This is a genomic window from Arthrobacter sp. SRS-W-1-2016 (assembly GCF_002009585.1).
In the GTDB taxonomy this organism is placed as follows: Bacteria; Actinomycetota; Actinomycetes; order Actinomycetales; family Micrococcaceae; genus Arthrobacter; species Arthrobacter bambusae_A.
Genome location: NZ_MTPV01000024.1, coordinates 1 through 57,671, shown reverse-complemented (window position 1 = coordinate 57,671; position 57,671 = coordinate 1). Strand labels below are relative to the sequence as shown.

Here is a 57,671-nt window from a genome sequence, read left to right as displayed (position 1 = left end):
CCCCGTAGAGTCGCGGATCCAGGTCCCCACCGCCGGGCAGCAAGACCCCGTTGAGGGATCGGAGTTCGGCGGCCAGCGGACCTGCTTCGTCGGTGAAGGAAGCGTCCAGCAGCACAGGCTCCGCACCGGCGTCGCGCATTAGTTCGACGATGCAGTCGAAGAGTTCATTCGCCTCGACCACGCGGGCATCCGTGCTTTCAGAGCTGCTGAGGCGGACAGGAATGCCGATCCGGGGCCTTAAGCTTCTTTGCTGTTCGGAAGTCTGCATCCTCCATGATGCACTGGCCGGTCGACTCCTGCGCAACGGGAACCGCGGGCTTACGCTGATGCCATGAATCCGTCCCGCGCCCTGACTCCCAGTCCCCGCACGCTCGAGATTGAGAGCGTGGCCCATTTCGACAAGCTGCTGAGCTCCGGTGCCGCAACGATGCACGGATGGCACGCCCAGTCGCTGGACCTGCGGGGTCGACGAACGGACCTCGAGAGGCTGGATCCGCAAGGCGCCATCTTCCTGGGCTGTACCTTCGACGACGGCGTCGAGGACTCCCTGCGCAGCCGCGGCGCCCTCATCTTTCCGAAACTCCGCGGAGTGCCCTTCAACCCGTACCGGGGCAGCCTCTACAGCGCCGCCGAACTGTACGAGGACATTGACTCCACGGAGTACGAAGCAACCCTGGACGCGCAGGTCTATCACTGGAGCATCATGCCTGGGCAGCGGACCAGCCTGGATGCAACCCTCGCCGCCGCGCTGCACGACCACGCGATCGGGGATGCGCTGGACGAGCTCCTGGGCAACGGGGATTTCGCGGGGAACAAGATCGTGGGAGTCATGGGCGGCCACGCCGCACAACGCGGAACCACGGACTTCCACGAGGCCGCGCGGCTGGGTCGGCTCCTGGCTCTGTCGGGCTTCACGGTAGCCACGGGGGGAGGACCGGGTGCCATGGAAGCCGCCAATTTGGGCGCCTACTTGAGCGGCCTGCCCGACGCCGACTTCACCGTCGCGCTGCGATCGCTCGCAGCGGTGCCGGGTTTCCGCCCCTCGGTGACGGCGTGGGCGCGGGCGGCGGCCGCCGTCGTCGGGCAACATCCGTGCGGAACGACGTCGCTGGGCATCCCCACCTGGTTTTACGGGCACGAACCGCCCAACCTCTTCGCCACACACATCGCCAAGTACTTCGCCAACTCCATGCGTGAGGCGATCCTGCTCGAGCTATGCAACGGCGGGATCGTGTTCCTTCCGGGCTCCGCCGGCACCGTGCAGGAAATCTTCCAGGACGCGTGCGAGAACTTCTACGGCGCCCCGGAAACCGTCACGCCCATGGTGCTCGTAGGTCGCGACCACTGGGAGCACAAGTATCCGGCGTGGCCCATGTTGCAGAGCCTTGCCGCCGGGAAAGTGATGGAGGGCCGGATCTTCCTGGTGGACAGCGTCGAGGAAGCACTCGCCGTCGTCGCGGGCTAGGCGCCTCACACGGGACATGCCCAGCCTTGGCTCGCCGTCCCGCCCCGGCACTTAGGGACATGTCCACCCCTGGCTTGGAACAGTGGACATATTGCGAATATGCCCATCTTTGGACTTCAAGGCTGGACATGTCCCTATCGGCGAAAGCATTATGCCCGCTGCTGAGTCCTAGGGCTGGGCATGTCCCCTGGACGGTTGGTGGACATGTCCATTGCATGAGTTCAGAGCGGGGCATGTCCGGTGCGATGCGGGGATGCCGGGCTAGTGCGGGGCGCGGCCACCCAGGCGAGTGGTGACTTTGCGTGCTGCATCCTGGCATGCCTCGCCGAGGCTGACGAGGGTGTCCTGCGAGACCCGGAACTTCGGCGCAGGTATGAGGACGGACGCCACGATGTCTCCGCGGTGGTCAAAGACAGGCGAAGCAACACCGACTTCTTCGATGGACGTTTCGCCGAAATTGAAGGCCCATCCCCGGGTCACAGACTCCTGGAGCCGGACCAGGTAGGCCTCGAGGGACTCCTCGTCGAGACCGGGCAATGTGATGGAGCCGCTGCGGAGGAGCTTGCGGACGCGGTCGGCGTCTTCGGCGGCAAGAAAGACCTGCACCGATGAGCTGAGCGCCTCGTTGTAGCGGGCACCCAACGGTGCGAGGTGCTTGACCTGGTGGCGGCTGGCGATTTGCTCCACGCACATGGATTCGCTCCCGTTCCACACCATGAGGGCGCTCGTCTCGCCTGTCCGTTCGCTCAGCTCGCGCAACACGGGATAGGCCACCCGGCGCTCTTCCAGCTCGGCGAGGAGCGGCCCGGCAAGGGCGATCATCCCCAGGCCCAGCCGGAAACGGCGGGACTCGGGGTCGCGCTCCACCAAGTGTTCCTGTTCGAAGGTCGCGAGGATCCGGGACACCGTGCTCTTGTGCAAGCCGATCCTGCCGGCGATCTCGGTGACACCCAGGAGGGGTTCCTCGGCGGTGAAGCTGCGGAGTACGGCAATGGCGTTCTCAAGTACCGAAGCGCCTCTGGAATCGCCGTTGGCCGGGGTTTCACGTTCTGCTGGGGTCATGATGGTCACTATATGGCTCTTTTAATGGGGACATGCCCAGCCTCGGCCTGGAGCAATGAGCATATGAGCCATATGTCCACTGCTCGGGCGCAAGGCTGGGCATGTCCGTGGGGGGTGGGGGTCAGGCGCCGATGATGTTGTATTCCGGGCCGAAGGGGAACTTGGTGATGTTCTCGGCACCTTCCTCACCGACCACCAGGATGTCGTGTTCCCGGTACCCGCCGGCACCCGGCTGGCCATCGAGGACGGTGATCATCGGTTCCATGGAGACCACCATTCCTGGCTCGAGGACCGTATCGATGTCTTCGCGCAGTTCCAGTCCTGCTTCGCGGCCGTAGTAGTGCGAGAGGACGCCGAAGGAGTGTCCGTAGCCAAAGGTGCGGTTGGCGAGCAGTCCATGCGAAACATAGATCTCGTTGAGCTCAGCGGCGATGTCCTTGCAGACCGCCCCGGGCTTGATGAGTTCCAGTCCGCGCTTGTGTACTTCCACGTTGATGTTCCACAGCTCCAGGGAGCGTGCATCGGGTTCGCCGTAAAACAGGGTCCTTTCCAGGGCCGTGTAGTAGCCCGAGGTCATGGGGAAGCAGTTCAGCGAGAGGATGTCGTGTTCCTGGATCTTGCGGGTGGTGGCCCAGTTGTGGGCGCCGTCCGTGTTGATGCCGGACTGGAACCACACCCAGGTGTCGCGGATCTCGGAGTCGGGGAACGTCCGGGCGATCTCGTGGACCATAGCTTCAGTGCCGATCAGGGCCACCTCGTACTCGGTGATGCCGGCCGTGATGGCGTTGCGGATCGCCTCGCCGCCGAGGTCGCCGATCCGGGCGCCGTGCTTGATGACCTCGATTTCCTCGGCGGACTTGATCATGCGCTGGCGCATCGCGGCCTGGGCGACGTCCACAAGGGTCGCTCCGGGGAAGGCGGCCTGGATCTTGTTGCGGTTGTCCAGGGGAAGGGAGTCGTCCTCGACACCCAGGCGCCGGACGTTGATCCCGCGGGTGCGCAGCACTTCCTGGATGCCGAAGATGTAGTTGTCCCGGCGCCAGTCCGTGTAGACCAGGTTGTCCCCGTAGCTGCGGCGCCACGGCATGCCGGCGTCGATGTTGGCGGTGACCGTGACGGTGTCGTCGGCCGTGACCACCATGGCGTAGGAGCGGCCGAAGTAGGTGAACAGGAAGTCGGAGTAGTACTTGATGGAGTGGTAGCTGGTCAGGACAACGGCGTCCAGTTCCTTCTCTGCCATGATCCGGCGAAGACCCGCAAGGCGTCGCTCAAACTCTGCGTCGGAGAAAGTCAGGGAGACCTTCTCTCCGTTGTTGAGGACCTTGAGGCGCTCAAGCTTGGTGACGTCGTTGACGGCTTCATTCTCGGTGATGGTCATGGGTGGTGTTCCTTTCAATGGGTGGGTTGTTTTCAGTCCTGCTGCAGGGGCTTCTTGGAGGTCTCCACAGCGAAGAGGACCGCGATGAGGGAAATGACGGAGGCTGCCACGAGGTACCAACCGGGGGCCAGTTGGTTGTGGGTCAGGCCGATGAGGAGTGTTGCCATGAACGGGGCGGTGCCGCCGAACAGGGCGTTGGAGAGATTGAAGCTGACGGCGAAGCCGCTGTAACGGACCCTCGTGGGGAAGAGCTCGGCGAGGAAGCTGGGCAGCGTGCCGTCGTTGAGTGTAAGCATCGCGCCCAGCAGGATCTGCACCAGGACGATGACCAGGAAATTGCCGGTATCGAGGAGCATGAACGCCGGAACGGTCAGCACCACGAACAGCACGGAAGCGGTGATGAGCATGCGCTTGCGGCCGAACCTGTCCGATGCGATCCCGGTCAGGAAAATGAATCCGATATAGCTGAGGAGGGCAATCGTCGTGGCCAGGAACGATTCGGCTGCGCCGAAGTGAAGCTCCTCGGAAAGGTACGTGGGCATATAGCTGAGGATCACGTAGAACCCGACGGCGTTGAGCAGCACGGCGCCCGTCGCAATGATCAGCTGCTTGCGGTACGTCTTGAACATCGCGAAGGCCGGAGCCTTGACCGCGGTGTCTTTGGCGGCCATTTCGCGGAATGCCGGGGTGTCCTCGAGTTTGGTGCGGATGTAGCGGCCAATCAGGCCCATCGGGGCTGCCAGGAGGAAGGGCAGGCGCCAGCCCCACTCGCCGAGCTGATCGCTGCTCAGCACCGAACTGAGCAGTGCCGCCAGTAGGGATCCGAGCAGCAGGCCTGCCGCTGTACTGGCGGGTACGACGGCGGCATAGAGTCCGCGTCGACTGGCCGGTGCGTATTCCACCAGGAAGGCTGAGGCACCTGCGTATTCGCCTGCTGCCGAGAAGCCTTGGACAACGCGGACGAGCAGCAGGAGGACCGGCGCCATGACGCCGATGGTGTTGTAGCCGGGGATCAGTGCGATGCAGAACGTTGCCACGGACATGAGCACGATCGACAGGGAGAGTGCCTGTTTGCGTCCGAGCCGGTCACCGATGTGGCCCCAGATGAATCCGCCCAGTGGACGGACAAAGAAGGAGACGGCGAAGACGCCGAACGTGGCGAGCAGGGCTGTCTGCCGGTCCGATGCGGGGAAGAAGACGGTCGAGATAATCCCGGCAAGGTAGCCGTAGACGGCGTAGTCGAACCACTCGACGAAGTTGCCGATGAAGCTGGCAGTGATGACTCGGCGTCGGGTGTCTTTACTGACTGTGTGGCTGTTGGCTGGCTTTGGTGTGCCGCCCGGGGCGGCTGTCGCATCGGGAAGGTCGGATCCGCCTTTGGATCCGGCATGAGCGCTTCCCGGGATTGCTGCGACGGAGGATGTTTCGTTTTTCATGAATCCACCAAGAACTTTGGGGTTGCATTCAACGCAACGCTGTTGCACCAGAATAGATGTGTCGCGCATCACCGTCAAGGGCTTCCGGTAACTATCCAACTGTCTCGCAATAGATGTCGTCATGGACGCTCAAAACGACAACAAGTGCGAGCTAGTTGGGGAGGGCGGCGCACTCACTGCAACATGGTTGCGTTCTTTGGGTGGAACCCCGGCCCGAAATGCAAAAAAGAAGCTCCCCGGATCCAGGGATCCGGGGAGCTTCAAAGCAAGCGTGAAAGGACTATTTGAGCCAGGCAGCCACCACATCCGGGTGGGCATCGACCCATTTCTTGGCAGCGGCATCGGGCTTCATGCCGCCCTGGATGTCCGTTGCGACGGAGTTCTGGTCCGCGTTGGTCCATGAGAAGGCCTTGAGCAGTTTCGCGGCGGGAGAACCGCTGTCCGCAAACTTCTTGGCCATCACTTTGTTCAGCTTGTAGTCGGGGTAGTCGCAGGCCACCTTCTCGGCGTCGGCATCGCAGCCCGGAGTGTAGGCGGGCAGGCTGACCTTCTTGAGGGGGACCTCGGAAAGGAACCATTGAGGCTCGTAGAAGTACCCCAGCAGCGGCGTCTTGTTCTTCTCCGCCGTACGGAACGACTGGATCAATGCTGCTTCCGAACCGGAGAAGACCACTTTGTAGTCGAGGCCTAGATTCTTGACGAGGGCTTCATCGTTGGTCACGAACGCCGGGTCGCCATCCAGTACCTGGCCTTTGCCGCCCGATTCGGACGTGGCAAAAAGGGACGCGTATTTGTTCAGGTTCTTGCTGTCCAGGATGTCCGGGTATTTCTGGACCATCCATGGTGGTACGTACCAGCCGATATGCCCTTCGTTGCCCGTGGGACCAGCGTCCACCGCGACCTTCTGGTCGGTGATGTACTGCTTTGCGAGGTCCTCGTGACCCCAGTTCTCAAGGATGACGTCGACTTCCCCGGAGCCGAAGCCCTGCCAGGAAATCTGTTCCGACAGGTCCTTCTGGACTACAGTGCAACCGAGTTTGTTTTGGGCTATGTAGCTGTAAACAGCCGCATTTGCCGTGTAGCCCACCCATGCGTTGAGGGCCACGTTGACGGTTCCGCAGGGGGTGCCCGAAGCACCGGCTGCGGCCGCCTGATTGACCGTTGCGCCGCCGCAGCCGGCTAGCAACAGGGCGGCAGCGACGGTTCCGGCGAGCGTGGGAATTGTTCGTTTCAACAGCAGTCCAGCTTTACTCATGGTTGGATCTCCTTGGGTGGGGCAGTGTGTTGGGGGAGTGCGTGAGACTGAGCCCGTTAGTGGGCGGGTGATTTTGCCGAAGGGACTTTTCGGACGGGGTTGGCTGCGGCAGCCTGGGTCATGCGATCCAACAGGATGCCGAGGAAAACGATGGCCAGGCCTGCGGCGAGGCCCTTGCCGAACAGCGAACTTTGGACAAAGCCGGCAACGACGTCGTACCCAAGGCCGCCCGCTCCGACCAGCGCTCCGACTACCACCATGGCGAGGACGTAGATCAGGCCCTGGTTGGCCGCGAGGGCCAAGGATTGCCGAGCCATGGGCAGCTGGACCTTCGTGATGACTTGCCAGGGAGTTGAGCCGCTGGACACGGCAGCTTCCATGACGGTGGGCGAAATTGCGGCGATGCCGTCGGCCGTGATCTTGATGGCCACGGGCGCCGCGTAGATGATGCCGGCAATGATGGCGGTGAACCGTGTGGCGCCGAAGAGGCCCAGGAACGGAACGAGGTAGACGAAAGCCGGCATGGTCTGTCCGGCGTCGAGCATGGGCCGCATGAGCTGGTCCACTTTGTCGGACCTGCCCATGGCCACGCCGAAGATGACGCCCAGGACCATGACCACTGCGGTGGCAACGAGGGTTCCTGCCAGGGTGACCATGGCATCGCTCCACAGGCCCAGGTAAATGATCACGGCCAAGCACGTTGCCGTGACCGCTGCCAACTTCCAGCCGCCGAGGGCAAACGCCGCCACGACGATCACGGCAACCAGGAGGTAGAAAGGCGTCTCTGTCAGGAGTGACTGGAACGGGTTGAGGATTCCGTTCGTGACTGCCTCACGGAAGGACACCGTAAAGAGGAAGAGGTTGGTCTGGAGCCATTCGCTCGCGGAGCTCACTCCGCTGACAATGGCCGGTCCAATGTTGAGATCCTTCGGGAAGGCAGCGGCCCAGAGCATCGTCCGGGACAACTGGACGGTGACGAGCACCACAAGCAAGCTGACGGCCAGCAGAATGTACCTCATTCGCCGCGATATCCGGCGCCTGCGGTTTGCTCCGGGTTCGGCCCGGCGGCTTGCGGCCGTAGTCACGCGGTCCAACACTATGGCCAGCAGGACGATCGACAGTCCGGCATTGACCGCCGTGCCGACGTCGAGCGACTGCAGGGCGCGGATAACCACCTGTCCCAGCCCGGGGGCAGCGATCAGCGCCGCGATGGTCACCATGGACAGCGCGGCCATGGTGCTTTGGTTGATCCCCATGACGATGGTGCGCCGAGCGAGCGGGAGCTGCAGGGTGACGAGCCGCTGCCAACCAGTGGTTCCCAAGGAGTCGGAGGCTTCGCGGGTGTTTTCCGGGATGCATCGGATGCCATGCGCCGTCAGTCGGATGACGGGAGGTGCCGCGTAGATCACGGTGGCGATCACGGCGGAGGCGGGGCCGATCAGGAAGATGAGGGCCAGCGGTGCCAGGTAAACGAAGGTGGGAAGGGTTTGCATGAAGTCGAGGACCGGAGTGATTACTTTGGCAACCCGGCCGTAGACTCCTGCGAGGACTCCGAGGGGGATGCCGAGAGCCAAAGTGAAGAGCACCGCTGTGAGGACGAGGGCGAAGGTGTAAGCCGCTTCCGTAAACAGCCCCTGAAGGCCGAAGAAGACGAAGACGGCTGCTGTCAGCAGCGCCACGCGGGCGTTGCCCACCGCCAACGCGATCCAGCTGAGCAGCGCGACGGTGCCCAGCCAGCCGATTTCCGGCAGTCGAAGCCCGGTGGTGCTGGCGGCGAAAACGCCGATGAACAGGTTTGCGACGGCGTCGACGGCGGCCCGGAGCGGTGTGAAAACGTACTGGAAGACGGGATTGTCGGCCCGGTTTGAGGCCACCCAGGCATTGAATTGGTTGAGGGAGCGGTGGAGGTCAGTGAGCTCCGACGCCGGCAGCGTGAGGGTCGCCGTGCCGTGGAGGAACAGGAATCCGACGAGCCAGACGACGCCGGCCCCGCCCAGAAGCAGGGTGCGGCGGCTTAACCGCTTGCGCGGTGCGCGGACGGAAACGAGGCCGGTCTGAACCGGGGCGCGATCGCGGACGAGTGTGGACATCACGCCGCAACTTCCGTGCTGCGGATGACCGACAAGATGCTGTCGCGGTCGATCTGGCCGGTGATCTTGCCGGAGTCTTCCACCAGGACAGGGCACGATGAGTTCATGACGGTGGGAATGGCGTCGCGGATGATCGTGCCTGCGCTCAGGACCGGAGCATCCCCGGGAGTCCCTAGTGCTACGGGATCGGTGATCCACTTGAGTGTCAGGACATCCGCGCGAGGCACCTCGGAGACGAAGTCGGCGATGTATTTGTCCGCGGGCGATCCGACGAGATCATCGCCGGTGCCGCATTGGACCGTCTCCCCGTTCCGCATGATCAGGATGCGGTCCCCGAGTTTGAGCGCTTCGGAAAGGTCGTGGGTGACGAAAACCATCGTCTTTCCCATTTCTTTGTGCAGCCGGATGACCTCCGCCTGCATATCGCGCCGGATGAGCGGGTCCAAGGCGGAGAACGGTTCGTCGAAGAGGATAGTGTCCGGATCGCCTGCCAAGGCGCGCCCAAGTCCGACGCGCTGTTGCATTCCGCCGGAGAGTTGATCGGGGAAATGCTGCTCGTAACCTTTGAGGCCTACGAGCTCGATGATTTCGCGCGACCTCGCATAGCGCTCGTTCTTGGCGGCGCCACGGATCTGCAGCCCGTAGGACACGTTGTCCAGCACGGTGCGGTGCGGCAGGAGGCCGAAATGCTGGAAGACCATGGACATTTTTCGCCGACGCAGCTCCCGAAGCTCGCCGGTTCCCGCTTGCATCACGTCCTTGCCGTCCACCAGGACGCTCCCCGACGTCGGTTCGATCAGCCGGGTGAGGCACCGGATCAGGGTGGACTTTCCTGATCCGGACAGGCCCATGACGACGAACACCTCGCCCTTCGCGACGTCGAAGTTCATGTCGCGTACTGCGGCATTGCACCCCGTGCGTTCAAGCAATTCGGCCGAGCTCAAAGCCGAGAGTCCGGGATCCTTGGGGATCTTTTCACCTCCGGGTCCGAAGACCTTCCAGAGGTTGCGCACTGATATGTCAGGACTGCTCATTGCTGTACTCCTGCCTGTGACGGCTCGAACCAATGGCTGGGCCCGGGGCTGATGTTTTGCCAGATGTGCTTCGTTTCTCGGTATTCGGCCAAGCCCGCGAGCCCCAATTCACGGCCATTGCCGGACTGTCCGAAGCCGCCCCATTCGGCCTGCGGAACGTACGGGTGGTAGTCGTTGATCCAGACCGTCCCGTGGCGCAACGCTTCGGAGACCCGCTGGGCTTTCGATGCGTCTGCCGTCCACACGGCGCCGGCCAGTCCGTAGACGGTGTCGTTGGCCAGCCGGACGGCCTCTTCCTCGGTGGTGAATGTTTCCACCGTCATGACGGGGCCAAAGGATTCCTCCTGGACCACGCGCATCGAGGTGCTGCACCCGTCCAGCACGGTGGGCGGGTAGAAGCTGCCACCGGCCAACTCCGGGCTGTCCGGAATGAAGCCGCCGCACAGCAGCCGGGCGCCTTCCGCAAGCCCGGCCTGCACATAGGCGTGGACCTTGTCCCGGTGGGCCGTGGAGATCAGCGGGCCTGCCTGGGCTTCCTGGTCGAAGGGCCCGCCCAGCCGGATCCGGCGGGCACGGCGCACCACTTCGGCTACGAATTCCTTGTGGATGGACTCTTCGACGATGAGCCTGGCCCCTGCCGAGCAGACCTGGCCGGAATTCAGGAAGACGGCCGTCAAGGCGTTGTCGATGGCGGCTTCCCGGTCGGCGTCGGCGAACACGATATTCGGGTTCTTGCCGCCGAGCTCGAGGGCCACTCGCTTGACCGTCTGCGCTGCCGCCACCATGATCCGCTTGCCGGTTTCAAGCCCGCCCGTGAACGAGACCAGATCGACCCGGGGATCCGAGCTAAGGACCGCCCCCACTTCAGGTCCCGTTCCGGTCACGAGGTTCGCGACGCCGTCGGGCACCCCTGCTTCCCGCAGGGTGTCCATGAGCAGGATGGACGTGGAGGGTGTCAGCTCACTGGGCTTGAGGACAAATGTGTTGCCGGCCAGGAGCGCAGGTGCAACCTTCCACGAAGCCTGCAGGAGCGGGTAATTCCACGGCGTGATGAGTCCGCAGACTCCTACGGGTGCATGGACGACCCGGCTGATGGCGCCGGGCCGGCCGGTATCGACCACGCGGCCCGCGTCCGTGCCCGCCACGCTGCCGTAGTAGCGGAAGCAGGCTATGACGTCGTCGATGTCGTATTCGGCTTCGACCAGCCGCTTGCCGGTGTCGAGGGCTTCGGCCGCGGCGTAGCCGGCTTTGTCCCGCTGCAGCAGGCCGGCTACGCGGAGCAGGATCGCGCCGCGTTCCAGCTCGGGCGTGCCCGGCCAGAGGCCGTCGTCGAACGCTCTCCGTGCGCTTGCCACGGCGGCCTCGGCATCGGCCGCGGTGCACTCCGCGACGTCGGCAACGTGCGTGCCGTCCGCGGGGCAGCTGATGTTCCGGGTGCTTCCGCTGGACTGCTGCCAAGCGCCGTCGACATAGCTGCCGCGCACTGTTGTTTGGATCTGTGAAAGTTGTGGGCTGTTCATGCCGCTCCTTAGTTCCTTGCCGAAGTGGCCTCGGGCTGGCTTTCCAGGCTTTCCAGACTGTCCGGAACCGGCCCGTCCGCGCCCGCAACCGCGCCGTGCCGGTAGAACTCGGCGGCGATTGGCGCGAGGGGTTCGCGGCCCTGAATCAAGTCCGCGGCTTTCTCGGCCAGCATCATGACCGGCGCATAGATGTTGCCGTTGGTCACGTAGGGCATTGCCGAAGCGTCAGCCACCCGCAGCCCCGAGGTGCCATGCACCCTCATGCTGAGCGGGTCTACCACGGCCATGGGATCGGTGGCCGGGCCCATCTTGGCCGTGCAGGAAGGGTGCAAGGCGGTTTCTGCGTCGCGGGCTACCCAGTCGAGGATTTCCTCGTCGGTCTGGACTGCTGGACCGGGGGAGAGCTCACCGCCATTGAATGGCGCCATGGCGGACTGCTCCAGGATGTTCCGGGAAATCCGGATGGCTTCGACCCACTCGCGCCGGTCCTGGTCCGTGGAAAGGTAGTTGAACTTCATGGACGGGTGGACGGTTGGATCCGTGGAGGTGATCTTCAGGCTGCCACGGGCGTCGGAATACATGGGCCCGATGTGCACTTGGTAGCCATGCTTGGCGTCGGCCTTCTGGCCGTCGTAGCGGACGGCCACCGGCAGGAAGTGGAACATCAGGTTCGGGTAGGCGACGTCCTCGTTGGAGCGCACAAAGCCGCCCCCTTCGAAGTGGTTGGTGGCCGCGGGCCCCTTGCGCCCGAACAGCCACTGCAGGCCGATCCACGGATAACGCCACAGGCTCAGGCTCGGCTGCATGGACACCGGCTGGGTGCAGGCGTGCTGGATGTAGACCTCCAGATGGTCCTGGAGGTTTTCGCCCACACCGGGGAGGTCAACTACAGGTGTGATGCCCAGGGACTTGAGGTGAGTGGAGTCCCCGACGCCGGACAACTGCAGGAGCTGCGGAGTGTTGATGGCTCCTCCGCACAGGATGACTTCCTGGGCGTCGACGCTGTGCTGCTTGCCGTTGCGTCGATAGCTGACGCCCGTGGCCCTGACCTCGGACGTTCCAATGCCGTCGAAGTTGATTTTCGATACGAGGGCCCGTGTCCTTACCGTGAGGTTGGGCCGGTCCAGGTGCGGCCGCAAGTAGGCGCGCGACGCCGAGAGCCGCTGGCCCTTGTGCACATTGCGGTCGAAGGGACCGAAGCCCTCCTGCCGGTACCCGTTGACATCGCTGGTCCGTGCGAATCCGGCTTCTTGGGCGGCGCGGAAGAAAGCCTGGAAGAGGGGATTGCGCGCAGGGCCGCGTTCAAGGACGAGCGGTCCGTTGTGTCCCCGCAGTTCATCGTCGGGATCCGCGGCGAGGGCGGTCTCCATGCGGTTGAAGTAGGGGAGGCAGTGAGCGAAATCCCAGGTCTCCATCCCGGCGTCGGCTCCCCAGCGTTCGTAGTCCAAAGGGTTGCCGCGCTGGAAGATCATGCCGTTGATGGAGCTGGATCCCCCCAGCACCTTGCCGCGGGTGTGGGCGATCCGGCGTCCGTGCATGTGCGGCTCGGGGTCGGATTGGTAGCGCCAGTCGTAGAACCTGTTCCCGCTGGGGAACGTGAGCGCTGCCGGCATCTGGATGAACAGGTCCCAGGGGTAGTCGCTCCGGCCGGCCTCCAGGACCAAGACGGTCTTGGTGCGGTCGGCGCTGAGCCTGTCCGCCAGCACTGATCCGGCGCTGCCCCCACCCACAATGACGTAGTCGAACTTTTCGTTGGCCATTAGTTGAACTCCTTTGAAGTGATCCCCATTGCTTGTGTCCGGTAGCCAGGAGGGCGTTAGCCCCGCAGTTTTTCCATGGTCGGATCCACGAGGGGATCGGCGGAGATAGTGGCCGGGATCCGCTTGCCGAAGTATTCGATCTCGACGGCGTCACCGTCGCCCGCTTCTGCGGGCAGCCAAGCGTAGGCGATGGGCTTCCGGACGGTATAGCCGTAGGCGGCGCTCGTGACGTATCCGGACGGCTCGCCGCGGTAGTAAACGGGTTCCTTGCCCAACACCACGGACGTGCCGTCGTCGACGGTCAGGCAGCGCAGGCGGCGATTGACGGGCAGTTCGCGGCGGGCTTTGAGGGCCTCGGCGCCGATGTATCCTTCCTTGTCCTTGCTGACGGAGAAGCCAAGTCCCGATTGGTAGGGTTCGTGCTCCGGGGTCATGTCGGTACCCCACAGCCGGTAGCCCTTTTCCAGGCGCAGGCTGTTGAACGCGCCGCGGCCAGCCGCGATGATGCCCTGCTCCTGGCCCGCCGCGAACAGCAGGTCCCAGAGCCTTTGGCCGTTTTCCGCCGTCGTGTACAGCTCCCAGCCCAATTCGCCTACGTAGGACAGCCGCATCGCTGTGACAGGAATCCCGCCGATCCGGACCTTCTTGGTGCGGAAGTACTTCAGTCCGTCGTTGCTGAAATCGTCGTCGCTCACCTTGGCGATGACGTCGCGGGCGAGCGGCCCCCAGAGCCCTACGCAACACGTGGAACCGGTGATATCGCGGATCTGGACCCACTGGCTGACGTCCTCGGCGGTCTGCTTACGGGCTTCGGTGGTGAAGTAGTCGAAGTCGATGTTGCCGTTCGCGCCCACCTGGAACGTGGTCTCATCCAGCCGGGCCACCGTAATGTCGCTGCGGATGCCGCCGTCGTCGTTGAGGAGCAGGCAGTACGTCACCGCACCCGGCTTCTTGTCGACCTTCCCGGCGCTGAGGCGCTGCAAGAGGGTGACGGCGCCCGGCCCGGAAACCTCCAGCCGCTTGAGCGGCGTCATGTCATAGAGCGCGACGGCGGTCCGCGTCTTCCACGCTTCGGCGGCGGAAATGGGGGAGTGGAACATGGCGGCCCATGAGTCGCGGTCAGGCGCACGCCATTCTTCCGGGACCGCTTCCAGCAAACCGCGGTTGGCCTCGAACCAGTGCGGGCGCTCCCAGCCGTGGGCTTCGAGGAAAAACGCCCCGAGCTCCTTCTGCCGGGCATTGAACGGGCTCAGGCGCAGCTCGCGCGGAGAGACCCTCGGCTGCAGGGGGTGCAGGACGTCGTAGATCTCCACGAAGTTCTGCTGGGAGGTTTCGCTGACGTAGCTCTCCGCGGTCTGGATTTCTTCGAAGCGGGAGACCTCGCATTCGTGGAGCGGGATGCGGGACTGGCCCTCGATGAGGCGCTCGGCCAGGGCTCGGGCCACGCCGGCGGAGTGCGTCACCCAGACGGCCTCGGCCACGAAGAAGCCGTCAACGTCCTTGGACTCGCCGACGAGTGGACCACCGTCGGGGGTGAACGAGAAGATCCCGTTGAAGCCATCGGCAATCCGGGCACCCGCGAGGGCAGGAAGGAGTTCCTTGGAGTCTTCCCAGCACGGCAGGAAGTCTTCTTCGGTGAACGGCAGGCGGGACGGCATCCGGTGCTCGGACATGTCAGCCGCAGCAACCTCGGGCAGTTCCCGGAGGTCCACGGGCATGGGCTTGTGGGCGTAGGAGCCGATGCCCATCCGGTCTCCGTGCTCGCGGTAGTAGAGGTCCTTGTCCTGGTGGCGCAGGATGGGCATCCAGGCGCCGTTGGCGGGGTCAATCAGCCGTGAGGCATCGTTCCGGCCCACGAGCTCGGGCACGGAGGTGGTCTTGACGTACTGGTGGGCCAAGGGGAGGAGCGGCACGGACATACCCACCATGGCGCCGATCCTGGGTCCCCAGAACCCGGCGCAGGAAACCACGATGTCTGCCGGGATCACGCCGTCGGGCGTTTCGACGCCGGTGACCTTGCCTCCGGCCTGTTCAATGCCGGTCACGGGAGTGGAACCGCGGAACGTGACCCCTGCGGCGCTCGCCTTGGCGATGAGCAGGCCAACGGCGCGGGCCGCGGAAGCCAAACCGTCGGAGGGGACATAGAGTCCGCCGAGCACCTTTTCCTGGTCGAGCAGCGGGTAGTGCTTGGCGCACTCGTCCGGATCGATGAGCCGGCCTTCCACACCCCACGACGCCGCGTAGCCCAGCTTGCGTTTGAGGTCCTCCAGGCGCTCCGGAGTGGTGGCCACCTCAAGGCCGCCCACCTGGTTGAAGCAGGAGACGCCGGATTCGCTGAGGGAGAGCAGCTTGTCCACGGTGTAGGACGCGAATTGGGTCATGGCCTTGGAAGCATTGGTCTGGAACACGAGGCCGGGGGCGTGGGAGGTTGAGCCGCCCGCCAACGCCAGCGGGCCCTGCTCGACCACTGTGATGTTGGTCCAGCCGCGGGTGGACAGTTCATCCGCAAGATTGGCGCCGACGATGCCGGCTCCGATGATGACGACACGGGGTGATGTGGACATGCGGGAAGCTCCTGAATTAAGAGGTGTGGAAGTTTGGGGCTCGCCGGACCCTAGACGTGGCCGTCGACGGTCAACCCAGGTGGAAGGTTCGGGGCGTCCTCGGATTCTTTGACCATGATCTGGCCATCCACCACCAGGACTTCGTGGACCCTGATGGGCAATTTTGCGGGAGGCGCGTCGGCGGCTCCCGTGCGCAGGTTGAACTTTGAAGCATGGAGAGGGCACTCTACCCAGCAGTCCTCCACCCAGCCGTCGGCGAGCGAGGCGTCTTGGTGGGTGCAGGTGTCGTCGAGGGCAAAGAGTTCGCCCTCTTCGGTGTGAAACACGGCAATGGGCGGAGACGTTTCGAGTCGAATCGCGTCCCCCGGAGCCAACGAGCTAAGCGGGCAAGCACTGTGCATCTCACGAACCTTCTTTCACCGGGCTGGTCGAAACCTGTGGGGCGGTTGTCTCATGATCAACGCTGATCACAATACGCAACAGAGTGATCGACCTCACATAGGCTTGTCAAGGGGGTGAATTTCCTGCGCAGATTCCTTGACACGCGATGTGAAGTCGGTCACGCTGTTTCGCATAATGAAGTGTGTTGCGTATGGCGCAATAAAACTTTCGAACGGCTCGGCGAGGAGGAAGCCATGGAGACATTGGCGATCGTGGGCGCATCATTGGCGGGTCTTTCCGCCGCCCGCGCTGCCCGGGCGCAGGGCTTTTCCGGCCGGCTGCTCATCATTGGCGATGAGCAGCAGCGGCCCTATGACCGCCCGCCCCTGTCCAAGGAGTTCCTGGCAGGAAAAATCGGTATCAAGCACGTCATGTTGGAAGCCGGGGAGGCGGATTCAGATGACCCGCTCCAGGCCGAATGGCTGCTGGGCTCGCCGGCGCGAAGCTTTGACGCCGCCACCAGGACCATCACGCTAGGCGACGGACGCGCCGTGGTGGCTGACGGCGTCGTGATTGCCACGGGAGCCTCAGCCCGCACGCTGCCCGAACTCGCGGGCCTAGCCAATGTCTTTACCTTGCGGACTCTCCAAGACGCACAGGATCTGGCCCCGGAGCTCGTTGCGGGCGGCCGGCTGTTGGTTGTGGGCGCCGGCTTTATCGGCGCGGAAGTCGCATCAACAGCCAAGGGCCTGGGAATGGACGTAACTATCATCTGCAAGAGCGAAGTGCCGCTGAGCGCTCCGCTCGGTCCGGAGATGGCTGCCGTCATGGCCACACTCCATGGGATGAATGGTGTGGAGCTGGTTTGTGACACGGGAATCGACTCGTATTACAGCTACGAAGGAAATGTGACCGGCGTCCGGCTGAGCGATGGACAGTACCGTTCCGCCGATGTCGTACTCCTTGGTATCGGTGCGGTGCCCAACGTCGGGTGGCTGGCCGGTTCGGGCGTGGAGCTCGACGACGGGGTCACATGCGATCCGATGGGACGGACCAACGTTCCCGGCGTGGTTGCCGTGGGAGACTGCGCGGCCTGGTTCGACCCACGCAGCGGGCGGCACCAACGGGTGGAGCATTGGAGCGGCGCCCAGGAACGTGCCGCCCTGGCCGTGGCCGGACTCTTGGATCACTCAGCCGCGCCTCTTCCGCTCAACTTGCCGTACTTCTGGTCTGACCAATACGGAGTGACGCTCCAGTTCGCCGGCCATGCGCAGGACGCAGAGCGTGTCGAGATCGAGGCGGGGCAGCTCGAGGACCACAGCTTCCTTGCCGTGTACTACCGGGGCGCGGAAGCGGTGGGCGTTCTGGGTGTGAACCAGCCGCGCCTGTTCACCCGTTGGCGCCGGCAACTCAACGCCCGCAACGCCCCGCCCGTCCTGACAACCCCATGAACATCCCCAGCCCCACTGCTTCATCACTGAATAGGAGTCGGCATGACCACTGAAGTTGTTTCCCCCAGCCTGATCCCCACTCTCCCCGGCCACACGTATGTCAGTGAAGACATCTTCCGTGCCGAGCAAGAGCACATCTTCGAACAAATGTGGTTCTGCGCAGTGCGGACCGCGGACCTGGAAAAGGCCGGTTCGTTCAAAACGGTGCAGATCGGCCGCGAGAGCGTGCTCATCAACCGAACCCGCAAAGGGGAAATCCGCGCGTTCTACAACATCTGCCGGCACCGTGGCGTGAAGCTGTGCATGGAGGAGTCCGGTGAAGCCAACCGCTCGTTCCAGTGCCCGTACCACGCCTGGACCTACGACCTCGAGGGAAAGCTCATCGCGGCCCCCAACCTCACCAAGATGCCGGATATCGACCGCAACGAATACGGACTGGTCAAGGTCCACGTCCGCGAATACATGGGCTACGTCTGGGTCTGCCTCGCGGATGAGCCACCGTCGTTCGAGGAAGACGTCATGGGTGCGATCGAGGAGCGCCTCGGTGACCTGCGTGCTGTTGACGACTATGACATCGCGAACCTGAGCCTTGGCCGGCGCATCAAGTATGACGTCAAGGCCAACTGGAAGCTCATCATCGAAAACTTCATGGAGTGCTACCACTGCGCCACGATCCACCCCGAACTCACCGAAGTCCTGCCCGAGTTCGCCGATGGACTGGCGGCGCAGTATTTTGTGGGCCACGGCGCCGAGTTCGGCGACGACATCAAGGGCTTCACGATTGACGGTTCCGAGGGCCTGGATCGAATTCCGGGAGTGGGCGATGACCAGGATCGCCGGTACTACGCAGTGACCATCAAGCCGAATGTCTTCGTCAACCTGGTTCCGGACCATGTCATCATCCACCGCATGTTCCCGCTGGCCGCCGATCACACGATCGTCGAATGCGATTGGCTGTACCTGCCCAGCGTGGTGGAATCCGGCAAGGACGTGAGCGCTTCGGTGGAGCTCTTCCACCGGGTCAACGAGCAGGACTTCGACGCCTGCGAACGCTGCCAGCCAGCCATGGGTTCCAAGATCTACGCCAAGGGCGGCGTCCTGGTACCGAGCGAGCACCACATCGAGGCGTTCCACAGCTGGGTCACCAGCAAGATCGCTGACGTCCCTGCAGACAGCTAGCCTGAGGAATGTCCGTCGATGTAACGAGCTACCCGGAACCTAGGAAAAGGAACACAGCCAATGGTTTACAAAGTAAGGGCGGTCATCGCCAAGGAAAAGAACGCACCGGTCTCCCTGGAGACCATCCTGGTGCCGGACCCCGGTCCGGGCGAGGCGCTGGTGGACATCCTCACCTGCGGCGTGTGCCACACCGACCTGCACTACAAGCAAGGCGGCATCACCGATGATTTCCCCATCCTGCTCGGCCACGAGGCCACGGGTGTAGTCAGCGCCGTAGGGCCGGACGTCACCGAAGTAGCGCCGGGGGACCGCGTGATTCTGAACTGGCGTGCCGTGTGCGGGGAATGCCGGGCCTGCGCCAAGGGCCAGCCGCAGTACTGTTTCAACACGCACAATGCCACCCAGAAGATGACCCTGGAGGACGGCACTGAACTTACACCGGCCTTGGGGATCGGCGCCTTCGCAGAGAAGACCCTCGTGGCCGCCGGGCAGTGCACCAAAGTGGACGACGACGTCGATCCCGCCGCCGTCGGGCTGCTCGGCTGCGGTGTGATGGCAGGAATCGGCGCCGCCATCAACACCGGGGAGGTCAAGCGGGGCGAGTCCGTGGCCGTCATCGGCTGCGGCGGCGTCGGCATCGCTGCCATCGCCGGGGCAAGGCTCGCCGGCGCCACGACGATCATCGCCGTGGACATCGACGCCAACAAAATCGAGATGGCCAAGTCCCTGGGAGCCACGCACGGTGTCAACTCCAGCCAGGAAGACCCCATCGAGGCCATCCGGGCCCTGACCGGCGGGAACGGTGCCGACGTGGTGATCGACGCCGTCGGACGCCCGGAGACCTACAAGCAGGCCTTCTACGCGCGCGACCTCGCCGGCCGCGTGGTACTGGTCGGCGTCCCGACGCCGGGCATGTTGCTCGAACTGCCCCTGCTGGATGTCTTTGGCCGCGGCGGTTCGCTGAAGTCCTCCTGGTACGGGGACTGCCTGCCTTCCCGCGATTTCCCGATGCTCGTGGCGCACTACAAGCAAGGCAACCTCGACCTGGACGCGTTCGTATCCGAACGGATCACCATCGACCAGGTGGAAGAAGCGTTCGCCAAGATGCACGAAGGCAAAGTGCTCCGCTCGGTCGTGGAAATCGCATGAGCGTCACCATCGAAAACCTCGTCACCTCGGGCACGTTTTCGCTCGACGGCGGCACATGGGACGTGGACAACAACGTCTGGATCGTCGGCAACGACGATGAATGCGTCATCATCGACTGTCCGCACGACGCGTCGGCGATCATCGAGCAGGTCCGTGGCCGGAAGGTGCGGGCCATCCTGCTCACCCATGCGCACAACGACCACATCGGAGCGGCGCTCGACGTGGCGAACGCCGTGAACGCCCCGATCCACCTGCACCCCGCGGACATGGTCCTGTGGGAGCAGGTGTATCCGGACGCCGGGCCGGACCGTCACATTGCGGACGGCGACGTCTTCGAGGTGGCGGGCACGGTCCTGCAAGCCATCCACACACCGGGCCACTCGCCGGGTTCCACGTGCTTCCACCTGGAAAGCGAAGGCACCGTCTTCACGGGCGACACGCTCTTCAACGGCGGCCCGGGAGCCACCGGCAGGTCCCACAGCGACCACCCGACCATCCTGGCCTCGATCCGGGAGCGCCTCCTGACGCTTCCGGCGGAAACCGTGGTCCGGACCGGCCATGGCGGGGACACCACCATCAAAGCCGAGACGGAAAACCTCGCTTAGGCAGCGCGGGATCGCCAGATTGACGGACCCTAGGCGCCGCTGGCTGCGGTGTAACCCATCTTGACGCTGATTGAATACCCGGCCTGCTTGAGCGCATCGAGCAGGCCGGGTATTTTTTCGGGCTCGAAACGGAAAGCCGGGCCGGAAAGGCTGATGGCTCCGATCACGGTGCCGCTGTGGTTGCGGATCGGAACGGCGACGGCGTTGAGTCCGCGCTCGAGTTCTTCATACGTGGCGGCGTATCCGGCCTCGGCAATGATGGGCATTTGCTGCTCAAGCTCATCGCGGTCGGTGATGGTCTGTGGCGTGTATCGCGCCTGGCCGGCTTCCCTGAGAACGCGGTCACGGGTCGCAGGCGGCAGGGCGGCAAGCATGACCTTGCCGCTGGACGTGGCGTGGAGCGGGGTGAGCCCGCCGATCCAGTCCTGCGTGCCAAGCGTGTTGGGGCCAATGGCCTGGTCCACATTGACCGCGAAATTCGACCGCAGCACGGCCAGGTTGGCAGTCTCAGCGAACTTCTCCGCCAGGGCTTCGAGATCTTCCCGGGCCTCCCTGACCAAGCTGAGGCGGGCCGGAATGGCGCTGGCCAAACGCAGGATGTTGAAACCGAGTTGGTATTTTCCGCGCTCGTGATTCTGCTGGACCATGCCACGGGCGTCCAGGGCGCTCAGCAGTCGCGACGCCGTTGACTTGTGGACGCCCATTTCCTCCGCGATCTCACTCACGCCGGCATCGCCGTTACGGGCGATGATCTCAAGCACAGTGATGGCCCGGTCCACGGACTGCACACCGGCGTGGTGCGCGCCGGCGGGATCGGTATCGGGGTCGTTGGCAATGCTTGCGTCAGCGTCCATGTGGTTCATCGTCTCAAACGCGGTCAAATGAGCGGCCTCTCCTGGCTGCGTGTCCTGGGTACTGCCGTCCGTCAGGCCTGTGTGGTTATAGGATCGGGCGGTATGGCACTGCGACTTGTTCAGGTGAATTTCAAGGCACGCGATGACGCGGTCCTCGGGCGGTTTTGGGCGGAGGCCCTCGGCTGGGAAGTTTCCAGCGAAGGACCCGGCGTGAGCAATGTCGAACCAGGGGGCTTCACCGGGCCGGACCCTGCCGCTGTGTGCGTCGATGTCGTCACAGTCCCGGACCCCGAGACGGTCAGGTACCGCGCCCATCTCGATCTCGCCACCACCTCTGCGGCCCATCAAGCGGAGCTTGTGGCGCGCCTGGTGAAGCTCGGCGCGACGCCGGCCGATATCGCTCAGGGTGACGTGCCGTGGACGGTCCTGGCCGACCCGGAGGGCAACCTGTTCTGTGTGCTGGAGCCTCGGCCGATCTACGGGGACACCGGGCCGATCGCCGCGGTGGTGGTCAGATGTGCGGATCCGCGGGCCATGGCCCGGTTCTGGAACGGCGCGATGGACTGGACCCTGCACGAGGTGAGCGACGATCTTGCGCGGCTGCGTTCGGCCAAGGGTGTCGGGCCGTATCTGGAGTTCGTCCGGACACCCTCCGCGAATGCCGCGTGTGGCCGGGTGCATCTCGATCTGAGGCCGTACCGCGGCGATGATCAAGCGGCAGAGGTGGCCCGGCTGCGGACCTTGGGCGCCACGGACGCCGACGTCGGCCAAGGCGATGTGCCGTGGGTGTGCCTTGCCGACACGGAGGGCAACGAATTCTGCGTCCTCACCCCCGGCTAACGCAGCGCTTCGGGGCTAACGGCTCGCCGAACCGGCAGGGGAGCTGGGACCGAAAGGCGGAGGCCTAAAATCATTGTCCGTTAGGTTCCCGGGTCCATGCGTCATCCAGCGAATGACTAGGAGGGCCACAATCAAAGCAAGTGCGGCGCCAACCAGTAAAACAGGAAATTGCCACTTCATTCTCCCCATCCGCAAACCCCTCGATCCAAAACAGCTGGTCAAGACGTGATCCGGTGCGACAGAGATACCGAACTGGCCAGCCTGCCCGCATTCCTTCGCCCACCTCGAACCTAATGGCCCATGTTGGAAGTTGTTTTTGGTTTGGCTTTGGCGAGGATTTCCATGGGTGTCTTGATCACGCCCTCACGCTCAGGGTTCTATGTGCTTCCCCTCGCTACCACTCAAATATGGGCGATTCGCCACTCATTTTGATTCGGAAGACCACTCAGTGCAGGTTTCCCTTGTTAGCGTTTGTCATGAAGGCCCCCCCGTCGCGCCTTAAAGAACTCGGTGTATCTGTTCTTTCGATTACCGAAAAGGAACATCGATGAGGCCTTCGTGAGGCGGGTCGTCGACCACGCCCATGACAGTTTCACGATTGGGGACCAAATGAATTTCAAAGGGATCCTGGCCTGTCTGGCCATTTCTGCGCTCCTAACCGCTTCAACAACGACACCCGCCATAGCTGACGTCGATGCCAACGCGGGAGGCGGTCCGGCGAGATTCGAAAACGCGCCCAAGGAAGCCGCGAAGGCTGAGGCCGTAGCCCGCAAGGTCTTCGAGTCCGATAATCCCGAGCTTGCGGCCAAATCGCTCGGCTCGGAAGAGCTTAGTTTGTTTGAAGCCTATAGCGCGGTCGCGAATGTCATCAGTTCGCCGAAAAGCTACGCTCCGGCAGATAGTCTGGCCAAGCAATCCACATTGAAGGGAATAACGCCTGCTCAGTTCGGCACTCTGGCTTCCGGATGCTGGAACACTTCATCCTGGGTTATAGGCACGAATGCCTTTGGAGGGTGGCTTTACAAGCTGACCGTTAGTGGCGGATGGTGTGGCAACGGTTCCTCAGCAACACATTCATGGTTCAACGGCACGTGGGGTGAGACGTTTGCAATTGGGTGGCGCGACAATGGTCAGGTCTCCAGCCACGCAATCATCTCGGGCGGCTCGGCTAAAATTGTCGGACAGCGCGAGTTCAAACTCGGTGTCGGGGGTTGGGACGTGTCGTCGCCCCGGCCCTGCGTGCGGATCATAGGTCACGGCAATGGTGAAAAAGGAGATGACCAATCATGCAGCCCTTGGTAAGAAAGCGCTCAGGCGTTGCGCTCTCCAGGTTTTTCCTGCTGGGAGCGGCCATCTTGTTGATTTTGCCGCTCTATCCATTCACAGCTATCTCTGCTGTCCTGTCAGGATCTGCCCTCTTTCTTGCTGCCAGAGAAGCCCCCAGTCGGAACCGCACCCTCACGTTGGCCACGGCCGTTGTGCTGCTCGGAATGGTCATCCTCTTGACGCTCCTGAGCCTCCAGACAGGAACCATTGGCCCCCACAGTGGCGAGGTCTCGAAAGTGTAGCTCCCGCTATTCAACGCTCTCCGGCGCGCACGACGGCGACACGCCCCGAAAAGGACGTGTCGCCGTCGTTGTTAATTCCTTTGGTGCGGCCCGCCGTCGATCGCCAAGGCCGTTCCTTCTTGGGCCCCACCGTGCCACACTTGATGGACTATCGAGTGACTGGGGGGATCCGGGTCAGGAGATTGGTATGAGAGTTCTGATGCACCCCCGCACCTCGGACCGCCGAGTGATGGCGAGCCAGCCATGATCATCGGTTGGGCTTATTTCATGGCGGGAGTAATGACAATTGATGGGCTCTTGCTGGGCTTGCTGCTGCTGAATGTGAAGTGGCCCAAACACTGGAATAGGCACGGCTAGCGGCAGCGGTTTCCCACGGGCCTAGAGCACCTTGCGGATCGTCTGTTCGAAACTCACCACGTGATGCAAGGCGAGCGCCGCCGCCCGCTCCTCGTCGCCGTCGGCGATGGCGGTGAGCAACTCGGCGTGTTCCGCGACGTGGCCAGTCACCGATGGCATCTTGTCCAGCATGTGGCACCAAATGCGGGTTGCGAGGTTGTCGTAGCGGATCAGCACGTCCTCGAGGTGCGGATTGGCCGCGGCCTTGTAGATGAGCCGGTGCACCTGGATGTCGTAGCGCATGAGTTCCTGCTGGCCGGCGTCGTGTGCTTCCAAGCCGCTGATGGCCGCGGCGACCTCGCGCAGTTCTTCCCGCAGCTTCGGGCTGGCCATGCGGGCGGCCCGCCGTGAGGCCAAGGGCTCAAGCAGCTCCCGGATTTCGGAGACGTCGGCGAGCTGGGTGATGTCGACTCCCGTGGCGAAGGTTCCGCGGCGGGGATACGACACCACGAGGTGGTCGCTTTCGAGCCGCTTGATGGCCTCGCGCACCGGAGTCCGTCCGATGCCGAGTTCAGCTGCAATCTGACCGTCGTTGATCGGGTCTCCGGGTTTGATGTCCAGCATGATGAGCCGGTCGCGCAGGAGCAGGTAGGCGTTTTCCGCCAAGGACGTTCCTTGCGTGCCTGTGTCCAGTGCCTCCAGTGCAGTGCTCATGTGTCCTCTCCCGTTTGTCACAATTCCAAGTCTGGCGGATCAGTTGCTGCCGGGCTGTTGACGGTTGTGTGATCTCCAACATACTATGGCAACAGTTCTAATATATCAGTTGCTGATTAGTCAGTAAATATAAGTATCTCAAAAGGAGAACATGATGGTTGAACCGCTGATCCGCCCGCTCGCCCTGGCGGACCCGGAGGTTGAACAGGCGATCGCCCAGGAACTCATCCGCCAGCAATCCACGCTGGAAATGATCGCCTCCGAAAACTTCGCCCCTGCAGCCGTCATGCAGGCACAGGGCTCGGTCCTGACCAACAAGTACGCGGAAGGCTACCCGTGCAAGCGCTATTACGGTGGCTGCGAGCACGTGGACGTCATCGAGCAACTGGCTATCGACCGCGTCAAGGCCCTCTTCGGCGCCGAAGCCGCAAATGTCCAGCCGCACTCCGGCGCCCAGGCCAATGCCGCAGCCATGTTCGCGCTCCTTGAGCCGGGGGACACCATCATGGGCCTGGATCTCGCACACGGTGGCCACCTGACCCACGGCATGCGTATCAACTTCTCGGGCAAGCTGTACAACGTCATCCCGTACCACGTCAGCGAATCCGATCTCCGGGTGGATATGGCGGAAGTGGAAGCCCTGGCCCTGGAACACCGCCCCAAGCTGATCGTGGCCGGCTGGTCCGCGTACTCGCGCCACTTGGATTTCGCCGAATTCCGCCGAATCGCCGACCTCGTGGGTGCCTACCTCATGGTGGACATGGCCCACTTTGCCGGACTCGTCGCGGCCGGACTGCACCCCAATCCCGTGCCGTATGCCGACGTCGTGACCACCACCACCCACAAGACCCTCGGCGGTCCTCGCGGCGGAGTGATCCTGTCGAAGGAACAATACGCACGCAAGATCAACAGCGCAGTTTTCCCCGGCCAGCAGGGCGGTCCGCTGGAACACGTGATCGCGGCCAAGGCTGTCGCGTTCAAGATGGCGGCCGAGCCCGAGTTCCAGGAACGTCAGGTGCGGGTATTGGAAGGCGCCAAGCTCCTTGCCGAACGGCTCCTCAAGGACGACGTCGCCGCGGCAGGGATCTCGGTGGTCAACGGAGGCACCGACGTCCACCTCGTCCTGGTTGACCTGCGCCACTCGGAACTGGACGGCCAGCAGGCCGAGGACACCCTGCACCGCATCGGCATCACCGTGAACCGCAACGCCGTCCCGTTCGACCCGCGGCCGCCGATGGTTTCCTCGGGCCTCCGGATCGGCACCCCGGCACTCGCCGCCCGCGGCTTCGGCGCCGAGGAATTCGCGGAGGTCGCGGACATCATCGCGACGGCGCTGATCACCGCCGCAACAAGCGGCACCCTGGGTGACCACACCGCCGTCGAACTCCGTGCGAGGGTTACCGCGCTCGCCGAACACTTCCCGCTTTACCCGCACCTTTCCCGGACCGGCAGCGGCAACGACGCCGCTGCCACCGAACGTGAGGCAGAAATGATTGGAGCAGCCCAGTGAGCGCAGACCAACTCCCCGAACACCCGGATTTCCTGTGGCGCAACCCGGAGCCCAAGGCTTCCTACGACGCCGTGATCGTGGGCGGTGGCGGCCACGGCCTCGCCACCGCGTACTTCCTGGCCAAGAACCACGGCATGACCAACATCGCCGTCCTGGAGAAGGGCTGGCTGGCCGGCGGCAACATGGCCCGCAACACCACCATCATCCGTTCCAATTACCTGTGGGACGAGAGCGCTGCCATCTACGAGCACGCCCTCAAGCTCTGGGAGATCCTGCCCGAGGAACTTGAGTACGATTTCCTCTTCAGCCAGCGCGGCGTCATGAACCTCGCCCACACCTTGGGCGACGTCCGCGAAAGCGTCCGCCGTGTCGGTGCGAACAAGCTCAACGGGGTCGACGCCGAATGGCTGGACCCGCAGCAAGTCAAGGAACTCTGCCCCATCCTGAACATCAGCGACAACATCCGCTATCCGGTGATGGGCGCCACGTACCAGCCCCGGGCGGGCATCGCGAAGCACGACCACGTCGCCTGGGCCTTCGCCCGCAAGTGCGACGAGCTCGGCGTGGACATCATCCAGAACTGCGAAGTAACGGGCTTCCTGAAGGATGGCAACCGCGTGGTGGGGGTCAAGACCAACCAGGGAACCATCCACACCGAAAAGGTTGGACTCGCCGCGGCCGGCCACAGTTCCGTCCTCGCCGAAATGGCAGGGTTCCGCCTCCCGATCCAATCCCACCCCCTCCAGGCGTTGGTGTCGGAGCTGCACGAACCCGTCCACCCCACAGTGGTCATGTCCAACCACGTGCATGTCTATGTTTCCCAGGCACACAAGGGCGAACTCGTCATGGGCGCCGGCGTCGACTCCTACAACGGCTACGGCCAGCGCGGCTCCTTCCATGTGATCGAGCACCAGATGGCTGCCGCCGTCGAACTCTTCCCCATCTTCGCCCGGGCCCACGTGCTCCGGACCTGGGGTGGAATCGTGGATACCACCATGGACGCCTCGCCGATCGTCGGGCTCTCGCCGGTGGAGAACATGTTCGTCAATTGCGGCTGGGGAACCGGTGGCTTCAAGGGCACTCCGGCTGCCGGCCTGACCTTCGCCCACACCATCGCCACGGGTACCCCGCACGAGCTCAACAAGCCTTTTTCGCTGGAGCGCTTCGAGACCGGTGCCCTGATCGACGAACACGGCGCCGCCGCCGTCGCCCACTAGCCGCAGCCCTTTAGGAGACCAACCATGCTGCTCATCAGCTGCCCCAATTGCGGGCCACGAGACGAAACAGAATTCCACTACGGCGGCCAGGCACACGTCGCCTATCCGGAAAACCCGGACGCTCTGACGGACCGCCAGTGGGCCGAGTATTTGTTCTACCGCGACAACACGAAAGGCGCTTTCGCCGAACGCTGGGTGCACAGCACCGGTTGCCGCCAATGGTTCAACATGCTCCGCGACACCGTCAGTTACGACATCCAGGCGATCTACAAAATGGGCGAACCGCGCCCTGACCTGGAGCGCCCCGTCGTGAACAACCCAGCCGCCACCACTCCGGAAGGAGCAACGAAGTGACCCCGCAGAACGCCCGCCTCGCCACCGGCGGCCGCATCGACCGCAGCATCTCCTGGCGTTTCACCGTGGATGGCCAAGAATTCACCGGCCACCCGGGAGACACCGTTGCCTCCGCACTGCTGGCCAACGGCCGCATCAACGCAGGCAACTCGCTCTACGAGGACCGGGCCCGCGGCATCATGTCCGCCGGCGTGGAAGAATCCAACGCCCTGGTCAAGGTGGCTGCCCGCTTCCCGGGCCATGTCGCCGAGTCGATGCTTCCCGCGACCACCGTCTCCCTCGTGGACGGGCTCAGCGTTGAGTTCCTCAACGGCCTCGGCAGGCTCGATCCCAACGAGGACCGCGCCGAGTACGACAAGAAATACGTCCACACCGACGTCCTGGTGGTCGGCGGCGGCGTTTCCGGCCTCGCGGCGGCCCGCGAAGCGGTCCGGACCGGTGCCCGGGTCATCCTGATCGATGACCAGCCCGAACTCGGCGGCTCGCAGCTTTCCGGCTCCACCGCCCCGGAACTCGCCGAGGTGATCGAAGGCAAGCAGGCCCTGGAATGGATCGCCGACGTCGAGGCCGAACTCGTTTCCGCCGCCGAATGCACCGTCCTCAACCGCACCACGGCGTTCGGCTCCTATGACGCGAACTATGTGATCGCGGCACAGAACCGTACGGACCACCTCGGCAGCCCGGCCGCGGACGGCGTCTCCCGGCAGCGTATTTGGCACATCCGTGCCAAGCAGGTGGTCCTGGCCCCCGGCGCGCACGAGCGTCCGCTCGTCTTCGAGAACAACGACCGGCCCGGCATCATGCTGGCCTCGGCTGTCCGTAGCTACCTCAACCGCTACGCAGTCGCCGCCGGGCGGCGGGTCGTCATCGGCACCACCAACGATTCGGCCTACTTGCTTGCTGCGGATCTGCTCGCCGCTGGCGTCAAGGTTGCCGCCGTCGTCGACGCCCGGCCGAAGCTCAGCGATAAGGCCGCGGCCGCCGTCGAGAGCGGCATCCGCGTCCTCGTCGGCAGCGCCGTCGCAGATACCTCCGGCGCGGGGGAGAACGGCCGGATCGACGCCGTCACCATCCGCAGCCTTAACGACGACGGCGAAGTCACCTCGGGCGTCGAACGGCTCGCTTGCGATCTGCTGGCGGTTTCCGGTGGCTGGAGTCCCGTGGTCCACCTCCACAGCCAGCGCCAGGGCAAGGTGCGTTGGGACGATGACCTGGCCGCCTTCGTGCCGAGCTCCGTCGTCAAGGACCAGCACGTGGTCGGCGCCGGACGCGGAAGCTACGGGCTCGCGGACTGCCTGGGCGAAGGCGTATCCGCGGGCGCCGCGGCCGCCATCGCCGCGGGGTTCAGCTCCGAGACGGTTCCCGCCGAGATCAAGGCGCCGGTTGCCTCCGCCCCTACCCGCCAGTTGTGGCTGGTGCCGGGGCAGAGCGGAAACGCGGGGGAGTGGCACCACCACTTCGTCGACTTCCAGCGCGACCAGTCCGTGGCCGACGTGCTCCGTTCCACCGGGGCCGGCATGCGCTCGGTGGAACACATCAAGCGGTACACCTCCATCAGCACCGCCAACGACCAGGGCAAGACGTCCGGCGTCAACGCCATCGGCGTGATCGCCGCGGCACTCAAGCAGGCCGGCGAAGCATCCCGCGGCATCGGTGACATCGGAACCACGACCTACCGGGCACCGTTCACGCCGGTCGCCTTCGCGGCCTTGGCGGGACGCCAGCGCGGCGAGCTGTTCGATCCCGCCCGCGTCACCTCCATCCACCCCTGGCATGTTGCCCAGGGAGCGCTCTTCGAGGACGTCGGCCAGTGGAAGCGCCCGTGGTACTACCCGCAAGCGGGCGAAGACATGGACGCCGCCGTGCTCCGCGAATGCGCCGCAGTCCGCGAATCCGTGGGCTTCATGGACGCCACCACCCTCGGCAAGATCGAGATCCGCGGCAAGGAGGCCGGTGAATTCCTGAACCGCATCTACACCAACGCGTTCAAGAAGCTTGCCCCCGGTTCCGCCCGCTACGGGGTCATGTGCACCCCGGACGGCATGATCTTCGACGACGGCGTGACCCTGCGCCTCGACGAGGGCCGCTACTTCATGACCACCACCACCGGCGGCGCCGCCAAGGTCCTCGACTGGCTCGAGGAGTGGCACCAGACCGAGTGGCCGGAGCTCGACGTGGTGTGCACATCGGTGACTGAACAGTGGACGACGATTGCCGTCGTCGGGCCCAAATCCCGTGCGGTGATCGCCAAGGTCGCCCCGCAACTGGCGGCCGACGGCGGGTTGGACGCCGAAGCGTTCCCGTTCATGACGTTCCGCGAGACCACGCTGGCCTCCGGAGTCCAGGCACGGATTTGCCGGATTTCCTTCTCCGGCGAGTTGGCTTACGAAATCAACGTTCCGTCCTGGTACGGGCTCGACACCTGGGAATCCGTCGCCGCCGCAGGTGCCGAGTTCAACATCACCCCCTACGGCACCGAGACCATGCACGTGCTGCGTGCCGAGAAGGGCTACCCGATCGTCGGGCAGGACACCGATGGCACTGTCACCCCGCAGGATGCCGGGATGGAATGGATCGTCTCCAAGGCGAAGGACTTCATCGGCAAACGTTCGTACAGCCGCGAGGACGCGGTCCGCACCGACCGCAAGCACTTGGTCAGCGTCCTCCCGGCTGACGGTTCGTTCCGTCTCCCGGAAGGCACCCAGCTCGTGGAAAAGGGAATTCCGGTCAACCCGGCATACGGCCCGGTGCCGATGCAGGGCTTCGTGACCTCGAGCTACCACAGTGCCGCTTTGGGCCGGTCCTTCGGCCTGGCATTGATCACCAACGGCCGCAACCGGATCGGCGAGACCCTCGTGGCCTCTGTCGGCGACCAGTTGCTGGATGTCGTTGTGGGAGAAACCGTACTTTTCGACGCTGAAGGGACCCGTAAAGATGGCTGAAACAGCAACCCCCGTAAACCCCGAGGCGCTCCGTGCGGCTCGCCGTAGCCCGGCGTCGCACCTCGCTCCGAGCTTCGAAACCGGCTCCGTTTCCGGAACCGTCGCTTTGAAGGAGATCCCGTTCCAGACCATGGTGGGGGTCCGGGTTGCCAGGGAGTCCGACGCCGGAGCCCGGCTCGCGTCCGTGACCGGCGGCTTGCCGGCAGCCTGCGGGGAGATCAGCGGGAACGAAAGGGCCACTACTTTGTGGCTTGGGCCGGACGAATTCCTGGTGGTCGCACCGGAATCGGCCCACGATTCCCTGGGCGGAGACCTTGTCAGGGCACTAGTGGAGGCACTGGGCGAGGACCCGGGCCAAGTGGTGGACTTGTCCGCCAACCGCACCACCTTCGAACTCTCCGGAGTCCGTGCCCGGGACGTCCTGGAAAAGGGGTGCTCGCTGGACTTGCATCCCCGGGCTTTCCGCACCGGGACGGCCCTGGCCACGGAAATCGGCAACATCCCCGCGATGCTGTTGAAGACCGGCGAGACCAGTTTCCGGATCTTCCCACGGGCTTCCTTCGCCGACTTCCTGGGCCGCTGGCTGCTCGATGGCATGAGGGAATACGCCTCTCCCGAGGTTCCCTGATGGCACTGAGTGTGCTTGACCTGTTTTCCATTGGCATCGGGCCGTCGTCTTCGCACACAGTCGGCCCGATGCGGGCGGCAAAGCGGTTCACCGATGGCCTGGAATCCTCCGGGCAACTCGCGGCAACGGTGCGCGTCCAGGCAGAGCTTTTCGGCTCGCTGGGCGCCACCGGCCGCGGCCACGGCTCGGACAAAGCCGTGGTGCTGGGACTGCAGGGCCAATCGCCGGAAACCGTAGACACGTCTACTGCCGACGACCAGGTTGCCGCGGCCGCCCTCGACGCCGAATTGCGGATAGCCGGACACCACCGCGTGGACTTCAATTGGGACGAAGACGTGGTCCTGCACCGACGCAAGTCCCTCCCTGCCCACCCCAACGGCATGACGTTCCGGGCACTCGACCATACCGGGGAAGTGCTTCGCGAACGAAGCTTCTATTCAATTGGGGGCGGCTTCGTCGTGGACGGCGACGCCTCTGGAAGCGACAAAGTGGTCGCCGACAGCACTGCGTTGCCCCACCCCTTCACTACCGCGGACGAGCTCCTGGCTATCTGTGCACGGGAGGACATGTCCATTTCCGATGTCATGCTCGCCAACGAGCTCGTGTGGCGCAGCGAAGCCGAACTACGCGAGCGGCTGCTGCAGATCTGGGCCGTCATGCGCGAATGCGTGGACAACGGCTGCGCCGCGGAAGGGATCCTGCCGGGAGGCTTGAACGTGAAGCGGCGGGCGCCGTCGTTGTTCAAGACCCTCACTGCGGACACCGCCGTGAGCGACCCGCTCCGGGCCATGGAATGGGTCAACCTGTTCGCGCTGGCCGTGAACGAAGAAAACGCCGCAGGCGGCCGCATCGTCACGGCACCCACCAACGGGGCAGCCGGCATTGTGCCGGCGGTGCTGCACTACTACACGAAATTTGTGCAGGGAGCCGACGACGACGGCGTGGTCCGCTTCCTGCTCGCGGCGGCCGCCGTCGGGATCCTGTTCAAGATCAACGCGTCCATTTCCGGTGCCGAAGTCGGCTGCCAGGGTGAAGTGGGCTCCGCCTGTTCGATGGCCGCCGCCGGTTTGTGCGAGGTCCTCGGAGGCACTCCCGAGCAAGTGGAGAACGCCGCTGAAGTGGGCATCGAACACAACCTCGGCCTCACCTGCGATCCCGTAGGCGGGCTGGTGCAGATCCCGTGCATCGAACGCAACGCCATCGCCAGTGTGAAGGCCATCAACGCCGCCCGCCTTGCCCTGCACGGCGACGGCAGCCACAAAGTGTCCCTTGATAAAGCCATCAAAACCATGCGAGAGACAGGAGCGGACATGAAAAGCAAGTACAAGGAGACCTCCCGCGGAGGCCTCGCCGTCAACGTAGTGGAGTGCTAGCCATGACTGTCACACAGAATGAACCCGTTACTTCGGCGCTGCCGGCTACCACCGTTGAGCATGTCCTGACGCTCGACTGCCCGGAGACCCGGGGAATCGTACATGCCGTCTCCGGCTTCCTCCTGGAACACGGTTGCGACATCATCGAGAACAAGCAATTCGACTCCCAGCTGGATCGCCATTTCTTCATGCGGGTCCACTTCGCGTCGGAAGGCGACGAGTCGACGATCGACTCGCTGCGGGAAGCCTTCGCGCCCGTTGCCGAGAAGTTCGGCATGCGCTGGGAACTGCAACGCCAAGGGGCCAAGCGGCGGGTGTTGATCATGGTTTCGAAGTTCGAGCATTGCCTCAATGACCTTCTGTTCCGGGCCCGGACCGGGGAACTGCCCGTCGAGATTGTCGGGGTAGTCTCCAACCATCCGGACCACAGGCGTACGGTCGAGTGGCACGGCATCCCCTTCTTCCACGTGCCCGTTACGGCGGACACCAAGGCGGCGGCCGAGGGACAACTCCTGGACCTCATCGACCGTCTGGACGTCGAACTGGTGGTGCTGGCCCGCTACATGCAGGTCCTCAGCGACGATCTCGCGCGGAAGCTGGACGGACGTGCCATCAACATCCACCATTCGTTCCTGCCCAGCTTCAAAGGTGCCAAGCCATACCACCAGGCCTACGCGCGAGGCGTCAAGACCGTGGGTGCCACCGCGCACTACGTCAACGGCGAGTTGGACGAGGGGCCGATCATCGCCCAGCAAGTGGTGGAAGTTGACCACACTTTTGGTCCGGATGACCTGGTGGCGGCAGGTCGAGATACCGAGTGCAAAGCACTCAGCAACGCCGTTCGCTGGCATTGCGAAGGCCGGGTGATCCTGCAGGGAAACAGGACGGTGGTGCTGAAGTAAGGCGTGGCGGCCCGACCCATTGCGGGCCGGGCCTTCCTCGCATATGGTTGCACTTGCCGGTCAGCCGGCAAAACAATTGGGGGGGCGAGGTACTCGCCATTTTGAAAGGCGCGTACATTCGTGGTCCGTCGACAAGGCGGCATAATAGCCGCTTGCTTTTTTGCCGTCACAGCAGTCGCAGGAGTAGCTGTCCCTGCCCATGCCGTTGATCCAGTCATCACCATCGATCCAACGCCTGCGTGGGCGCAGATCTATGCCAATAACCCGCCGGTGCAGATTCCGTCGTCGGCGACGAGCCTTGACATGAAACTCCCGCCGGACGCTTCCGCTGTGCTCGGCAAGAGCGTGAACAGCACACTCCAGTACCGGGTGTACAACACTGAGGACAGCACGGCAACGCCGCTTCTTTCCGGCACCGCCGTGGCCGATTCCTCAACCCTCCACGTGTCTATCCCGATCCCGCAGGGCTTGGCGGGCCTGACACCGGGGTCCATGCAGTATTGTCATGACGCCACGGGGAACTGTGCCAACACCTCGGTCCCGGCCCAGGACTATTCCGGGTTTGTCGTGGCGGTCCTGGGGACGCCCATCGCGCCGGGAAACGGCGAGATTTTCGTCCAGAGCGGCCTGACGGCCGGAGGGCCGGCGGGGTCATCGACCGTTTCGATGGACCTTGGCCTTCCGCAGGCCCTGCCGCTGACCTTCTTCATCCAGAAGGACTCCACCACCTCGCTGGCTTCCTACACGGACAAGCTGATCTTCCGCAGCGTCCCGGGGTATTTCACCTCGGGCCCGGACAAGACCTGGACGAACGCGATCCCCTACGGTTACTTCTGGAAGTCAGGCTCTCCCGGAACCAGTATTAATGCCCAGGTGAACTACAGCGCCGACGGAAGCAAGGCGATCGCGACGGTGCCTACTGGCTCCATTCCCCAGGTGTGTTCCACGCACCCGGAATATTTCGTCATGGGCGTCGCAGATGGCGCGATCGACGCTGCACGGTATGCCCTGGCCCGGGTCGCTTTGGGGTCTCCGCAATGCACCCAGCGTTTCACCGACGCCCCCATCAACAGCGGGTTCTACCGCGAGATCCAGTGGCTCGCGAGCCAAGGCATCACCACGGGCTACGGCGACGGAAGCTATGGGGCGACCCTCGCCGTTCATCGGGACGCCATGGCCGCTTTCCTCTACCGTCAGGCCGGCTCGCCCTTATGGACTCCGCCCGCAAACTCGCCATTCGTGGACATGACACCCAATTCACCCTTCTACAAGGAAGTGACCTGGCTGGCGAACTACGGCATCACCACAGGGTGGGTGGACCCTAACAACGGCCAGCGAAGCTTCCACCCTGGTGACAACATCGGCCGGGATGCCCTGGCGGCCTTCCTCTACCGGTTCAGCGGAGCGCCCAGCTGGAATGCCCCGGCGACGTCGCCGTTCAATGACATCACCCCCCTCTCGTCCTTCTACAAGGAGATCACCTGGCTCGCCGCGGCCAAGGTCAGCACGGGTTACGGCGACGGGACGTTCCGGCCCTTGAGTGCGGTCAACCGTGATGCCATGGCCGCGTTCCTTTACCGCTGGCAGACAGCGTGGTACCTGGGCACCCAGTAGGAGTGAGCGGACTAGAGCCGGGCCAGGCGGGTTGCCAAGTGAAGCGCGGCCAGCCGGCCCGTTCCCCGCGGATCGCCGCCGCACAGCTCGAAAATCCGTTGGAGCCGGTGGTGCATCGATTGCCGTTCCAGGTGCAGTTCACGTGCCGCCTGGGCTGTGTTGCATCCCGTATCCAGCCACACCGCCAGGGTCCGAACCAGCTCCGAACGCCGCTGCTCGTCGTGCTCGACGACGGCGCCGAGCTGCCGCCGCACGAATCCCTCGCGGGTTGCCGCGTCGAGGCTTCCTTCCGCCAAACGCTCGACCGCGAAATCCTCGGCGTCGACAACGCCGTTCCTGTCTCCCGATCCCGGGCCGGTTCCCGCGACCGGGATGAGCTCAAGCGTCCGGCGCGCCTCTGCCAGCGACCAGGATGCCTCGCCGATTCCCTGCGCCAGCGGACCCACCGCGATGATCGAGCCGTCGGGGACCTCCAAGGCCTCAAGCGCGCGGAGCAGCGCGATGCGCGCGGCCACGGCCGTGGCGTGGGGGAGTGCGGCCAAGGCGATCAATTCGGCATTGTCCGCATAACTCGCGCTTTGCGGAACCGCGTGCTGCAGGATGGCGTCGAGCTGGGTCCGAAGCTGACCCGCCGTTGAGGAACGCACCACGACGGCGGCTGCCGGGCCGCTGGCCGGAAACCCCGAGGCCGGTCCCAGCTGCTGCAGTCGCCATGACTGGGTTCCCGAACTGATGGCCCGCATGAGTTCGATGCCGGCAAGTTCCTTGAGTCCGGGCGGCATCCGTTGCAGCAGGGCCAAGCCGAGGATGTCGACGCACCGTTCGCCCGCTACCCGCGCGAGGTTGGCGTCGCCGTCGTCGGGCACTTCCAACTCCAGGCGGGCGGCCAACACGCCGCGGACGGGCACATCGACAGTGGTGGCGATCCCGGATTCGGGCTGCGCGGCCGCCGTCGCGCTTCCCAAAGTGATGCCCGACGGCGAGACGAGCCTCGCGCCGGCACCTGTCCGGCTGGCCAGCACGGCGAGGAGCTGATCCAGTCCGCCTCCGTGTGCGAGTTCCGCCGCCATGGCATGGCTCGTTTCATCGCCGAACTGCAATTGCGCGACCGATTCGCTGACCAGCAGGGAGTTGATGGCTTGCATGATCCCGACGAACGGGGCCACCTTGCACAACTCGATGATGGGCAGCCCCGCTTCTTGGCCGGCGTCGAGCATTGAGTCCGGTATTGCGGGCAGCTCGGGACCCGTTTCGATGGCCAGAGCGGTGATCCCGCGGGCCGCGAGTTGGCGGACATAGTCCACGCGACGCTCGTCCGAGGCAGTGGCGAGGGCCTGCCCGCCGCTCAGAAGCAGCTCCCCGCCCCGCAGCAGGGGAGCGATGTCCAGCACTTCGCTCGAATGGACCCAGCGGAGCTGCCGGGACAGGGCCTCGGGCACATCCGTCCTCAGGACCGGTTCAGCCGCCTTCAGGCTCTCGTGTTCGAAGGCGTCGGCAAGAAGCAGAGACATGACACTCCGTAACTAATTTATGAAATCTATCGTACACATCGTATCTTGTTGCTGTGATCTGGGGCACATACATTGAAGGAGTCCCTTTCCTACACGGAGGATCCCCGATGCACGAGAACTTATCCACTGCGACGCCTGGGGCTGCAACGGCGCAGACCGACGTCGAGCAGAACCTGCAGTCCATCCCCGAATCAGCGCGTACCCGCAGCGTAGCGGGCCAATTCTGGATCTGGGCAGGCGCAAACCTTGCCCCGATCAACTGGGTCCTCGGGGCCCTCGGCGTCCAGCTTGGACTGGGCTTTGCCGACACCGTCACCGTCCTGGTGGTGGGAAACCTGATCGGCATGGCGCTCTTCGGCCTCTTTGTCCTCTTGGGGCAGCGGACCGGTGCCACCGGCATGGTCCTTGCCCGGGCAGTCTTCGGCCGCCGCGGCAACTACCTCCCGAGCGCCATCCAAGCCCTCCTGGGAATCGGTTGGTGCGCCGTCAACACCTGGATCATCCTGGACCTGGTGATGGCACTCCTCGGCAAGCTCGGCATGGTCGATCCGGAGCAGCCCAACGTGGGACCCAAGATCCTGGTGGCCTTCCTGATCATGTCCGCCCAGGTCACTATCGCCTGGTTCGGCTACAAGGCCATTGCGGCTTTCGAGAAGTGGACCGTCCCGCCCACCATCGTGGTGCTGATCGCCATGTCCGCTGTGGCGTGGTTCGGCATGAACATCGATTGGGGCTACGCAGGTCCTCCCGGTGCTGTCCTTGAAGGCGGCGCACGAATCGCGGCCATGACTACCGTGATGACGGTGATCGGCATCGGCTGGGGGATCACCTGGTTCACCTACGCGGCGGACTATTCACGCTTCGTCAGCAAGTCCGTCCCCAGGCACAAGGTCTACCTGGCCTCCGTCTTCGGCCAATTCCTGCCCGTGGTGTGGCTCGGCATCCTGGGCGCCAGCCTGGCAACGAAGAGCGGGACGGCCGATCCCGGCCACCTCATCGTCGACAACTTCGGCGTCCTGGCGATCCCGGTGCTCTTTTTGGTACTGCACGGTCCCATCGCGACGAACATCCTGAACATCTACACCTTTTCGGTGGCTGCCCAGGCACTGGACATCAAGGCCAAGCGCCGTTCCTTGAACCTCTTCGTCGGGCTCCTGGCCCTGGTCGGCGTTGTGTTCTTCATCCTGCAGTCGGACTTTGCCTCGACCCTGAGCACCTGGCTCGGCGGGCTCGTGGCCTGGGTGGCCGCGTGGGGAGGGATCATGCTGGTGCACTACTTCTGGGTGGACAAGCGCAGCCCCGTGGGTGTCGACCGGCTCTTCGACCCCGTGGGTACTCGCCGGCTCCCGGCATTCAACTGGGCCGGGATCACCGCGCTTTTGGTGGGCATCTTTGCCACGTGGCTGTTCATGTACGGCGTCCTGCCGATCATGCAGGGCCCGATCGCCACCGCAATGGGCGGGATCGACTTGTCCTGGCTGGCAGGCGGACTTGTCGCCGCGGCTGTCTACGGCGCTCTCGGCCCACGGGTTCATGCCCGGTACCTTCCGCTGCCATCCGAAGCCGCAGGTTCTCCCGCTGCCGCGACGTCGCCGCCCATTGCGGAAGACGCCGTCGCCAATCTGGTCAACGACTGAAAGGACGCCCGATGACCACCAATGCTTTTCCTGACGGGGCACACCCGATCGCTTGGCCGGATAACTTCAAGGCCGCGGCATCGTTCACGTTCGATGTGGACGCCGAATCCTGCACCATCGCGCACGACCCCACGAGCACCCGGCGCATGTCCCTCATGAGCCACCAGTCCTACGGCCCGCGGGTCGCCGTTCCGCGACTCTTGAAGATCCTCGAGCGCCAAGAGATTCAGGGGACCTTCTTCATCCCGGGGTTCACTGCGGAAAGCTACCCGGACGTGGTGCGGCGGATCGTCGACGGCGGCCATGAAGTGGCCCACCACGGCTACCTTCACGAACCGATGCAGGGAATCGACGCCGCCACCGAGGCCAACTACCTGGACCGCGGGCTCGAAGCCCTCGCGAAGGTAGCCGGGGTCAGGCCGGTCGGCTACAGGGCGCCGTGGTGGGAACTGAACTGGCATTCGCCGGCGCTCCTCGCGGACCGTGGGTTCCTCTACGATTCAAGCCTGCTCGACGGCGATGCGCCCTACCGCATGGCGGTTGGCCCGGACTCGGGTGATTCGCCGGACGCTGATTCACGGGACATCGTGGAGATCCCGGTGGACTGGGCTTTGGACGATTGGGAACAGTACGCGTTCTACCCGGGAGTGACCGGAAGCGGAGTCATCGAGAGCCCGGCCAAGGTACTCGAAATGTGGACCCTGGAAGCCGAAGCCCACCATGCCCAAGGCAGTTGCTTCGTGCTGACCAACCACCCGTTCATCTCCGGTCGACCATCCAAAGCCGTTGCTTTGGAGCAGTTGATCGAACGGGTCAAGGCCATGGACGGGATGTGGGTGACCACTTTGGAACGGATCGCTGAACACACCAAGGCCACCGTCGACGAGATCCACAGCCACGCCCGCATTGAGGTGCCCTCATACCCGGGCGCAGGAGCCAGCTTCAAGCCCGCGCGGCTGCTGGAAGCCATCCCGAGATAGCTCAGCTGTTGCGCATGCTCCGCCTTGGCCTCGAGCAGTGGACATAACCTCTGGAGGCTGTTGAGCATGCTCCGCCTTTGCCTCGAACAGTGGACATAGTAGTGATATGTCCACTGCTGAGGCTGAACAGTGGACATGTCCCGCAAGGGTGGGCCGGGGTCACAAGTCCGTCCGGCACGGGGCGGTGTGGAGTTTATAGAGTCCGTTCAGGTCTCCGGCCGCTAGGCCATCCGGGGCGCCGATCTCCGGGTACATGAGCTGGATTGGATCATCGACGTGGTCAAGCCCCACCACATGGCCCAGTTCGTGTTGGATCACCGCGGAGACGTAATGGGCGCCGCCGGAGACGCCCAGCAGCTCCGTGATTTGCGGGGCGTCCAGGTCCAGGCTTCCCGAGACGTAGCTCTTGGGTCCGGTGCCGAAGCTGTACATGGTGCTGCCGCCGGTGCCGATGACGGATCCAGTCAACGCCGGAGCCGCCTCGGGAGTGGTCCAGGAAATCAGCAGGGGAGCCCAACGATCTCCGTAGAGCGCGGGCTGGTATGGCTTGCGCTTCTCGGAGGGGGTTTCCTTGCTGGTGCCGTCGTCAACGAAAGTGAGGCCCGTGGCGGCAGCGATCTTGGCGATCGCGTCGGCGATGAGCCCCTCGGATCCCGCCGGGGCAAGGGCTGAGTTGACCACATAGTGCAATGGCCGGCACGGGGAGTAACCCACGGGCGTGCCGTCGGCGTTGGTGGCCAGGAATTTGTAGGAACTGCTGGCCACGGCAGGTTTGGCAGGGGAGCCGAGCGGGTGCCCGGCTTCTTCCAGGCCGGGGGGCGGGGTATCCGGCGCCCGGGCGGCTTTTTGTGGCCCCTGCCCGGAGGCCGCCGGCCCGGGGCTGCTTGCCGTGGCCTGGGCAGAAGGAGTCAGCTTGGGAAGGAGCCCTGTGAAGCCGGGATCGCCGCGGAGGAAGCCACTGACAAGCACTGCTACGGCCGCGACGACGGCCACCACCATCAAGTTTCGGAACAGCGCCAGAGCGGTACTGGCGCGCTTGGGCGGCGGGCCGCCGTCGTACCCGCAGTTTGAATGCAAGTCTTCCCCCAAATCCTTGATCCCGCCGCCCCGGCGGGCCGGCGCTGCTAACCGATGGCAGCGCCGAAGACGAGGCCCAGCCCATACGTGGCCGCAGCCGCACCGAGTCCGATGGCGAGCTGCCGGAGACCACGGGTCAGCGGCGAGGTTCCGGACAGCAAGCCGACGACGGCGCCCGTCGACAGAAGCGCGATGCCCACCAGCGTACCGGCCACGGCAAGCGCCGAGAAGCCCGTCATGCCGAAGATGAACGGCAGGATGGGCACGATGGCGCCCGAAGCGAAGAAGCAGAAGCTCGAGATCGCGGCGCCCCACGCGGAGCCAACGGCCTCGTGCTCATTGACGGTTTCTTCCACTTCGGGGTGGAGCGAAAGGCTTGGATCGCAATCGCAGCTATAGAGGCCCATGCGCTCGGCGGCCCGGTGTTCGGCGGATTCGCGGGACATGCCCCTGGCCAGGTACACGAGCACCAGCTCATTGTGTTCGATGTCCAGGGCCGGGGCTGCGGTCAGCGTGGCCTGGGTGGGGCGGGTGGCCTTGAGGAGCTCGAGCTGGGAGCGGACCGAGACATACTCGCCCGCTCCCATGGACAGTGCGCCCGCCAGCAGTCCGGCGATGCCGCTGAACAGGACCACGGTTGCGGGAACTCCGGTGGCCGCCATGCCCATCACGAGGGAAAGGTTGCTGACCAGGCCATCGTTGGCGCCGAAGACGGCAGCGCGGAAGGTACCGGACAACCTGTTGCGGCCGCGGGTCGCCAGGCCGCGGACTACTTCTTCGTGGATCTGTTCGTCAGCCGCCATGGCGCGGGTTGCTGCCGGATCCTTCGCGTACGGCGAGCGTCCTTCAGCCCGTTGGGCGAGGGCCAGCACGAACACCGATCCGAAGTTCCGGGCCAGGAAGCCGAGCATTTGGCTTCGAACGGAGGCCGCCTTCGGCATGCCGGCGTGTTCGCCGAGGAGCTTGAGCCAGTGTGCCTCATGGCGGCCCTCGGCCTCTGCGAGGGCCAAAAGGATTTCGCGCTCCTCGCCGTCGCGTCGCTGCGCCAGTTGGCGGTACACGGCGGCTTCGGCTCGTTCGTCGGCCAGGTACTGCCGCCAGCGCTTGATGTCCGACGACGACGGGGGAGTCTTGGGGGCTGCTGCGTCTTGGGAGGGACTGCTTGAGTCCCGCGGATTGTCTGGATGCGAGTTGTCTGAATGCGAGGGTTTTGTGCGCGGGTGCACCGGGACTCCTGGGTTGCTGGGGCGGGCTTCATCGCCTCATTGCAGCTCCACTTTATCGCCAATTTCCGCGGTTTTTCGGCTGGCAATCCTCACTGGACTTTTTAGGCGCGCCTCAAAAACAGGGAGGCTCGCCGGAGGCCTTGACCGTCGCAGGGGGCAGTGCTGGGATGGATGGACAGGGTCCACGAATTGGCGGGGTGGCGTTGGATCGGCTGCCTCATGTGCCTGTGCGATGGGCTCAGCGGCACGTCGAACGGAGGTTGCACCATGGACAGCACCGAGACCCACGCCCGCCACCCGGACCGTCCCACGGTCGAGGCCGATCCCGCCTATGACTACAGCGAAGACCTGGAGGTGGACGAGGACTGGGAGGAAGAATCCGAGGTCCTGGACGACGACGAACGGGTGGTCCCGCTCGACGCCGAGGAACACCGTGAGGCCGAAGAGATCGAATAGCGCCGACTCGCTGAACTTGGCAGCTAAAACGCGCTCAGGATGAAGTGCTTCTGCACGCCCGCACGGTGCCGGCAGCCGCTGGCTTGTTTCCTAACCGTGCAGACTGCCGACACCACCGTATAGGGAGACTCTACTTTTGGCGGTTAGGAGGCGACAAGAGTTCCGTCCAGCACGGCTTCGAGCTGCTGAAGACGGGGGAGCGCCCGAGTGGTCAGGAGCTGCTTGCGGGTTTCCGATGAAACGGCCAGGCTATCCTTCCACAGCGAGCGTCCGGCCATGGCGCCCCCGGCACCGTTTGCAACCGCGGTCTCGACCTGCTGGATGAATGTTTCGTGGTCGACGCCGGCCGAGAGGACAGCCCACGGCACGCCGGCGGCTGCCTCGGTGACGGCGGCGCTGGCGTCGGCGGATCCTGGGTACTGCAGCTTAAGTACCTTGGCCCCGCACTCGGCGGAGAGGCGTGCGGCGTCGGCTACGAGGCGGGGGAACGCGGCGGAGTAGTCTTCTTCGCTTTCGTCTTCGAGACGGTAGACCAGGATTTCAACGATGAGGAGGAGCCCCTCCTCGGTGCATGCCGTGACAAGATCGCGGATTTCGTCGGCGACGCGTGAGCCGGCATCCTGAAGATCAGGGCGCATGTACCAGAGCATCTTCGCGACGTCACCGCCCAGATCACGAACCTTGCGGGGCGACATTCCGGGGACGAAGTTGGTATAACGCAGGCCGTCGACCGTGTCGAACCCGGACGCGTCCAGGCCGACCACCAGGGCGGTGTCGCGCGAGAGGACGCCTTCATCGGCCACGCGGGGGATTGCGATTTCGGGATCGAGCAGGATCGCCGGTGCGGCGTTGCCCAGATAGCGGACTAGGTCCGCCTTCGCATCGTAGAGCTGTTCGGCGGAGATCGAGCCCGGTCCGTCCGGGGCGTCGTTCATGACGGCCTTCATGCCGTTGCGCTGGTCGGCGGCGACCACGAGCATTTTGCCGCCGGGGGTTGAGATCGCTGCCATGCCGCGGCGCTCGAGGGTGGTAAGGGTGTTCACTGAGTTTCTCCTCATTGGATGGGTTGGGTGTAGCGGGTCTGGGCGGCCGGATGCACTGGGATCACCGCGGTGACGGTACGTCGGTTCTCCTTTTCGAACGAGGTGCCGCCGTCGGCGGCTTGGCGCCCGGTCGGGAGAATTGGTGGGGGAACGTTCAGCGGCGGTTCAGCGCGCCGGCTCGCGCACGGCGAAGTCTTTGAGGAATTGGTCGATTTGTTCGCGCGGGGTGAACAGGCCGTCGATACGGATGTGTCCGACGCCGGGCGGGCGCGTGACTTCGGGTGTGAGGAAGCTCCCGGGCTCCTTCACCTTCTCGAGGTCCCGTGCCGCGCCGCGGAGTTGCATGCGTCGGACGACCTCTTTCGGCGGGGTGTCCATCCATGCGAGGTGCACTCGCGGTGCCGGGATCGCCAGGCGCTCAACGAGGCGGGCCCAGGCAGCCGGGAAGGTGCGCTCCGAGGTGAAGGGAGCGACGACGACCACACTGTTTCCGAGGGTGAGATTCTCCCGCGTCGTGTCGAAGAGGCAGGTGTAACGGATGTCGTTAACGCTCGCGCGGACCGCCGGTTGTGCCGTGGGGACGTCGACGAGGAACTCGCCGCCCATGTGTTCGAACAACGGATTCGTGAGGGTATCCAGGTCAAGGATGGTCCAGTGGAGTTCGCGGGCCAGATCCTGCGCGAATGTTGTCTTGCCACTCCCGGGCACTCCGCAGACGATGATTGCCTCGGAGGTGCTTTCTTCGTTCATATTCGTTCTCATCCATTCCAATTGCGGTCAGTTCATGGCGTCCCTTTGGCGGGAACTGAGGTCAGCGGCTGGTGTATCCGCCGTCGATGGGCAGGGAGACGCCGGTGATCATGGAGGCGGCGTCGCTGAGCAGGAAGACGATCGGCGCTGCCACGTCGTCCACCGTGGCCCAGCGTCCGAGGGGCATTTGCTCGAGGAAGGGTCCGCCGATTTCGGGTCGTCCCCAGTAGAAGTTGGACATGTCCGTCATGACCACGGTCGGGTTCACGCTGTTGACGCGGATGTTGTGCTTGCCAAGTTCCAGGGCCGAGACGCGTGTGATGTTGTCCAGCGCGGCTTTGGAGGAGCCGTAGGAGATGTGCCCGGTGAGTGCCACGAGGCTGGCCTGGCTGGAGACGTTGACGATGGCCCCTCCCTGGCCCTGGCGGATCATGGACGGGACGGCATGTTTGATCACCAGCAGGGCGCCTCGGGCGTTGATGCTGATGACCTTGTCGAAGACGTCGATGTCCGTGTCCTGCGGCGTGGCGATTTCACCGCCGAAACCGCCGCAGTTCACCACACCCCACAGGTCCAGGCCCTCGATGGCGTCTTTAATGCTCTGTTCGGAGGTGAGGTCAAAGGCCACGGGCTGGGCGCCTGTTTCATCGCAGAGCACGGAAAGTGAGTCAAGGGTGCGGGCGGCGGCGATGACTTTTGCGCCGGCGGTGGTGAGCTGCCTGACCGTGGCGCCCCCGATGCCGCCGCTGGCTCCGGTGACGAGGATGGTGCGGCCGTTGAAATCAGTCATGGTGTTACTTCCTGTTGTTTCTGAGGGATCGTTTCGTTGCTCAAGCGACGGCGGGGCGCCGGGCGCCGTGGTGTCTCCCGCGAACGTGTTGGCTGGTCGGTCAAGTCCTTTACTGCGGCAAGCGCGCCGGAGCGTTGCAAGGATTCCCGGGCCTGCCGGTATGCGGCAACGAAACGGTCGTTCTGGCCCAGGTCCCCGAAGACCTCGCCGAGGTTCAGGAACGCTCCCGGTTCGTTCCGGTCCGCGCGGGCGGCGGCACGGAGCTCGCCCAGGCGGCGGTCGGTGATCTCAATCGGTTCGCCTTTTTCGTCGGTGCCTTCCAAGGACCGTGCCCAGGCTGCGACCACGAGGGCTGCCCGGTCCACCGGGCCTGCGAGCTCGAGCTGTTCACGGACGACCGGGAGCACGAATTTGGGGATCCGCTCCGAGGCGTCGACCATTTGGCGGGCGAGGGTGTCGCGGATGGCGGGGTTGGAGAACCGGTGGATGAGTTCACTCTGGTAGGCGTCGAGATCGATGCCGGGGACGGGCCGAAGGGTGGGCATTGATTCGTGTTCCATGAATCCGCGGATGAAACCGGCGAAAACGGGATCCGCGCATACCTCGTGCACGTATCGGTGGCCGGCGAGGTATCCGAGGTAGCTCATGACCTGATGGCTGGCGTTGAGCAGGCGGAGCTTCATGAGTTCGTAGGGTTCGACGTCGTTGACGATCTGCACCCCGACCCGTTCGAGCGCCGGGCGCCCGGCGGGGAAATTGTCTTCGAGAACCCATTGCTCAAAGGGCTCGGCAACGACCGGCCATCCATCGGTGTAGCCGTAGGATTCCGTGACGGCAGCCCGGTCCGCTTCGGTGGTGACCGGGGTGATGCGGTCCACCATGGAGTTGGGGAAAGCGACGTTGTCGCGGACCCAGTCGGCCAGGGCAGGGTCTTTGAGCCGGGCGAAGGAGACCAAGGCTTTGCGGGCAACGTTACCGTTGCCTTGGATGTTGTCGCAGGACATGACGGTGAACGGGGGAATGCCTTGCTCACGCCGACCTGCCAAGGCCATGGTGATAAGGCCGAATACAGAGCGTGGACAAGTGCTGGATTTCAGGTCGTGGACCACATCGGCGGCGCGGGGCTCGAATTCCCCGGTGCTGTCGTTGATGCTGTAGCCGCCCTCCGTGACGGAGAGGGAGACGATGCGGGTGCCGGGGTCCGAGAGTTTGCGGACGACAGCGGTCGGATCGTCGGGGGCGAACAGGTATTCGGTGATGGCCCCGATGATCCTGGCCTCTTCTTCGCCTTCGGGGCTTTTCAGGACCAGCGTGTATAGGCCGTCCTGGGCTTTGAGGACGTCTCTCATCCGGGCATCCGAGGGAAGGACGCCCACGCCGCAGATCCCCCAGTCCCGGGAGCCACCGAGGTTCAGGAGTCTGTCGATGTACATGGCTTCGTGGGAGCGGTGGAATCCTCCGACGCCGAAGTGAACGATGCCGGTCCTGGCCGCAGGGCGGTCGTAGGAGGGAACAGGGAGCTTCTTGGCCAGCGCAGGAAGGGCCGTTTCGTTCAGGGACGTCATGTCTTTTCTTTCATACTCGGAGGTTGGGGCCGGTGCTGCTGGCATCCGGGGACAGCCAGCAGCACCGACGGGCCGGCTACTGGCAGGAGGACTTGTACACGTATTGGGCCCCGTCACCGCTGATGTTGTCCGCAGTGATCTGCTTGAACCCGGTCTGGATCATCTTCTGGGTGGATTCGCCCTTGATGGCCTTAATGGCCTGCTCGACACCCTGGGTGCCGATGGAGGCCGGCTCCTGGGCAATCAGTGCCTGGACGACGCCTTCCTTGAGCTGCTTGACTTGTGCCGGACCCGCGTCGAAGCCGACGATCTTGACCTGGTTCTGCTTGCCGGCCTGACGGACACCCGTGGCGGTGCCTTCGGCCGCGAAGGTGTTTGCCGCGAAGACGCCGACAATGTCCGGGTCCTTGGCCAGGGCGGCAGAGACCAGCTTGGCCGCTTCGGCAGGGTCATTGTGGCTGTACTGCACACCCACGTACTGGAACGAGGAATCAGCCTTGGCGCCCTCCTCGAAGCCGGCGACACGTGCATCGGCCGTCGAGACTCCGGGATCGGTGGAGATCACAAGGACTTTGCCGCCCTTCGGGCTGAGGGCCTTGATCGCCTTGAAGGCTTCAAGTCCGCCGCCCTTGTTGTCAGAGGCGATCGCAGAGGATGCGAACGACGGATCCTGCACGGTGGTGTCAACGAGGACGACCTTGATCCCGGCGGCTGCCGCCGCCTTCAGCGGGGCCTGCATCGCAGCAACGTCCGTGGGGGCGACGAGAATGGCGTCCGGGTGAGAAGCCACGACCGAGTCGACAATCGGCTTTTGCAAGGTCGGGTCGAACTTGGCCGGCCCCTGGGTATTCACGGTCGCCCCCGCCGCCTTGGCAGCGGATTCGATGCCGCATTGCATGCTGACGTAGAACTCGTCACCGGCAACACCCTGGATGAACGCGAGCTTGGGCGCGGAGCCGGCCGCGGCACCGGCCGGGGTTCCTCCCCCGCCGCAGGCTGTCAGGGAGGCCGCGGCAAGGACGCCGGCCCCGAACAGGGTGATCTTGGGGGTGCTTAGCTTCATTGTGTAGCTCCTCAATTGCGTGGGTTTGGGATGTTCTGGTGGTAAATCAGCGGGGTGCTCTGCTGAACAGCTTCTTTTTCCCGCTGTCCTTCGCGGAGTGGCCCCGGGCTGCTGCCGCACGTCGGCGCTGGTCGACATAGACCGCGGCGACGAGGACCGCACCGACCGCGACCTGCTGCCAGAACGGTTGGACGCCAACGATGACAAATCCGTTCTGCAGCACAGCGGGAATGAAGAGGCCGACGACGGTCCCGAAGATGGTGCCGACGCCGCCGAAGAGTGAGGTTCCGCCGATCACGACAGCGGCGATCACGTTAAGGTTGGTCGCGGACTGGCCCGCAATCGCGGTGGTGCCGTACTGGGACAGGGACAGGATGCCCGCCACGCCGGCGAGTCCTCCCGAGAGTGCGTAGATGGAGATGAGCTGCCGGTCGACCTTGACGCCCACCCGGCGGGCGGATTCCTCGTTGGAGCCCACTGCGAAGGTGTAGAGCCCGAACCGGGTCTTGTGCAGTACGATTCCGAAGATCAGGATGAGGACCATCGCGATCAGGGAGATCGTGGGAAGGGTTGTGCCGGGGACGTTGCCGTAGCCGATGGTGTCCTGGAGTACCTCGGGGACATCACGGATGTCCACGCCGCCGGTGATGACCTGTGCAAGCCCAAGGGCCGCTCCGAGTGTTCCAAGAGTCACGATCAGTGGCGGTACCTTGGCCTTGGCAATCAGGACCCCGTTAAGGAGTCCCCAGGCGAGTCCACAGCCGACGGAAACGAGGATTCCGACAAACGCCGTCGACCAGCCGGTATCACCCATGGCCTGCATGACTTTGGCGGCCACGACCCCGGAGAACACAAGGTTCGATCCGATGGAGAGATCAATCCCGGAGGTGACAATGACGAAGGTCATCCCGATACCGAGGACTCCGAGGATGGAGACGTTCTGGATGATCTGACGCAGGTTGGCCCAGACCGGGAAGATGCCCGGGGCCAAGGCGGCGAAGATCAGGAAGATGACGAACAGGACGAGAAGTATCTGGAAGGACTGGACCTGCAGGACCTGGCGCAGCGAGCGGGTTCGGGGGAATACACTTCCGGTCCCGGCCACACTCGGCGTGGTTTCGGTGGTGGTCATGATTGTGCTCCATCAAGTGCGCCGGTCATTGCGCCGACTAGTTCTTCGATCGTGGTTTTCTTTGCCTCGTAAGTGGCCACGCGGCGGCCGAGCCGGAGGACCTGGACCCGGTCGGCGACATCGATGACGTGCGGCATGGAGTGGCTGATGAAGACGACACCGACGCCCTTGTCCCGGACGCGTCGGATCGTATCGAGCACATTCCTGGTCTGGACGACGCCCAAGGCGGCGGTGGGTTCGTCAAGGAAGATGACCCCCTTGGCCCAGGCGACGGCCCGTGCAATGGCGATTGCCTGCTTCTGGCCGCCTGACATGCTGCCGACAGGGGCGGACAGGCTGCGCACGGTGGCGCCGAGTTCGTCGAAGGCTTCCCGGGACTTCAGGCGCATGGTTTTGTTATCCATGAATCCCAGATGTCCCTGAAATCCCGGTTTGGGGATCTCCCGGCCAAGGAACATATTCTGGGCCGCGTTCAGGTGCGGTGCCAGGGCCAGGTCCTGGTAAACGGTTTCGATGCCGAGTTTGCTGGCTTGGTTCGGGGACGTGAGTTCGACCTCGCCACCGGCGAAGAGGATCTGTCCGGAGTCCAAGGCCAGGTTGCCCGATAGTGCCTTTACGAGGGTCGATTTGCCAGCGCCGTTGTCGCCGATGAGGGCCACGACTTCGCCTGCATTGACGTCGAAATCCGCGCCGTCAAGGGCACGCACATTGCCGAAGCTGCGGGTCAGGTCGCGGGCTTCCAGAACGGGGATGGTTGTCATGGTCTGTCACCTGTCAGCTGGTACGGGACGATTGTGGCGGCCCCGGCCTGCCGGCAGGGGACACTTCGTTGTGTTGTCACTTTCTGGGTTCCTCTTCATTCGGTCTGGAGGCGTTCGGGCTGCGGGGACGGGACAAGGTCGATGATCAGGTCAGCCCGTATGCGGGTGGCGTCTACGATCTCGGCGTTGCATTGGTCGCTGCCAAGCGCCCATGCCTCTGCTTCCTCGGGCGGCTTGCCGAACGCAGTGTGGCGTCGGACTAGGCGAAGCTGCCGCTCGTCGTCACCCACATCCAAGTACCAAACCTCATCGATCTGTTCCTTGCTCTCCCGCCAGCCTTCGGCGTCCAGGAGAAGGTAGTTTCCTTCGGTGATGACCAGCGGGACCTCGCGTGCCACCGGAATCGCGCTGCCGATGGATTCCTCCAGTCTTCGGTCGAACACGGGGGCGTAAACGATCGGGTCCCGGTTGGACTTGAGCCGTTTCAGCAGGTTCGCGTAGCCCCAGGGGTCGAATGTGTACGGGGCGCCCTTGCGATCCCGGGAGCCGTGGGAGGCAAGGACCTGGTTGGCCAGGTGGAAGGCATCCATGCCGACCTGGGCCGCCTGTCCATCGAGGGCTTCAGCGATGGCCCGGGCGACCGTGGACTTTCCAGCACCGGGTGCCCCGGTGATTCCCAGGATGCGCCGGGTTCCGGCGGTAGCCAGTGAGCGGGCACGCTCCACGAGCTCGTCCAGCGTGCAGCTAAGCCGCTCGGCCCCCCGGATGGGCGTCGAGATCCCATCTTCAGTGGTGTTCATCACTGTCTCCTCCGTTGGTCATTCCACGGTGGAGAAGCCTTGCTGCCACACCATTGAAGCGCTGTCTGAATCGATTCGGGTCGTCTGAAACGGGAACTCGGATCTACCCTCGAGGGGCCCGTTGTGACCTGCCTTACAGCAATATAGAAGCCCCGTGTCATCGATGTCAATGAATTTGCGAAAATCTATGTCATCGATGTCATTTGTTGCTTGAAGTTCCATGGCAGATCGGGCAGGATGGTGTGTGCGGGTCATTGTCACCGATGACATCTTCAGATGCGTTGGTGACAGTTCCCCGCCCACGGACGGTCGAGCCAGAAGACTGTTCCCAGCGGACGGTGAAGGAGCCGAAGAGTGACTACCATGCAGGATGTGGCCACGCGCGCCGGAGTGAGCGCCAAGACGGTTTCCAGGGTTTTCAATGACGACCCGCACGTCACCGAAGAGACCCGGGAACGTGTGCAGTCGGCCATGCGTGAACTCAAGTACGTGCCGAACATGCTGGCGCGCACCTTCCGTGAGGGAAAGTCGGCAGTCATCGGCATCGCGGTGCCTGACGTCGCCGACCCTTTCTTCGCCGCCGTTACGAAGGAAATCGAACTGGCCGCGCGTGAACGCGACATGGCGATCGTCGTCACGAGCCTGGGGGACAACCCGTCCCTGGAACAGAGCATCATCGAGACGACGGTCCGCCGCCAGATCGGCGGCCTCATCATCGCCCCGATCGCCGGCGACCAGTCCTACCTCGCGCGCTGGCAGGACAGCTTCCCCATCGTGTTCATCGACCGCGCGCCCAACAAGCTCGCTGCTGACTATTTCGTCGAAGACGACTTCGGCGGTGCATTCGAAGCCACGCAGCACCTCATCGCGCACGGACACCGCCGCATCGCCATCGTCGGGGATTCCACGGAAGTGCCCACGACACGGCTGCGCCTGGAAGGGTACCTCGCCGCCCTTGAAGAAGCCGGCTTGGCACGGAGCGAGGAACTGGTTGCTCTCGGTTCGCGGGACGCGGACGCCGCCGCCCAGGTCTGCAAGACCCTGCTGGCGTTGCCGGATGCGCCGACCGCCATCTTCTCCTCCAACGCCCGGTTCTCCACCGGCGTCTTTCCGGCCCTTCAGGCGCTGAACAGAACGGACATTGCGCTCATCAGCTTCGGCGACTTCCCCATGGCGGACGTTCTCACTCCCTCGGTGTCTGTCATTGACCAGGACCCGCGGCATATCGGACGGGTCGCGGCCGAGCGCATACTTGCCCGGATTGATTCCCCCGGGAGGAAGTTCCGACGAAAGAACGTCCTTCCCGTCGCCCTGATCGAACGCCAATCGTGCCGGTCGGTCCCGGCCATGCCCGTGCCCGGGGCCCGACCGTAAGGTTCCAGCAGCGGGGTTACGTCTTGGCTCACTGTTTCCCGGTGTAGTCCTTTTCCTAGATAGATCCAGCAGATCGGCACGAAGGGTCAAGCCTGCACATGGGTCCCAGCCCTCTGAAAAAGGCCAGTCACGAGGAACTCCACGGTCTGATTGAGCTCGCAAAAGGTGCGCTGGTTCCCGATGGGTTTGGATTCCTCGATCGCTTCGGGAGCGTGGACATCAGCCGCTCTCCAGCGTGCTTCGTGACTGCGCGGATGATCTATTGCTTCAGTATCGCCGCCTTGCTGGAGGTGCCTGATGTAATCCCCTATGCGGCGCACGGCGTAGCGTGCCTACCGGACCAGTTCTGAGATGCACCCTTCGGAGGCTATTTGAGTTCTCTTGACGGAACGCCTTCCTCGCAACGGAAACGCGCTTACGATACATGCTTCGTCGCGCTGGCGGCTTCCGCTGCGGCCACCGCGGGCATCCCCGGCGCCGACGAGTTGACGGCGAAGGCCTCCGAGGTGCTGATGAGCAGATTCTGGTCGAATGACGCCGGTGCCCTCTTCGAATCCTGGGATCGAGAGTTTGCCGAACCCGAACCGTATTGGGGCGCCAACGCCAATATGCACGGGCTAGAGTCGATCCTCGCACTCTATGGCCACACACGAAACCCGGGCTGGAGGGATCGTGCCCTGCGGATCGCGGAGACTTTCATCAATGTGCGCGCCCGTTCAGCGAAGTGGTGGTTTAACGAACACTACGGCCAGGACTGGATGCCGCTGCCCGACTTCAATCTCGATAATCCCGGCGATGAATCCACCCCTACGGAATGACAATCGGCCACCTGTTCGAAGGGAGCCGCCTCTTCGAGCTTGAGTCAACATTTGAACTGCCACCGCCGTGGCTAAAGGAAGCCGCTGCCGGCCTCTACGAGACGGCCGTGAAATATGGATGGACCGCGGACACTGCGGAGGGCTTCGTGTACACCGTAGCTTGGGATGGCAGACCCGGCATTCGAGACCGACCCCACTGGGTGACCGCGGAAGCGATTTCCGCCGCCGCGACGTGGGCTAGCCCCACAGGCAACCCGCGATACGCGAACCTGCTTCAACCATGGACCACATACGTACAAAACCATTTTGTCGACACCGAGCACGGCAGTTGGCACCATCTGCTCGCCACGGATAATCGTCCGAGCTGCGCTATGTGGTCCGGAAAACCAGATATCTACCACATGTTCCAATCCACCCTCCTGTCTGATCTGCCCGTTGGTGAGAGCACGGCCCGCGCGATCGTGACCTTGGCGGCTAGAACGCGCTCAGGATGAAGTGCTTCTGCACGCCCGCACGGTGCCCGGTTGCCGCAACCGTGAGCGTAAGTTTCCGTGTGGCCGGGAACCAGCGGGCGGGCTGGACCGCTTTTGAGAGTGCTTCGGTGATGAGCCGCGGCTCATGATGCCAATAGCGTTCCAGGTCTCCGTCCACCACGAACGTGATGGAGCCTTGGGAGAGGTCGACGCCGGGAATCACCCGGACGAACTCGTCCACCCGACGGGGGCGGGGCAAAAAGAGGGCGCTGGACTGGATAGTGCGGTCGGCTGTGGCGGTGGCGCCGTTTTCGAAAGGCATGGCCTTCTCCTATGGAGTTGCTCTTGCCCGTTCGGTTGTCTCTGGTCCGAGCCGGGCCGCTTCTTCATCCGAACCACCCGTGAACATGGGGTTGGCGTGTGGCAAGTCGGAGCTTGGCGCCACATCTCTTGAAGCTGTTCCTACTGTACATGCGACGGCGGCGCCGCACCTCTCGAAGGAGAAGGTGCGGCGCCGCCGTCGTACGTGGTTTTGTGAAACCTAGTGGATGGCCACCGGGTGGGCCTCCAGTGGGAGTTCCTCCGCGGCCGTTCCGGCAACGCGGCGTTCCCAAGCTTCGCGGACGGCCGGCTCGGTGGGCGGCGTGAGGAGGGAGACCACGAAATAGACGGCGAACGAGGCGCCGAGGCCCCAGTAGATGGGATCGTTGGCGTAGACGCCGTCTTCGCTGGGGATGATTCCCGTGGCGTAGGCGATCAGCAAGGCAAGGGTCAGTACAGACCCGACTGCCATGGACCAGGCTGCGGCAATACCCGTGCCGCGCTTCCAGACCAAGCCGCCCAGGATGGCAACCAGCAGGCCACCTACCAGGATGTCGTAGGCGATGGTCAGGGCCACCACGACGTCTTGCGCCGCCATCGAGATCAACACTGCAACGATCCCCAGGCCAAGGACCCAGTAGCGGTTGGCCTTGACGTCATGCTCGGGATTTTCGGTGTCGTTGGTGTTGATCGTCTTGCCGAACCAGCTGGCCACGAACGGGACCACGTCGGCGCGGGCAACGGTGGCCGCGGCGATGAGGGCTCCGGACGCGGTGGACATCATGGCGGCGACTGCTGCGGCCATGACAAGGCCGCCGATGCCGATCGGCAGGATGTGCGTGGCTACCTCGGCGTAGACGACGTCCTTGCCAAGGGCCTTGACGTCGATGTTCGGCAGGGCCACCCGGGCAGCCAGGCCGATCAGGGCGCCGGCCACGCCGTACAGGACGCAGTAGATGCCGGCGGTGGCGCCGCCCCATCGGGCCACCTTGGGGGTCTTCGCGGTGAACACGCGCTGCCAGATGTCCTGGCCGATCAGCAGGCCAAGGGTGTAGACCACGAAGTACGTGATGATGGTCTGCGCCCCGATGCCGTCCAACTGGAAGAAGCTGGCGTCAACACGGGCACGGATGCCGTCGAAACCGCCTGCCGCGTTGAGGACGAACGGGAGCATGAGGAAGAAGATGCCCACGGTCTTGATGATGAACTGCACCTGGTCGGCGAGGGTGATGGACCACATGCCGCCGATGGTGGAGTAGACCAGGACGATGGCGCCGCCGACGGCGATGGCGAGCCAGCGCTCCCAGCCGAAGAGGACAACGAAGATGGTGGCGTAGGCGCCCGTGGACGTGGCGCACAGCATGAGGGTGTAGGCCAGCATGACGATGCCGGAGGTCTGCGTGGCACGCTGGCCGTAACGCAGGCTCAGCATCTGGGAGACCGTGTAGATCTTCAACCGCTGGATGGTGCCGGCGAACAGCAGGCTCAGGAGGAGGACGCCCGAACCGATCGCGACCACCAACCACATGCCGGAGACGCCGAACTTGTAGCCGAGGCCGACGCCGCCAACCGTCGATGCGCCACCGAGGACGACGGCGGCCATGGTGCCGGTGTAGAGCATCGGACCGAGTCGGCGCCCTGCCACCAGGAAGTCGCTGTTGTTCTTGGTGCGCGACTTGCCCCACCAGCCGAAGGCCAGCATGGCGAGCAAATACACCACCACGATCGCAATATTGATGAACGAAGAGTCCACGGTTGGCTCCTGAAAGTGATGCGCAGAGCTCTGGGGGATTCCGACGCCGGTCCGCGGGGTTTCGTGCGGGGTTGCGGAAGGTCTCTGCGCTGGTGATTGGGGAGAGTAGTCTGTGATGTATGCCTCACAAACAACACTTGTTGCCTATGAGGATACGTAGTGATGCGAGTAACGGTCAAGATGCTGTCTCGCCCAGCGGACTCATCGGCGCTCCTCCGGCTAGCCAAAGGCCCTGCCATGCCGGCGATCCGGCTACTATTGCTGCAATGACAGGGCCGCATAAACGGCCTGAAAGGTTCGTGAATGAAGGCTCTCCCCGTTGAACCGAGCAACGTCCCCGTTGCCATCGGTTCCAGAATTCGTGCCGCCCGCCAATCGCAGCGGCTCACCATCGAGCAGGTTGCCGACGCCACCGGCCTCACCAAAGGGTTCCTGAGCCGTGTGGAGCGTGACCTGACATCGCCGTCGGTCGCTTCCCTCGTGACGCTTTGCCAAGTTCTTTCGGTGTCCATCGGAGACCTTTTCGCCGCACCGGAGACGCATCTGACCCGGCGCGACGACGGACCGCGGATTTCGCTCGGCGGGCAGGGCATCGTGGAGCGTCTCCTGACGGCGCGCTCCGAACGGCGATTGCAGATCCTGCAGGCCTCGATCGAGCCCCGGGGCCGGGGAGAGGCCGAGCTTTACGCCGTCGATTGCGATGTCGACGTCCTGCACGTCGTCAAGGGCCGCATCAAATTGATCCTTACCAACGAGGAGTACGAGCTCGAAGAGGGAGACACGCTGTCCTTCCCGGGCCGCGAACCCCACACCTGGGTCAACCCCACGGACGAGCCTGTTGAGGTGCTCTGGATCCTGGTGCCGGCAGCCAGCCGCTGACGCCGGCGATTTGCGACGCGCGACTTGCGACACGCAGCTTTGCGACACGCGGTGTGTAACACGCCTGAAACGTGACTGACTTCAGGATTTAACGCTAGGGCCTTGGGTGTTACGTGCCTGAAATGATCCGTGCCGAATGCTGAAACAGGGCGACTGTAGCTTCGAGTCAAGGCAACTCGTCAAGGTCGGTATCCCGTGGGATACCAGGACCTGTTCGTTTTAAAAATGGTCTCGCCGTGCGGGCGCCATGGAGCGCCGTATATGCAGGAAGGCTCCCGAAATGAACCCAGTATTCTTCAGCGTAGGGCTGGATGTGAACCCCCAGACCCTCGATCCCGGCGCAACAGCCTGGATGCTTGCAGCTTCCGCCCTCGTCCTTCTCATGACGCCAGGTTTGGCGTTCTTCTACGGCGGGCTCGTCAGGATGAAATCCGTCCTCAACATCATGATGATGAGCTTCGGCGCCATTGGCGTGGTCGCGGTGGTCTGGGCCCTGTGGGGCTACGGACTCGCGTTCGGCCCGGATACGATGGGCGGCTTCATCGGAGACCCCTTCGCTAACTTCGGACTCAGTGGCCTGGCCGGCGTTATCGGCGGAAAAGCCCCGGGGCTGCCGGACATGGTCTTCATAGGATTCCAAGCGACGTTCGCCATCATCACGGTCGCGCTGATCAGTGGCGCGGTGGCCGAACGTGTCAGGTTTGGCCCATGGCTGCTGTTTGCCGGCCTGTGGGTCACCATCGTCTACGCGCCGATTGCCCACTGGGTGTGGGGTGGCGGCCTCTTCGGATCCACCGGGATCATCGGCAGCAAGATCTCGGCGCTCGACTTTGCCGGTGGAACGGTGGTCCACATGAATGCAGGCATGGCCGGGCTGATGCTTGCGGTGGTGCTCGGCAAACGGCTCGGATTCATGAAAGACCCCAACATCCGGCCGCACAACCTCCCCTTCGTGATGCTCGGGGCGGGCCTGCTGTGGTTCGGCTGGTTCGGATTCAACGCCGGTTCGGAACTGGCCGCCGATGGAATCGCCGCTCTCGCCTGGACGAACACCCTGCTGGCCACGAGCGCCGCGCTCCTCGGCTGGCTGCTCGTCGAAAGGCTCCGCGACGGCCACGCGACGTCCCTCGGTGCCGCATCCGGCGCCGTCGCGGGCCTGGTGGCAGTCACCCCGGCGTGTGGCTTCGTGGATCCCATTGGCGCGATCGTCATCGGCATCATCGCGGGTGCCGTCTGCGCGCTGGCTATCGGGCTGAAGTTCAAGATCGGCCTGGACGACTCCTTGGACGTCGTCGCCGTCCACTTTGTCGGCGGCCTGTGGGGGACGCTGTCCCTCGGATTCTTCGCCGTACCTTCCGCGAAGACTGAAGGCGGGCTATTCTACGGCGGCGGATTGAGCCAATTCTGGCCCCAGATATTGACGGCACTCGTCGTCACCGCGTGGACGGCCATCATGACGACGCTCATCGGGCTGGCCATCCACAAGACAGTGGGCATGCGCGTCAAGGAACACGAAGAGCTGGCGGGCATCGACATCACGGAGCACGCGGAAACCGCCTACGAGCTGGCCATGGTCGGCGGATCCTTCAATCCCGGAGAGCCACAGAACGGCAAAACCCCGTTGGGTTCCAGTGGTGAACCAGAAGCCAGTTCCAACGGGAAAACAGATCGGATGCGCAGCAAGGCGTCGACGTGAAACTGGTTACGGCCATCGTGAGGCCGGAGCGGATCGACGAGGTCCGGGAAGCCTTGGAACGCTTTGGAGTCAACGGGATGACCGTCAGCCAGGCGAACGGATATGGGCAACAACGGGGCTACACCGAGGTGTACCGGGGCGCGGAATACAATTCCGATCTCCTGCCCAAGATCCGGGTGGAGGTCCTGGCCACGGACGAGCTGGTGGACGGAATAGTGGAGGCCATCATCTCCGGCGCCAGTACAGGCCAGTTCGGGGACGGCAAGATCTGGACCGTCGAGGTTTCCCAGGCGGTGCGCGTCCGGACAGGGGAGCGCGGCGCCTCCGCGATCAGCTAGCAGGACAGTATTGGTGCCGTTCCAAGCGTCGGTGCCGCTCCGAGAGG

Annotated in this window: 48 protein-coding genes, 2 pseudogenes and 1 riboswitch (1 of these 51 running past the window's edge); of the genes and pseudogenes, 24 read left to right on the top strand and 26 right to left on the bottom strand. The window is 64.0% G+C overall.

Translation table 11 applies throughout. The annotated features are described in order from the left end of the window. On the bottom strand, positions 1–268 hold the beginning of the coding sequence (locus tag BMF89_RS06250; protein ID WP_078106214.1) for a type 1 glutamine amidotransferase. It extends 512 nt beyond the left edge of the window; only the first 268 of its 780 coding nucleotides appear in the window; the start codon lies at positions 266–268; the stop codon falls past the left edge of the window. A 63-nt stretch (positions 269–331) separates the two neighbouring features. Between BMF89_RS06250 and BMF89_RS06245 the strand changes: the two genes are divergently transcribed. Then, positions 332–1,465, top strand: a complete 1,134-nt coding sequence (locus tag BMF89_RS06245; protein ID WP_078106213.1) for an LOG family protein — start codon at positions 332–334, stop codon at positions 1,463–1,465. 261 nt (positions 1,466–1,726) lie between these two features. On the opposite strand, the gene BMF89_RS06240 is transcribed toward BMF89_RS06245, so the two are convergent. From BMF89_RS06240 to BMF89_RS06195, 10 genes are all read right to left on the bottom strand, one after another. Further along, positions 1,727–2,527 carry an IclR family transcriptional regulator gene (locus tag BMF89_RS06240; protein ID WP_078106227.1) on the bottom strand — a complete coding sequence of 267 codons (801 nt, stop codon included), beginning with the start codon at positions 2,525–2,527 and terminating at the stop codon, positions 1,727–1,729. 121 nt (positions 2,528–2,648) lie between these two features. Beyond that, positions 2,649–3,905: an aminopeptidase P family protein gene (locus tag BMF89_RS06235; protein ID WP_078106212.1), complete on the bottom strand. Its 1,257-nt coding sequence runs from the start codon at positions 3,903–3,905 to the stop codon at positions 2,649–2,651. 32 nt (positions 3,906–3,937) lie between these two features. Next, on the bottom strand, positions 3,938–5,341 hold the full coding sequence (locus BMF89_RS06230; protein WP_078106211.1) for an MFS transporter: 1,404 nt from the start codon (positions 5,339–5,341) through the stop codon (positions 3,938–3,940). A gap of 280 nt (positions 5,342–5,621) precedes the next feature. Beyond that, the gene (locus BMF89_RS06225; protein WP_078106210.1) at positions 5,622–6,596 is read right to left on the bottom strand and encodes an ABC transporter substrate-binding protein; all 975 of its coding nucleotides are present in this window, start codon (positions 6,594–6,596) and stop codon (positions 5,622–5,624) included. A 56-nt stretch (positions 6,597–6,652) separates the two neighbouring features. Next, positions 6,653–8,686, bottom strand: coding sequence for an ABC transporter permease subunit (locus BMF89_RS06220; protein ID WP_078106209.1), 2,034 nt, complete (start codon positions 8,684–8,686; stop codon positions 6,653–6,655). Next, positions 8,686–9,720, bottom strand: coding sequence for a glycine betaine/L-proline ABC transporter ATP-binding protein (locus BMF89_RS06215; RefSeq protein WP_078106208.1), 1,035 nt, complete (start codon positions 9,718–9,720; stop codon positions 8,686–8,688). The genes BMF89_RS06220 and BMF89_RS06215 overlap by 1 nt, the downstream gene beginning before the upstream one ends. Then, entirely contained in the window at positions 9,717–11,240 is a 1,524-nt protein-coding gene (locus BMF89_RS06210; protein ID WP_078106207.1) for an aldehyde dehydrogenase family protein, read from the bottom strand. Before BMF89_RS06210 ends, BMF89_RS06215 begins: the two co-directional genes overlap by 4 nt. 8 nt (positions 11,241–11,248) lie before the next feature. Continuing rightward, positions 11,249–13,000 (bottom strand): choline dehydrogenase, encoded by a 1,752-nt coding sequence (gene betA, locus BMF89_RS06205; RefSeq protein ID WP_078106206.1) that lies wholly within the window; start codon positions 12,998–13,000, stop codon positions 11,249–11,251. A 56-nt stretch (positions 13,001–13,056) separates the two neighbouring features. Beyond that, a complete protein-coding gene (locus BMF89_RS06200; protein WP_078106205.1) occupies positions 13,057–15,564 on the bottom strand; it encodes an FAD-dependent oxidoreductase in 2,508 nt (835 codons plus the stop codon). A gap of 50 nt (positions 15,565–15,614) precedes the next feature. Further along, positions 15,615–15,965 (bottom strand): bifunctional 3-phenylpropionate/cinnamic acid dioxygenase ferredoxin subunit, encoded by a 351-nt coding sequence (locus BMF89_RS06195; protein WP_078106204.1) that lies wholly within the window; start codon positions 15,963–15,965, stop codon positions 15,615–15,617. A gap of 234 nt (positions 15,966–16,199) precedes the next feature. On the opposite strand from BMF89_RS06195, the gene BMF89_RS06190 reads away from it, so the two are divergent. From BMF89_RS06190 to BMF89_RS06175, 4 genes are read left to right on the top strand one after another with little or no spacing between them, the layout of a single operon-like run. Further along, positions 16,200–17,396, top strand: a complete 1,197-nt coding sequence (locus BMF89_RS06190; protein WP_171983414.1) for an FAD-dependent oxidoreductase — start codon at positions 16,200–16,202, stop codon at positions 17,394–17,396. 42 nt (positions 17,397–17,438) lie between these two features. Continuing rightward, positions 17,439–18,575: an aromatic ring-hydroxylating dioxygenase subunit alpha gene (locus BMF89_RS06185; protein ID WP_078106203.1), complete on the top strand. Its 1,137-nt coding sequence runs from the start codon at positions 17,439–17,441 to the stop codon at positions 18,573–18,575. A gap of 60 nt (positions 18,576–18,635) precedes the next feature. Beyond that, entirely contained in the window at positions 18,636–19,724 is a 1,089-nt protein-coding gene (locus BMF89_RS06180; RefSeq protein WP_078106202.1) for an S-(hydroxymethyl)mycothiol dehydrogenase, read from the top strand. After that, entirely contained in the window at positions 19,721–20,329 is a 609-nt protein-coding gene (locus BMF89_RS06175) for an MBL fold metallo-hydrolase (protein ID WP_078106201.1), read from the top strand. Before BMF89_RS06180 ends, BMF89_RS06175 begins: the two co-directional genes overlap by 4 nt. Before the next feature lie 29 nt (positions 20,330–20,358). Here the strand turns inward: BMF89_RS06175 and BMF89_RS06170 are convergent, their stop codons facing one another. Continuing rightward, positions 20,359–21,183, bottom strand: a complete 825-nt coding sequence (locus BMF89_RS06170; protein WP_078106225.1) for an IclR family transcriptional regulator — start codon at positions 21,181–21,183, stop codon at positions 20,359–20,361. A 102-nt stretch (positions 21,184–21,285) separates the two neighbouring features. On the opposite strand from BMF89_RS06170, the gene BMF89_RS06165 reads away from it, so the two are divergent. Both BMF89_RS06165 and BMF89_RS06160 read left to right on the top strand, forming a co-directional pair. Next, positions 21,286–22,023, top strand: a complete 738-nt coding sequence (locus BMF89_RS06165; protein ID WP_078106200.1) for a VOC family protein — start codon at positions 21,286–21,288, stop codon at positions 22,021–22,023. 510 nt (positions 22,024–22,533) lie between these two features. After that, on the top strand, positions 22,534–23,325 hold the full coding sequence (locus tag BMF89_RS06160) for a hypothetical protein (protein WP_078106199.1): 792 nt from the start codon (positions 22,534–22,536) through the stop codon (positions 23,323–23,325). A gap of 644 nt (positions 23,326–23,969) precedes the next feature. On the opposite strand, the gene BMF89_RS06150 is transcribed toward BMF89_RS06160, so the two are convergent. Further along, the gene (locus tag BMF89_RS06150; protein WP_078106198.1) at positions 23,970–24,641 is read right to left on the bottom strand and encodes a GntR family transcriptional regulator; all 672 of its coding nucleotides are present in this window, start codon (positions 24,639–24,641) and stop codon (positions 23,970–23,972) included. Positions 24,642–24,795: 154 nt separating this feature from the next. Between BMF89_RS06150 and glyA the strand changes: the two genes are divergently transcribed. The 8 genes and pseudogenes from glyA (at position 24,796) to BMF89_RS06110 (ending at position 35,181) form a co-directional block, all read left to right on the top strand. Then, entirely contained in the window at positions 24,796–26,151 is a 1,356-nt protein-coding gene (gene glyA / locus BMF89_RS06145; RefSeq protein WP_078106197.1) for a serine hydroxymethyltransferase, read from the top strand. Next, entirely contained in the window at positions 26,148–27,368 is a 1,221-nt protein-coding gene (locus BMF89_RS06140; protein WP_078106196.1) for a sarcosine oxidase subunit beta family protein, read from the top strand. The genes glyA and BMF89_RS06140 overlap by 4 nt, the downstream gene beginning before the upstream one ends. Positions 27,369–27,392: 24 nt before the next feature. Beyond that, positions 27,393–27,665, top strand: a pseudogene (locus tag BMF89_RS06135) (sarcosine oxidase subunit delta); the annotation flags it as partial. Positions 27,666–27,718: 53 nt separating this feature from the next. After that, the gene (locus tag BMF89_RS06130; protein ID WP_078106194.1) at positions 27,719–30,664 is read left to right on the top strand and encodes an FAD-dependent oxidoreductase; all 2,946 of its coding nucleotides are present in this window, start codon (positions 27,719–27,721) and stop codon (positions 30,662–30,664) included. Continuing rightward, positions 30,657–31,292, top strand: coding sequence for a sarcosine oxidase subunit gamma family protein (locus BMF89_RS06125; protein ID WP_078106193.1), 636 nt, complete (start codon positions 30,657–30,659; stop codon positions 31,290–31,292). The genes BMF89_RS06130 and BMF89_RS06125 overlap by 8 nt, the downstream gene beginning before the upstream one ends. Beyond that, a complete protein-coding gene (locus tag BMF89_RS06120) occupies positions 31,292–32,665 on the top strand; it encodes an L-serine ammonia-lyase (RefSeq protein WP_078106192.1) in 1,374 nt (457 codons plus the stop codon). Before BMF89_RS06125 ends, BMF89_RS06120 begins: the two co-directional genes overlap by 1 nt. 2 nt (positions 32,666–32,667) lie before the next feature. Then, positions 32,668–33,567: a formyltetrahydrofolate deformylase gene (purU, locus tag BMF89_RS06115; RefSeq protein ID WP_078106191.1), complete on the top strand. Its 900-nt coding sequence runs from the start codon at positions 32,668–32,670 to the stop codon at positions 33,565–33,567. A 120-nt stretch (positions 33,568–33,687) separates the two neighbouring features. Continuing rightward, positions 33,688–35,181 (top strand): S-layer homology domain-containing protein, encoded by a 1,494-nt coding sequence (locus BMF89_RS06110; RefSeq protein ID WP_078106190.1) that lies wholly within the window; start codon positions 33,688–33,690, stop codon positions 35,179–35,181. A gap of 11 nt (positions 35,182–35,192) precedes the next feature. Here BMF89_RS06110 and BMF89_RS06105 read toward each other — a convergent pair whose 3' ends face one another. Beyond that, positions 35,193–36,692, bottom strand: a complete 1,500-nt coding sequence (locus BMF89_RS06105) for a PucR family transcriptional regulator (RefSeq protein WP_078106189.1) — start codon at positions 36,690–36,692, stop codon at positions 35,193–35,195. 107 nt (positions 36,693–36,799) lie between these two features. Here BMF89_RS06105 and BMF89_RS06100 point away from each other — a divergent pair, with 107 nt between their 5' ends. Both BMF89_RS06100 and BMF89_RS06095 read left to right on the top strand, forming a co-directional pair. Then, on the top strand, positions 36,800–38,329 hold the full coding sequence (locus BMF89_RS06100; RefSeq protein ID WP_078106188.1) for a cytosine permease: 1,530 nt from the start codon (positions 36,800–36,802) through the stop codon (positions 38,327–38,329). An 11-nt stretch (positions 38,330–38,340) separates the two neighbouring features. Further along, positions 38,341–39,309 (top strand): polysaccharide deacetylase, encoded by a 969-nt coding sequence (locus BMF89_RS06095; RefSeq protein WP_078106187.1) that lies wholly within the window; start codon positions 38,341–38,343, stop codon positions 39,307–39,309. 159 nt (positions 39,310–39,468) lie between these two features. Here BMF89_RS06095 and BMF89_RS06090 read toward each other — a convergent pair whose 3' ends face one another. Both BMF89_RS06090 and BMF89_RS06085 read right to left on the bottom strand, forming a co-directional pair. Continuing rightward, entirely contained in the window at positions 39,469–40,329 is an 861-nt protein-coding gene (locus BMF89_RS06090; RefSeq protein ID WP_078106224.1) for a matrixin family metalloprotease, read from the bottom strand. A 104-nt stretch (positions 40,330–40,433) separates the two neighbouring features. Beyond that, complete coding sequence (locus BMF89_RS06085; RefSeq protein WP_078106186.1) at positions 40,434–41,612, bottom strand: VIT1/CCC1 transporter family protein; 1,179 nt, start codon at positions 41,610–41,612, stop codon at positions 40,434–40,436. Between the two features lie 267 nt (positions 41,613–41,879). On the opposite strand from BMF89_RS06085, the gene BMF89_RS06080 reads away from it, so the two are divergent. Then, positions 41,880–42,068 carry a hypothetical protein gene (locus BMF89_RS06080; protein WP_078106185.1) on the top strand — a complete coding sequence of 63 codons (189 nt, stop codon included), beginning with the start codon at positions 41,880–41,882 and terminating at the stop codon, positions 42,066–42,068. 143 nt (positions 42,069–42,211) lie between these two features. On the opposite strand, the gene BMF89_RS06075 is transcribed toward BMF89_RS06080, so the two are convergent. The 8 genes from BMF89_RS06075 to BMF89_RS06040 all read right to left on the bottom strand — a co-directional run bounded on the left by BMF89_RS06075 (position 42,212) and on the right by BMF89_RS06040 (position 49,972). After that, entirely contained in the window at positions 42,212–43,111 is a 900-nt protein-coding gene (locus BMF89_RS06075) for a hypothetical protein (RefSeq protein ID WP_216353793.1), read from the bottom strand. Positions 43,112–43,276: 165 nt separating this feature from the next. Next, on the bottom strand, positions 43,277–43,861 hold the full coding sequence (locus BMF89_RS06070) for an ATP-binding protein (protein WP_171983413.1): 585 nt from the start codon (positions 43,859–43,861) through the stop codon (positions 43,277–43,279). Positions 43,862–43,922: 61 nt separating this feature from the next. After that, positions 43,923–44,651 (bottom strand): SDR family oxidoreductase, encoded by a 729-nt coding sequence (locus BMF89_RS06065; protein WP_078106183.1) that lies wholly within the window; start codon positions 44,649–44,651, stop codon positions 43,923–43,925. Beyond that, a complete protein-coding gene (locus tag BMF89_RS06060) occupies positions 44,648–46,216 on the bottom strand; it encodes a mannitol dehydrogenase family protein (RefSeq protein WP_078106182.1) in 1,569 nt (522 codons plus the stop codon). Before BMF89_RS06060 ends, BMF89_RS06065 begins: the two co-directional genes overlap by 4 nt. A 76-nt stretch (positions 46,217–46,292) precedes the next feature. Continuing rightward, positions 46,293–47,279: an ABC transporter substrate-binding protein gene (locus BMF89_RS06055; protein WP_078106181.1), complete on the bottom strand. Its 987-nt coding sequence runs from the start codon at positions 47,277–47,279 to the stop codon at positions 46,293–46,295. A 46-nt stretch (positions 47,280–47,325) separates the two neighbouring features. Continuing rightward, complete coding sequence (locus BMF89_RS06050; protein ID WP_078106180.1) at positions 47,326–48,411, bottom strand: ABC transporter permease; 1,086 nt, start codon at positions 48,409–48,411, stop codon at positions 47,326–47,328. Beyond that, the gene (locus tag BMF89_RS06045; RefSeq protein WP_078106179.1) at positions 48,408–49,172 is read right to left on the bottom strand and encodes an ATP-binding cassette domain-containing protein; all 765 of its coding nucleotides are present in this window, start codon (positions 49,170–49,172) and stop codon (positions 48,408–48,410) included. Before BMF89_RS06045 ends, BMF89_RS06050 begins: the two co-directional genes overlap by 4 nt. 95 nt (positions 49,173–49,267) lie before the next feature. Continuing rightward, positions 49,268–49,972 (bottom strand): nucleoside/nucleotide kinase family protein, encoded by a 705-nt coding sequence (locus tag BMF89_RS06040; protein WP_078106178.1) that lies wholly within the window; start codon positions 49,970–49,972, stop codon positions 49,268–49,270. A gap of 363 nt (positions 49,973–50,335) precedes the next feature. Here BMF89_RS06040 and BMF89_RS06030 point away from each other — a divergent pair, with 363 nt between their 5' ends. The 3 genes and pseudogenes from BMF89_RS06030 (at position 50,336) to BMF89_RS22750 (ending at position 52,658) form a co-directional block, all read left to right on the top strand. Then, the gene (locus BMF89_RS06030) at positions 50,336–51,346 is read left to right on the top strand and encodes a LacI family DNA-binding transcriptional regulator (protein WP_253190731.1); all 1,011 of its coding nucleotides are present in this window, start codon (positions 50,336–50,338) and stop codon (positions 51,344–51,346) included. A gap of 98 nt (positions 51,347–51,444) precedes the next feature. Then, positions 51,445–52,164 (top strand): annotated as a pseudogene (locus BMF89_RS22375) (AGE family epimerase/isomerase). Further along, on the top strand, positions 52,161–52,658 hold the full coding sequence (locus BMF89_RS22750; RefSeq protein WP_078106173.1) for an AGE family epimerase/isomerase: 498 nt from the start codon (positions 52,161–52,163) through the stop codon (positions 52,656–52,658). The pseudogene BMF89_RS22375 and the gene BMF89_RS22750 overlap by 4 nt, the downstream one beginning before the upstream one ends. Here the strand turns inward: BMF89_RS22750 and BMF89_RS06010 are convergent. After that, positions 52,639–52,959: a hypothetical protein gene (locus tag BMF89_RS06010; protein ID WP_078106172.1), complete on the bottom strand. Its 321-nt coding sequence runs from the start codon at positions 52,957–52,959 to the stop codon at positions 52,639–52,641. The genes BMF89_RS22750 and BMF89_RS06010 overlap by 20 nt on opposite strands. A gap of 14 nt (positions 52,960–52,973) precedes the next feature. Continuing rightward, a riboswitch (SAM riboswitch) is annotated at positions 52,974–53,093 on the bottom strand. Between the two features lie 85 nt (positions 53,094–53,178). After that, positions 53,179–54,711 (bottom strand): sodium:solute symporter, encoded by a 1,533-nt coding sequence (locus BMF89_RS06005; protein ID WP_078106171.1) that lies wholly within the window; start codon positions 54,709–54,711, stop codon positions 53,179–53,181. A gap of 303 nt (positions 54,712–55,014) precedes the next feature. On the opposite strand from BMF89_RS06005, the gene BMF89_RS06000 reads away from it, so the two are divergent. The 3 genes from BMF89_RS06000 to BMF89_RS05990 all read left to right on the top strand — a co-directional run bounded on the left by BMF89_RS06000 (position 55,015) and on the right by BMF89_RS05990 (position 57,624). After that, positions 55,015–55,590: a cupin domain-containing protein gene (locus BMF89_RS06000; protein ID WP_059388136.1), complete on the top strand. Its 576-nt coding sequence runs from the start codon at positions 55,015–55,017 to the stop codon at positions 55,588–55,590. Between the two features lie 280 nt (positions 55,591–55,870). After that, positions 55,871–57,286, top strand: coding sequence for an ammonium transporter (locus tag BMF89_RS05995; protein ID WP_078106170.1), 1,416 nt, complete (start codon positions 55,871–55,873; stop codon positions 57,284–57,286). Next, positions 57,283–57,624 carry a P-II family nitrogen regulator gene (locus BMF89_RS05990; protein ID WP_078106169.1) on the top strand — a complete coding sequence of 114 codons (342 nt, stop codon included), beginning with the start codon at positions 57,283–57,285 and terminating at the stop codon, positions 57,622–57,624. Before BMF89_RS05995 ends, BMF89_RS05990 begins: the two co-directional genes overlap by 4 nt. Positions 57,625–57,671 lie beyond the last annotated feature (47 nt).

Coding starts and splice junctions, on each gene's coding strand:
- BMF89_RS06060 (WP_078106182.1), bottom strand. CDS start 46,216: ATGACGTCCCTGAACGAAACGGCCCTTCCTGCGCTGGCCAAGAAGCTC.
- BMF89_RS06235 (WP_078106212.1), bottom strand. CDS start 3,905: ATGACCATCACCGAGAATGAAGCCGTCAACGACGTCACCAAGCTTGAG.
- BMF89_RS06210 (WP_078106207.1), bottom strand. CDS start 11,240: ATGAACAGCCCACAACTTTCACAGATCCAAACAACAGTGCGCGGCAGC.
- BMF89_RS06095 (WP_078106187.1), top strand. CDS start 38,341: ATGACCACCAATGCTTTTCCTGACGGGGCACACCCGATCGCTTGGCCG.
- BMF89_RS06180 (WP_078106202.1), top strand. CDS start 18,636: ATGGTTTACAAAGTAAGGGCGGTCATCGCCAAGGAAAAGAACGCACCG.
- BMF89_RS06050 (WP_078106180.1), bottom strand. CDS start 48,411: ATGACCACCACCGAAACCACGCCGAGTGTGGCCGGGACCGGAAGTGTA.
- BMF89_RS06055 (WP_078106181.1), bottom strand. CDS start 47,279: ATGAAGCTAAGCACCCCCAAGATCACCCTGTTCGGGGCCGGCGTCCTT.
- BMF89_RS06040 (WP_078106178.1), bottom strand. CDS start 49,972: ATGAACACCACTGAAGATGGGATCTCGACGCCCATCCGGGGGGCCGAG.
- BMF89_RS06080 (WP_078106185.1), top strand. CDS start 41,880: ATGGACAGCACCGAGACCCACGCCCGCCACCCGGACCGTCCCACGGTC.
- BMF89_RS06120 (WP_078106192.1), top strand. CDS start 31,292: ATGGCACTGAGTGTGCTTGACCTGTTTTCCATTGGCATCGGGCCGTCG.
- BMF89_RS06170 (WP_078106225.1), bottom strand. CDS start 21,183: ATGGACGCTGACGCAAGCATTGCCAACGACCCCGATACCGATCCCGCC.
- BMF89_RS06010 (WP_078106172.1), bottom strand. CDS start 52,959: ATGCCTTTCGAAAACGGCGCCACCGCCACAGCCGACCGCACTATCCAG.
- BMF89_RS06185 (WP_078106203.1), top strand. CDS start 17,439: ATGACCACTGAAGTTGTTTCCCCCAGCCTGATCCCCACTCTCCCCGGC.
- glyA (WP_078106197.1), top strand. CDS start 24,796: ATGGTTGAACCGCTGATCCGCCCGCTCGCCCTGGCGGACCCGGAGGTT.
- BMF89_RS06190 (WP_171983414.1), top strand. CDS start 16,200: ATGGAGACATTGGCGATCGTGGGCGCATCATTGGCGGGTCTTTCCGCC.
- BMF89_RS06000 (WP_059388136.1), top strand. CDS start 55,015: ATGAAGGCTCTCCCCGTTGAACCGAGCAACGTCCCCGTTGCCATCGGT.
- BMF89_RS06230 (WP_078106211.1), bottom strand. CDS start 5,341: ATGAAAAACGAAACATCCTCCGTCGCAGCAATCCCGGGAAGCGCTCAT.
- BMF89_RS06045 (WP_078106179.1), bottom strand. CDS start 49,172: ATGACAACCATCCCCGTTCTGGAAGCCCGCGACCTGACCCGCAGCTTC.
- BMF89_RS06200 (WP_078106205.1), bottom strand. CDS start 15,564: ATGTCCACATCACCCCGTGTCGTCATCATCGGAGCCGGCATCGTCGGC.
- purU (WP_078106191.1), top strand. CDS start 32,668: ATGACTGTCACACAGAATGAACCCGTTACTTCGGCGCTGCCGGCTACC.
- BMF89_RS06070 (WP_171983413.1), bottom strand. CDS start 43,861: ATGAACGAAGAAAGCACCTCCGAGGCAATCATCGTCTGCGGAGTGCCC.
- BMF89_RS06030 (WP_253190731.1), top strand. CDS start 50,336: ATGCAGGATGTGGCCACGCGCGCCGGAGTGAGCGCCAAGACGGTTTCC.
- BMF89_RS06215 (WP_078106208.1), bottom strand. CDS start 9,720: ATGAGCAGTCCTGACATATCAGTGCGCAACCTCTGGAAGGTCTTCGGA.
- BMF89_RS06240 (WP_078106227.1), bottom strand. CDS start 2,527: ATGACCCCAGCAGAACGTGAAACCCCGGCCAACGGCGATTCCAGAGGC.
- BMF89_RS06225 (WP_078106210.1), bottom strand. CDS start 6,596: ATGAGTAAAGCTGGACTGCTGTTGAAACGAACAATTCCCACGCTCGCC.
- BMF89_RS06065 (WP_078106183.1), bottom strand. CDS start 44,651: ATGACTGATTTCAACGGCCGCACCATCCTCGTCACCGGAGCCAGCGGC.
- BMF89_RS06150 (WP_078106198.1), bottom strand. CDS start 24,641: ATGAGCACTGCACTGGAGGCACTGGACACAGGCACGCAAGGAACGTCC.
- BMF89_RS06175 (WP_078106201.1), top strand. CDS start 19,721: ATGAGCGTCACCATCGAAAACCTCGTCACCTCGGGCACGTTTTCGCTC.
- BMF89_RS06125 (WP_078106193.1), top strand. CDS start 30,657: ATGGCTGAAACAGCAACCCCCGTAAACCCCGAGGCGCTCCGTGCGGCT.
- BMF89_RS22750 (WP_078106173.1), top strand. CDS start 52,161: ATGACAATCGGCCACCTGTTCGAAGGGAGCCGCCTCTTCGAGCTTGAG.
- BMF89_RS06165 (WP_078106200.1), top strand. CDS start 21,286: ATGGCACTGCGACTTGTTCAGGTGAATTTCAAGGCACGCGATGACGCG.
- BMF89_RS06100 (WP_078106188.1), top strand. CDS start 36,800: ATGCACGAGAACTTATCCACTGCGACGCCTGGGGCTGCAACGGCGCAG.
- BMF89_RS06220 (WP_078106209.1), bottom strand. CDS start 8,686: ATGTCCACACTCGTCCGCGATCGCGCCCCGGTTCAGACCGGCCTCGTT.
- BMF89_RS05995 (WP_078106170.1), top strand. CDS start 55,871: ATGAACCCAGTATTCTTCAGCGTAGGGCTGGATGTGAACCCCCAGACC.
- betA (WP_078106206.1), bottom strand. CDS start 13,000: ATGGCCAACGAAAAGTTCGACTACGTCATTGTGGGTGGGGGCAGCGCC.
- BMF89_RS06105 (WP_078106189.1), bottom strand. CDS start 36,692: ATGTCTCTGCTTCTTGCCGACGCCTTCGAACACGAGAGCCTGAAGGCG.
- BMF89_RS06195 (WP_078106204.1), bottom strand. CDS start 15,965: ATGCACAGTGCTTGCCCGCTTAGCTCGTTGGCTCCGGGGGACGCGATT.
- BMF89_RS06245 (WP_078106213.1), top strand. CDS start 332: ATGAATCCGTCCCGCGCCCTGACTCCCAGTCCCCGCACGCTCGAGATT.